The organism is Larkinella harenae, from assembly GCF_054780515.1.
Genome location: NZ_BAAGWE010000014.1, coordinates 1 through 57,671, shown reverse-complemented (window position 1 = coordinate 57,671; position 57,671 = coordinate 1). Strand labels below are relative to the sequence as shown.

The window sequence follows — 57,671 nt, the reverse complement described above, 5'->3', positions numbered from 1 at the left end:
AGAGATGTTTGCTGCTTGGTCGCTATTCTTTTCTGTTGCTTAGAATGTCTGCCGATTTGGGCTAGTATATCTTGAGCGGCTTTTTTGTCGTCGTGCTTACCTGTTGCCAGTAGCCTGCGCATTTCGCGTTCGAGTGCTTTCAAGTTCATGCCGCTTGCATTTGGAGGGTTTCTAACATGGTTGTAGTTGATAGTGGTTGATCGTCTACATATCCCAAATGCTTACGTGCAGAGTCTAAATAGATGGAAAGCACATCAACAGCGTTTTCGCAGTATTGGTAGTGGTCTCTGAATAGTTTGGGGTAATTCTTTCCATAGAGGGCTTGGGCCTTAAGCAATTCAGCCCGAAACATTTGTTTTTCGTAGGGTTTTGCAGAATCGTAAATACGACCGATTAAACCTTTGGCTTTGGAATTTTTCTTACACATAATAAAAAATAGGACAGTTAATTATGATTTAACTTGTTTTATGCCGTCACAACGGTATAAATTGCCGCTGTAGCGGCAGCAACGTTACTAAGGCTTGTGGGTAAAATCAAATGTAAAATCATATTTATTTTCAAGATGGAACATCATGGTAAAAGGCTACGTCAGATGGCTAAAGAGCAAGGTTATGATATTCAGAGGCTTGCTGAAAGATTAGAGGTAAATCGTATAACTGTAGAGAGCGACTTTAAAGCAGAGCAATTAACCAGAAGAATCTTAAAAAAGTACGTACCTGTCTTAGGATTTGACGTAGACAAGTTCTACAAAGGAGATGTTGAGATAGCAACTACACCAGATTCAAGCAAGATTGAAAAGTTACAGGCTGAGATTATCTATTGGCAGCGTAAGTACATTGACTTACAGGAACGTTTTTTTCCGAACGCAGCGCAACTGGTAATAAAGAATAACATCTAATTCAGTTAACAATTTAAACACGAGCAAGAAAGCAGTGTTTGGGCTTGTTTTGGCCGTTTAAGGCCAGTGCTGCATGTATAGCAAGGTGTCCGGTAGAATCTCCGACTATCTCCACTTAGTTTCTTACGAAAAGCTCCGCATTCTTTGCGGAGCTTTTTTTATGCCTATCGGACCATTCGTTCGTTTTTTTCAATTCATGCAACGGTTATGTCGGGTTTTAGGTCTATATGATTATACGTCCACATAACCTTTCTTTTCCATGAACAAAGAGTACTTTCTTCCTTACCGGCCTGGCTAGGTAAAAAGTTGCCTGGGTTGGCAGCTAATCTTCATTAACCACTACGGTTATTATGGCCAGATTAATCGCGGGCAGCATCAAGCCAAGATTCCTTTTGAAAATCACCTGAAATGTTAAGCAAGCAGAACCGTAATCGGATTACGTCCGTATGCGGTTATAATTGAAAAAATGAACATTTAATTATGTTTAACTGCTTTTTGGCGTTAACTTCGTTTTCCATGGTGACAAAAAGAACGATCAATACCGATTATCTAGGCTTATTACCATCTGTTGGGCGGGTGTTCAGAATTTTATTCTGCACTGCTTTCTTGCTGGTTTGTATGAGTTTGGTAGGTATATATGTCCGGTTCACAATCAGTGATTTACATCCCTATGTCTATAGCTTGATGGACCGGGTTAGTGTGGATGGTGAGCTCAACGTGGCGGCTTTTTTCAGTACATTTCTATTATTGGTTTCGAGTGCATTATTGTGGCTCGAACGAAGTATTGAAAAAGGCGATATCCGGCAGCGACAGCGGTGGTTTGGGTTGGCATTGATCTTTTTGGTCCTGGCCCTAGACGAAGCCATCAGCCTGCACGAATTGCTGAATTTGTTCAAAATGCAATCCTTCTTACCCAGCAGTAAGTTTCTGCACTGGACCTGGGTCGTTCCGGGTATGGTGTTTGTAACGCTGGTTTTTATTTTCTACGTACCTTTTTTGCAGCGATTGCCTCGGCGTACAGCCGGTTTCATGGTACTGGCGGGGGGATTATATGTTGGCGGGGCCATTGGTGTGGAAATGGTGGGTGCCTCTTTTGCCGCTGAGGAAGGGGTTTTCAGCCTGACTTACAACCTAATTGCGCACCTGGAAGAGCTTTTGGAAATGTGCGGTCTGATTACCTTCATCTATGCCCTTCTAAATCACCTTAGCAGCCGGATCGATCAAATCATTTTGGTCTTTAAACCCAGTGCCTAAAAAAATATTTCGTACCCTTGGGTGATAGTTGTCCGTTATTCCGATAAACCGGTAAAAAACGTATGAATGTAACCCCACTTCGGGCAATGGATGAGGACCTGATAGCAGATCGGGAACAGGCATTGGAACGAATTTACGTCAGAACGTATCCGATGGTACGGCATTATGTCAGGGAGAATGGCGGGTCGGAAGAGGATGCGAAGGATACTTTCCATGAGGCCCTGATGCGCTATTACGAGAAAACTGTTCATGACCAGCTTGTCTTAACCTCGTCGGTCAGTACGTACCTGATGGGCATTTGCAAGAACCTATGGCGCCAACAACTCAACAAGCGAGCCGGGAAGATCGAACTGACGGATGCGCAAATAGAAACTTACTGGGAGGAGCCGGAAACTGGCGACCAGCAGGCTTCGCTAAAGCTCATAGCGTTTGTGGAACAACTGGGTGAAACCTGTAAATCCATCCTAGTCAGCTTTTATTACTTTGGCCATCGGCTGGAACAGATTGCCGCGCAACACGGATACCAGAACATTCGGACGGCTACTGTGCAAAAGTACAAATGCCTGGAGCGGCTGCGGAAAGCGGTTAGTCATCTTTCCATTGAAAATTTTAAATCCTGATCGGTATGCGTCCGGAGCTGGAAGAAGTTCAATTGCTGGAAGCTTACCTGCAGGGGAGCTTGCCTGAAGACCAACGGATCGATGTGTCCGTTCGACTCCTGTGGAATCGGGATTGGCAGCAGAACGTAGCAGCCCAGAAACTGGCGTATCAGGCCCTGCGGCTGGCCGGTCGACAGCAGCTTCGGCAGGAACTAGACGCTATCTATATACGGCACTTCGGGTAAACCGAAATTCCTTACCATCGTCGGATCATTCTAATGGCTTTTTGGAGCCAGTGGCTTGGTCGTGCCTTCGCAAAAACAATTTTCTTAAAAATCCTTATTTGGTATGTATTATCCAGAACTTAGCCAGCGTGAGTTCCGCAAATTCGCTGTGCACGGACAAAATCTGAACGGACTTACGGTAGACCGTTATTTGCGCCAGGTTGAAAACATGACGCGGGCGGTTATCGAGGAGCGCCCCATGAATTTCCGGGAAGTGGACGTATTTTCCCGGCTGATGGCCGACCGCATCGTATTTCTGGGAACGGCCGTTGACGATAGCATCGCCAATATCATTATTGCGCAGTTGTTGTTTTTGGAATCGGCGGATGCAAAAAAAGACATTCTGCTGTATATCAACAGCCCCGGCGGTTCGGTGTATGCGGGGCTCGGTATTTATGATACCATGCAATACGTACGGCCGGACGTGGCAACCATTTGTACCAGTGTGGCGTTGTCATTCGGGGCGGTTTTGCTGTGCGCCGGTGCAGCGGGCAAACGTTCGGCGTTACCACATGCCCGCGTCATGATTCACCAGCCGCACGGCGGAGCCCAGGGGCAATCCGTTGACATTGAGATTACGGCCCGGCAAATCGTCATTCTGCGGCAGGAATTGTATGAGATTATGGCGCGCCATACCGGTCGGTCAGTAGAGGAGCTAGAGCGCAATGCCGACCGTGATTACTGGATGAAAGCCGAAGAGGCACAGGCCTACGGTTTTATCGACGAAGTGCTGCAACGGCATTAAAGAGCGCACTTTTTGGAAGGATGGTGGGCACTTCTGCCTAAAAACGATCATCTTTGCATTACTGCGTAGAGAACTGATAAAGAACCCAACAGCCGCAGCAGTGCGGCTTTTTTTATGGATTTGCTCGAAATTTTTGATGCCGACAACCAGCCGTTAGGCTTTACAAAACCTAAAGTACAGGCTCATCGCGACGGCGACTGGCACCGTACGTCCGAAATCGTAGTTATCAATGATCAACAGGAGGTGTTATTAAGTCTGCGTCATCCGGATAAGGTGGTGTTGCCCAACTTTTGGGATGTATGTGTGGGCGGACACGTTGACCCGGGGGAAACCTACGAGCAATGCGCCATGCGGGAAGTAGAGGAAGAAATTGGGGTGCGGCCCCGGCCCAGCCAACTGCATTACCTGGGCATTGTGGATGTGGTTGCCATTGACGAATCAATCGCACTGTTTGACCGTGAACACGCGGCTGTTTATCTTTTTCTGACGGATCGTACACGGGATCAGTTTGTGATGCAGGCCGACGAAGTAGCCGACCTGCGATTTGTACCCCTCGCTACCCTGCTGGAAGAATACCGGACGGGCAACAATTCGATTCCGTACACGCCACCGCAGTATTCGTACCTGAAGACGCTTGAAATGGCCGCTGCATTTCTGAATAGTCGGGCTTAAAACGGTCGGACGGCTTTTACAAATCGGCCTTTGAAGTAGTTTGAAAACAGGTTGTCTTCCCGAACCCCGCGCGATGATGATGCGTGAATGAAACGAATATCGCTTGGGCTGTGGACTTCCGTCACGATACCTGTGTGGGAAACATACCCGGATTTCCCGTCGTCGGGTACAAAAAACAATAAATCACCCGCCTGAATTTGAGGTACTTCAACTTCATAGCCTACCTCGGATTGTTGCCAGGAAACGCGGGGCATTTGCAGGCCAACGGAGCTGAATGAAGCAAAGATCAGACCGGAGCAATCGATGCCATCCGAGGTATTACCACCCAGACGGTAGGGCGTGCCGGTGTACGTGCGGGCAATCTTAACCACTTCCGGGACGTAGCCTTTCTGATAGGTTCGCGTGTCAACGGTTTTTAGGGGCTTGGTGACGGGTGCTTTCCGGTTGGCAACCGGCGTACGGGTGGCGGTGCGTTGAGCGGGCGGGACGTAATGGGATGTTTTTAAAAAAGAGCAGGAAGACAACGTCAAAATTAGAAAGGCAGTTGGCCACAGAGGGCGGAATAAAGTCCTTGTCATGTTGTATTGTCGTTAAACGGTAGGGGTTGATGAGTTAACAACGCAGTAAACCGAAATTTTCTGCTGTGATAGACGGCTATGATGAGCGATTTCGCTAGGGAAACTATCAAATTTTCATGGTTAAGGCAATACGTTTCCGTTGCAAATCCACTTCCAATACCTTAACCCGCACTTTCTGGTGTACACTGACCACCTGACGCGGATCGGAGACGAACTGATTGGATAATTGCGAAATATGCACCAGACCGTCTTGTTTGACACCAATATCGACAAAGGCCCCAAAAGCCGTCACATTGGTCACCACGCCGGGCAATAGCATGCCTTCGTACAGGTCTTCGGGTTTGCGTACTCGCTCATCGTATTCAAAAACGGCCAGAGTTTCGCGCGGATCGCGGCCCGGTTTTTCGAGTTCGGCCAGAATATCGCGCAGCGTCGGCAACCCTACTGTTTCGGTAACGTACAATTCGGGCTTAATCTGTTTCCGAAGCTCTGTTTTTTTGATCAGATCGCTAACCGTACAGTTCAGATCCCGCGCCATTCGTTCGACAACAGCGTAACTTTCGGGGTGAACCGCACTGTTATCGAGCGGGTTTTTTGCCTGGTCGATGCGTAAAAAACCGGCGCACTGCTCATACGCTTTGGCACCCAGCCGGGCTACTTTTTTCAGCTGATCCCGGGATTGAAAGGGGCCGTTCTGCGTACGGTATTCAACAATATTCTGGGCCAGTTGCGGGCCCAGTCCGGAAATGTACCGCAGCAGGTGACTACTGGCGGTGTTCAGCGAAACCCCGACCTGATTCACGCAGCTTTCGACTACGCGGTCCAGGCTGTTTTTCAGTTCCGTCTGATCCACATCGTGCTGATATTGACCCACGCCAATGGATTTGGGGTCAATCTTGACCAATTCAGCCAGCGGGTCCATCAGGCGCCGACCGATCGAAACTGCCCCGCGCACAGTAACATCCTGATCCGGAAACTCCTGACGCGCTACTTCCGAGGCCGAATAAATCGAAGCGCCCTGTTCGCTCACCATAAATACCGGTACGGTTTTCCCAAAATTCAGCCCTTTGACAAAATCCTCGGTTTCCCGTCCGGCGGTTCCGTTGCCAATCGTGATGGCTTCAATCTGATACTGCGTCACTAGCTTCAGCAAGGTCTGCTGCGCCTGTTCCCGCCGGTTGTCAGGATAAATAACATCGTTCTTCAACAGGTTGCCCTGCGCATCCAGGCAAACCACCTTGCAGCCCGTTCGAAAACCGGGGTCAATGGCCAGCACCCGTTTCTGCCCCAACGGAGGGGCCAGCAGCAACTGGCGCAGGTTATCGGCAAAAATCTTGATGGCTTCCTGGTCGGCTTTCTCTTTGGAAGCATTATCAAACTCGGTTTCAATCGACGGTTTGATCAGACGTTTGTAACTATCTTTGATTGCAATGGCGACTTGGTCGATGCTCTCCGACGAACCATAGCGCAGAAACTGCCGGTCCAGCCGATCAAGAGCGGCTTCTTCGTCCGGTGAAATACTGACGGCCAGAATACCTTCGGCTTCTCCGCGCCGGATGGCCAGCAAACGGTGGGAGGGGATTCGCCGGAGCGGTTCGGCAAAACTGAAATAATCTTTGTATTTGACGCCTTCGGTATCTTTTCCCTTCTTGACGGTCGATTTGAGGATGGCCTCCCGTTCAAACAGATTCCGGATACGCTGGCGGGCATCGACGTTCTCGCTGATCCACTCGGCCATAATATCGCGGGCACCTTGCAGGGCCTCTTCGACGGTTGCCACCTGGTCGTTGAGGTACGCACTGGCTTTCCGCTCAATGGTATTTTCCCGCTGGCCGAAAATCAGCTTAGCCAACGGTTCGAGCCCTTTCTCAATCGCCAGCGTAGCGCGGGTTTTTCGTTTGGGTTTGTAAGGCAAATACAAGTCCTCCAGATCGGTCAGCGAGTCGGATGCTTCAATTTTCTGGCGGAGCTCGGCGGTCAGTTTGCCCTGATCACCGATGGATTTCAGGATGACGTCCCGCCGTTTATCGAGTTCCTGTAACTTTTGATACGTATCTTTTATGGCACCAATCTGAACTTCGTCCAGTTGGCCGGTAGCTTCTTTTCGGTAACGGGCAATGAAAGGAACCGTTGCGCCCTCGTCGAGTAGCTGAACGGTGTTGGTTACCTGACGCAGGGGCAGGTTGAGTAAACGGGCAATGCGGGATACAACAGTAACGGATTCAAGCGATGTGCTCATGTATTCGGTTGACGGAATGAAGCCGCAAAAAACACATGAATGGCGGGTTTGTCAATAAAAAGTAGGATGAATTGACCATTCTTCGAGGTAACGGATTTGTAGTCAACGAACAAAAAAACAGGCCAAAGCCTGTTTTACGTATACGATCCAGCGGTATGGATGGATGAGTGGCTTCAAATCCGACAATCCAGACAGCTTTCGTAGTCCTCGTGCCCCGGCGCATAGACCCCGTTCACATTGACTAGCCGCTTCAACGGAATGGATTCGCCCGAAGCCAGTGTAATCGAATCCCCTTCGGGACCCGTGGTAACAGCTGTAATAATAGCTGTTACTGATAACAGCTCATTCAGATCAGTTGTGTAAAAGACCTTGACATACTTGCGCAACGCAGCTAGCGATCGAAGCATGTCGGTGTAGGTTTCGGTGAGCGCAGTCATAACAATGCAGATTGTTTACACTGAGATAACACTATTCTCACCAGAATCGGCTTCTTTTTTGATTAAAATCTTTCCGTTTGGACTTTGTGAAGATTGAAAAGATGATAATTATTTGTGTTTTTAATGCCTATTTAATCCCAATTTATCATTTGACCTGTTTTTTAAGCCCGCTTTAATTCGGATTACACGCAATTTTAATGAGTTGTCGCCTATTTTGTTTTACAAATTATCCTATCCTCATGCGATACGACTCATTCTTTTACCTGTCCTGCATTCTTGGTGATGAATTGTATAAATTGAACTACGCCAAGAGCAAGCAAACCGAATATAAAACGCTTACCGAGCGTTTCAACCAAGTCTGGGACCAGCCCATCGACGATTTCTACTTGAGTGGTTTACCCGCGGTGATTCGACGAAATGCCCGGCGCGAACTTTTTTATTGATGCCCGATTCCGTTTTCCCCGTACACTTGTAGAACGTGCTCCAGCCTCCGTGAGTTAGGGAGAGAGGTTGGGAGGTTGGAGCCAAATTTAAATTTTATGCTGCCGCTATGGTTGATTTGATCAACCTGTTAAAACGGTTCGGGAAGAGAGTAAGTGACGCTTTCTTTGGTTGCTGTAATGATTCTGTTTCCGACAGAACTAGGCCGCCTGACACTGCTGGATATACAGATATTGCAAGAGCATAATCGTCTTTCCGTCAGCAATTTCTCCTTGGCGTATCATTTGCATTGCCTGCGCTAGCGGTAACTCCAACACATCAATTTCTTCTTCCTCAATACCGCCACCGCTGCGCTTTTCGGTGGTGTCGGAATATTCTGCCATGAAGAAATAAAGCTTTTCGGTGACCGAACCGGGGCTCATGTACGCTTCAAACACTTTCCGGACGTTGGTTACTACAAAACCAGTTTCCTCTTCCGTTTCGCGCCGGATCGCATCTTCAGGATTGTCGTTGTCGAGCAAACCGGCACAGGTTTCGATCAACATGCCACTGGTATTTCCATTCACATACGTTGGCATGCGAAACTGGCGGGTAAGGATAACCGTATTCTTCTCCGGATTGTGCAGTAAAATGGTTGCTCCGTTACCGCGGTCGTAAGCTTCTCGCGACTGTGTTTCCCAACTACCGTTTTTTCGTAGATAGTTGAACGTTACCTTGCGCAGAATGTACCAATTATCCGATAAAACTTCCTCTTTGACCAGTTGAATGCGTGAATTGTCCATTAATATTTGATTGTTTTTGATTGAAATTGATTATTTTTGAGCAAATAAACGCGGTAGCTATGAATTATCAAAATCGGAAGCGACTAATCTTGCAAATGGTCGAAGAACGCGGCTCTGTGGAGGTGAAAGAATTGGCCGAACGGGTTCAGACGTCGGAGATTACCATTCGCCGGGACTTGGCTCTGCTGGCGGCCGATGGACTGATCTATCGCACTCACGGGGGCGCAATGACCGTGGCGCTTGCGACCAATCCGGTAACGTTTGCGAATAAAACGGCGGCCAATTCGGAGCACAAAGATTACATCTGTCGACTGGCGGCCGCTGAAATTCAAGAAGGTGACGTTATTTTTATGGATTGTGGCAGTACGGTTTTTCGCCTGTGTCAGTTTATTCGCAACAAACGCATTCAGGTCATAACCAATTCGTTGCCTGTGGTTCAGGAATTGCTGTCGTCGGCGGTTACGATTAATCTGATTGGGGGAGAAGTGGATTCAAAACGGCAGGCGGTGCATGGGTTCATGGCGCACGAGCATGTAGCGCGTTACCGGGCCCGGCGGGCCTTCCTGGGCGTCGACGGTATCTCGGCCCGGCACGGTTTATCAGCACACAGCGAAACCGAAGCGGGAATGACACTGGCGATGGCCGCTCAGACCGAAACCGTGTACCTGTTGTGTGATTCGTCGAAACTGGAAAAAGACAAATATGTGCAGTTCGCTCCGCTGAGTTTGGTTCAGGTGCTGATTACGGATGAGAAAGCTGGTTCGGAGGTCTTGGCGTTATACCGCGAACGGGGCGTCCGGGTACTGCATTAGTTGATGGGCGAATTACCGCTGGATTGTTTTCGATCGGACAGGTCTTCGTAGTTTCCGAGGATGATGGCGGCCTGGTGCAACAGTTCAACGGCCTGAATTTCGTCGTATAAAATTTCGAGTTTTCGCTCAATGCGTCCAATTTCTGCAATGGCGTTCTGGTAAGCGAAAAAATCTTCATCCGGGCCCCGATTCTGCATGGATTCGGTCAGAAGGTATTTGCCAGCCTGGAGCACCCCCCACGATGCCCGCAATTCGTGCAAAATGGGGCTGTATTTGGTTACTTTTAGAACTCGCATTCTCGACGGCGGTTTTCGGGCGTAAAGATAAGCAAATTTGTAACCGAGAACTAAAATAGTTGATTTGTTTGCGGTTTTCCGCCGGTGTTTGCCCGGCAACCTTCGCTATTTCACCAGGATCATAAGCTAACAATCTGGGGGTATTCCGGTTACAAAAGAAAACAAAACCAAACGAGGGGTATGGAAAGTCAGACAAGTGTTAACCCGGAAACGGGCCTGGAGTTGGGGCCGTACGACGTTGCGGAAGATGTCCGGGGTATAAAGAATGTTTTTGTCAATGTGTTTTTTATCGGGGAGGCCCAACCCGGTTGTAAATGGGTGCTGGTGGATGCGGGCACGTCGAGTGGAGCCGAGCCGATCCGTAAAAAAGCCGCTGAGTGGTTTGGCGAGAACAACCCTCCCCAGGCCATTTTGCTGACACACGGCCATTTTGATCACGTGGGATCGCTGGAAACGCTGTTGAAAGAATGGACGGAAGTACCCGTGTATGCGCATCCACTGGAACTGCCGTTTTTGCAGGGCAAGGCCAATTATCCACCACCCGACCCGGCGGTGGGCGGTGGGGCCATGGCGTATCTGTCGTGGATGTTCCCGGCCAGTGGCATCGATCTGGGGGATCGGGTTAAACCGTTGCCGGAAGATGGGTCGATAACGGAACTACCCGAGTGGCGCTGGATTCATACGCCCGGCCATGCGCCCGGCCACGTATCCTTTTTCCGGGAATCGGATCGGACTTTGATTGCGGGCGATGCTTTTACCAACACCAATCAAAATTCGGCCATTTCGGTCATGACTCAAAAAGAAGAGCTGCATGGCCCTCCGGCTTATTTCACGATTGATTGGGAAGCCTCCAAGCGCTCCATTCAAACGCTGGCAGGGCTAAACCCAACGGCTGCCGGGACGGGGCACGGAAAGGCAATTCTGGGTATTCAATTGCCCCAACTGCTGGAAGACCTGATCCATCATTTCGAAAAGCGCGAGGTTCCCAAGGATGGGCGGTACGTCAAACAGCCGGCCCACACGGATGAGCAGGGAGTGGTCGATATGCCCCCACCGGTTTCGTACCACGTGGCCCGCATCATTGGTATCGGGCTGATTGTCGGGACGGTTATGGCGCTGGTCGGCAGCCGGCGCAAATAAGCGGTTTGGTTCGCTGATAATCATGTGCAAAACCCCGAAGGTAAAATCTTCGGGGTTTTTGATTGAACGAAATTGATAACCAAAAACCGGATTTTGCAAACACCGCCCCATGAATCGGAGTTTTATAGGTGAATACAATCTAGTATACTATTGTAAGCCTAGCTATGGAACGTCGTAATTTAATTATAGTCATTGCAAGTGCGGTGGTTGTGCTGGTGGTTGGCTGGTTTGCCCTGAAACATTTTGGGGTGCTGGACAAGAATGATGTGCCAGCCGAGGGCTGGAACCGCGACCAGGCCGAGCTCGTGATGCGGCAGTTGTGCCGGGCCGCCGACTCGGTTGGTATTGACACGGCCCGCTATTCGTTTGTGGAGACAGATACCAAAAAAGAATTTGGGGAGAAGTTCACGGGGTTGTTGCTGGAACTGCGGTTTGGTCTAAAACCGTCGCGGATTACCTACACCAAGCTGCCGGAAAAAGTAGATACCGTCTGGGCCATCGGAATGCTGAAAAAAGACGAGGGGCGGTCGGCGCTGGATTCGCTGAAGAAAACGCCGGTTTTCGGGCATTATACGGCTTTGGTGAATCATTATACCCGGTTACGCAAGGCGGCAGCGTATGATTCGGCCAAATACATTCGGCAAACCCTGAATTTTTATCGCTACCTGAATCGATTTGAATTTGATCGGTTTCTGGTTGTAAACGTTCCTGCAGCGCAGTTGAATATCTACGACCGCAGCGGAAAATGCCTGTTGCCGATGGACGTTATTGCTGGTAAAAAAGATGCCAAGACGCCATTTTTTACTACTTACCTTACGGATATTATAACGTATCCGTACTGGAATGTCCCGCGCGGGATTGGAATCAAAGAGATTTTGCCAAAGGTGCAGGCGAATGAGCAGTACCTGGAAAACCAGAACATGGAAGTGTTGAACGAAAAAGAGCAAATCGTTGATCCTTCCGAGATCGAATGGGCCGATCTATCGGCGGAAAACTTTCCGTATCGGTTTCGTCAGGCTTCCGGATGCAGCAATTCGCTGGGGTTGATCAAATTCAACCTGACCGGCCCCGGAGCCATCTATTTGCACGATACCAATGCCCGGGATCTGTTCAACCAGACCTCTGATCGCTGGCGGAGCCACGGGTGTATGCGGGTGCAAAAGCCGGTCGAACTGGCCAATTACCTGATGGGAACGCAGGTGCTGGATGAAGGATTCATGAACCGCTGCATGGTTGATCAGAAACCGCAAACCCTGAAACTGCCCAAACCGTTCCCGGTTTTTGTGGTCTACAACCGAGCAGATGTTGACGAAAAAGGGCAGCTTCGCTTTTACAGAGACGTTTACGGGCTAGACGGTAACCCGATTTGATGACAGAACCCCATTTGCCTAAGAATGATCTTGATGATTTTTTAGGCAAATGGGGTTGACTGGTTACAGCAAAAAGGTTGATTTGGTCAGATAGTTGTTATTGGGCGAATACACGAATAGACAGGAACCACCCTTAATCGCCTGAATAATGTCTTTGCTGACGGCATTATCGACAGCGGGGCAACCCTGACTGCGCCCTAATCGACCCGTTCGCCGGATAAAATCTTCACAGACGTAATCCGCACCGTGCATAACAATGGCGCGGCTGAAGGCATTATCGTTAAAACCCTGCTCCAACCCTTTCAATTGCAGGGACAAACCGTGCTTTCCCTGGTAAGTACCGAGCGTCTGGTAAAAACCCAGGCTGGATTGGTAGGAGGAAGACGTGTTGGAAAACGTAGCAGCCATCAGTTCTCCGGAATTTCGGCCGTGGGCCACATACGTCTGAAATAGCAGCTTATGGGTATTTAAATCAATAACGTATAGCCTTTTCTTGCTGGAGGGCTGGCTTAAGTCAACAATGCTAAGGACAGATTTAGGAAAATTCGTTTTTTGTAGCCCACGCAGGGCATAGTCAAAAACTTCACGGCTAAGACCGCTGTTGGCGAGGTTTAGTTCGTCAAAAATGCCAGCCCAGTGACTGGAGCGATCAAGGATCGAATGACGGGTGTGTTTTACCGTTGTACCGATACTAGCCAGACTGAGGGGCAAGATAACAAGAAGTAGCAGCAGCGCTTTTTTCATAAAACGTTGATTAAGGGGTTGTATGTAAAAAAGTGGTGTAAATAAATAACGGTAGTAAGGCGAAAATAATTCGGTTCACTCGATATTTGTAATATGAACATACTAGGTATAGTTCAATTATAGAGTGAGAACTGAATGATTTTGCGTCAAAACTAGTACCGTTGTGAATAAAAAAGAGATTATTAAAGAAATACAGCAGGAGTATTCAAATCATGGGTATACGTTGTACCACGCTCATCGTTACGCGACGTTAATTGAGCTAATAGGGCGGTTTTCGAAGGATGATTCTAAAATTCTGGATATTGGCCGATCTCAGTTTACGACTATTCTTCAAAAACGGTTGGGTAAGTTTATTGACACACTTGGTTTTGATGCGGAAGGAGAGTACTCGACAGGGTTTCATTACTTTTTCAATTTGAACGATTGCCAGTTTTCCGAAAAATGCCGAACTGACCTGCCAAAATACGATATTATTATAATGGCCGAAGTGATTGAGCATTTATATGTTTCGCCATTACTGGTTTTAAATTTTCTGAAATCAATTCTGACGAAAGACGGAATTTTAATTGTTCAAACACCTAATGCGGTGGCAATTCACAAACGTATTAAAATGATGTTTGGCAGAAATCCGTTCGAACAAATTCGGAAGGAATACACCAACCCTGGACACTTTAGAGAATACACTGTAGCAGAGTTAAGAGAAATTGGGAACGCTTTAGGATTGTCGACCAAAATGCTGACTACCGGTAATTATTTTGATTATCAGTATCGTCCGGTGCATGGCGAACATCCGGTTAAACCGCAACCAAAGTTAGGTTACCTTAATACTTTTTTTAATTTGCTTCCTAGCAGTTTAAAGCCAGGTATCACAATAGTGTTTCAAAATCAGTGATGTATTGATCCGCAAATTGAAAAGTGATGAAAAGGACGGTAGGATTTTGGGTGATTAGTTGTTTCATAATGCACTCGCTGTGTGCAGCGTTGCCTGTAGTGTCTATTCAGACGTATAAAAAAGCCGGTGATCCTGATTTTACGCAAGCCGCCGTTCGCGCCTTTGTTTACCTGAAAAGCAAAGGTGGAGGAACACTGACTTATCCGGCGGGGAAATTTGTGCAGGGACCCGTTGAAATTCCGGGGTCAACTATCACGGTTCAGGGCGCTGGAATGAATAAAACACTCATTGTTAGAACGGAAGAGCGAGGATTTGCTTTTTACGCAAACAGCAAAAAAAATGTAGTAATTAAGAATTTAACAATCGACTGTGACAAAAGTCTGATTCAGGGCGGTATCTACTTTGGCGGAGGTACCAATTGTTGGGCAGATCGGGTATCGATTAAAAATGCGGATGCGGCTTCGTTTGTTGTCGAAACCTTGTTATATAACGGGGGAGGGGCTTCGGCACCTGCGGACCGCAACGGTTTTCGGTATTGTCAGGTTAGTGGGCAAAAACGATACCATGATGTGGGTGGAAAGTCACCGTTCATTGCGGGAGGGTATGCCAAGAACACGCGTTTCGAGTACTGCACGGCTACGGACTGCATCGGCGATTATTTTGACAGCGACAATGCCCCCGGAAGTGTGTTTTTGCACTGTACGGCGCGTAGTACAAAAGGAATCAGTCCATACGCAGGGTTCTGGTCCGAAGGGGAGCAAACCGACTCCGACCATCGCGTTACCTGGATAAACTGTAAGGCAACCGGATTTCGGGTTGGGTTTGGTATTTCGGAACGGGCCAAAGGAACTATTCGAAACAGTGAGGCCGAAAATTGTGTCAACGCGATTAAAGGACTGCATCATAATTTTCGGATAACCGTCGATAACTTTGTAAGCCGAAACTGTGGGAAAGGGCTGGAAGCCATTGACACCGATGGCGCACTGACGTTCAGCGGGCCGGTCACCCTGACCAACGTACGAACCGTCAACACCGTTGCTCGCAATTCCTTTTCCAATTACGGCGGAGGCAGTTCAACCGAAGAAGAAACCGTTATTGGGCCCGGTTGTGTGTTTGACAGAGATGCCCACATTAGCTATGAAAATTCGGGCTCGCGCCGGATTACGGTCAATGGAGCTACATTTCGGGGCGGTAATATCAGGTATTACAACGGCCAGCTGACGGAACTGCTGGTCAAAAACAGCCAGTTTATCAACAGCGGTATTGTGGGAGCGCGCATCAAACAAAGCCGGGTTACGGCCGGAAGCCGGTTTGTTACAACAGACAGCACCCGAACGGCCATTCAACTGAGTCTAGGGGCCTATAATACTACCGTCGACAATTCGACGTTTGAAGGCTATAAACGCGTATCCGACAATGCCAAGCTCGGTACGGGCGTTCGACAAAACTACCGACGGCAACCCCGCTGATCTGAACCTGTTAACCGACATGTCACCTTACGAAGACGCCGTTGTGCGCGAATTGACTACCTGGCGTCTGAAGATGATGCGCAAACCGTCAGTGGTCAATCGGCTTTCGAGAAATCTGCAAACCCGCCTGAACCGGATTATTCCGGAAAAAGTGCACCAGGTCATTACGGCCACCATTAAACAAATGACGCGAGCGGTGTTGTTCGGAGCCGAATTCCTGACACGGCAACCGGTTTTGCATCATTTATCCTTGGAAGAACGCGAGCAGAAGGTGCGGGAACGAATTGCGTTTTATAAAACCGCGGGAGCCGCTGAAGGGGGCGTAACGGGGGCCGGGGGTATTTTGCTGGCGTTGGCGGATTTTCCGGTTCTTCTGGCGTTGAAAATGAAGCTCTTGTTTGAGATTGCCGCTATTTATGGCTACCCGATTAAAGAGTATAAGGAGCGGTTGTACATTATGCACATCTTTCAGCTGGCCTTTTCGAGCCAGGAACGTCGGCAGGCGGTTTACCTGCAGATGACCAATTGGCGGGAAAAGAGTCAGCAGTTTCCCGATGATATTCATCAGTTCGACTGGCGGACCTTTCAGCAGGAATACCGGGATTATATTGATCTGGCTAAAATGGCTCAGCTCGTACCGGGGATCGGCGCTGCAGTTGGGCTAGTGGTCAACTACCGATTGATCGACGCGCTCGGAAAAATCGCCATGAATTCCTACCGGATGCGCTGGGCGGAAGAGCGAAGAATGGAAAGTGGGCCAAGGACCGAGGGTAACTTACCTGCAACGCGTCAGTCGCCCTCGTCCCTTCCCCCGTTGCCCGGCGCTATTTTGCCGCCGGAGGGTTGATCATGATGTGGGCGCGGTGTGTGCCAGGATCCATGATCCAGGGCATTCCAGGTGCTTCAGGTTTGAGGGGAAGCCCCGTGCTTTCGGCCGTTGCGTACGGAATGTAAACGACATACCGCAGATACCCCTTCTTAACGTCGCCGGTTGTAGCGTTGTAACTGGAGTCGGGAGCCGAATAGACAAACAGGGAAGAGGGCTGCTTTGGCATTTTCCATTTACCGGCTTTTTCTTCTTCTTCCCGGATTTTCATGATCTCGGGAGCACTCTTGCCCGCTTTTTTTAGTTCTCGTCCGCGCGCCATGAACGGTTCCAGATCTTTATGATAACAGGAAACGTTGAGTCCTTTCTGCGAGGGATCGTCGGCCAGGCAAACGTATTCATTGGTTCCCTTGCGCAGCAGGATGAATTCATTTTTGCCCGAATAACCGTAAACCGTAGCCCCATCGCGTTTATCGGCCGGAGCGGCCAGAACGGCGGTTTTAACCTGAATTTCGGGGCTAGGTGCGGTGGTTTGTGCGGCTAATGAGGAAGCCCAACAACCGGCCAGTAAGAGGAGGATAGCGTTTTTCATTGTCAAGGGGTTATAAAAAAGTAGCCTGTCGATTGCCAATTTACCCATAATGGGAAAATAACGGCAGTCGACAGGCTATTTATTTGTGAATGGCTTAGTGGTGATGGCCACCGGGACCGTGCACGTGTTTGTGCACAACCTCTTCGCTGGTCGCATCCCGCACATCAACCACTTCAACATCGAAGTTCAACTCCTGGCCCGCCAGGGGGTGGTTGGCATCAATCGTTACCTGATCATCACCAACTTCGGTAACGGTAACTACTTGCCCTTGATTGGTTTGGAACTGCATTCCAACCTGCACCGGCTGACCACCGAAAGCGCTCTTGGGAACCGCCTGAATCATCTGCGGATCGCGGAGACCGTAGCCTTCTTCGGCCGAAACCTTGATCTGAAATTTTTCGCCGGGGGATTTTCCCACCAGACCGTTCTCCATACCCGGAATCAGGTTGCCTTCACCGTGCAGGTAATAAAGCGGATCCCGACCTTCACTGGAATCGAGAATATTGCCGTCGTTGTCGCGCAGTGTATAGTGAATGCCGGCAACTTTGTGTTTGGAAATTTGCATGTGAATCGAATTGAATAAAAAACAAAGGTTATACTTTTTTTGACAAACGAAGCAATCATTTGCTTTTCTACGCTAAGATTACCGGTTTCCGAAGGCTCCCAATGAAATATTCACGGAGCCCGGCCCGTTAGTCCCTCTACAACATAACTAACAATTCACAGAAGGAATGGTTAAAAGATGTTAGTTTCTCAACGTATTGTTTCACAAATCCGTTTTATCATGCAAAAAAAAGCAATTTTCGCCGTCGCTCTGTCAATGGGCCTAATGCTGGGCGCTACCAAAGCCGTTGTTGCTCAGACGACTCAGGATTCGACCTCGCGGAGCAGTACGGCCCCGCAAACGGACGTTGTAGGCAGTAGCACGTCGGTTTCAACCCAGAGCAGTGCCAATGCATACGGCCCAATGGGAGCAGGGCGTGAATCGCGGAATGCGATGAAACCCGGTGGTGCAACAAACCGGGATTTAGCGATCAGTGCGGCCAAATCCGCCGACCATACGGTTCTTTTCCGGGCCTTGCGGGTATCGGGCTTATCGGAGCAGGCTGGCGGAAAAGGCCCCTACACGGTTTTTGCACCTACCAACGAGGCTTTTGACAAACTGCCCGACGGTACCCTCAACGGTTTACTGGAACCGGCAGCCAAGAAAAAGCTGGTGAAATTGCTGTCGTATCACGTAGTGAAAGGCAATTACTCATCCGATCAGTTGCAGGATGGGCAGAAGTTAAAAACCGTAACGGGCGGTACACTCACCGTCGGCAAACAGGGCGAAACCATTACGATTACCGATGAGCAGGGCAATGCCGCTACGGTAAATCGGGCGGACTTGGAAGCGACCAACGGCACCATTCACTCCATCGATACGGTGTTAATGCCGAAAACAAAGTGATGTAAATGGAATGAAAATGAGGAGCGATAAATGATGGACTAAAACCGCCCGCATTCATCGCTCCTCATTTTTTATTCTTCAGGTTTATCCCTTCCGGTTGGCCCGGCCCCGTTCGGGGTATTTTTCCAGGATTCGGTCAATATCTTTGGGTAACTGGCTGGCAATTCGGGTGGGTTCGTTGATGGCATTTTCGACAGCGCCCCGCCAGACTAGTTTGCGGGTTTTGGCATCGACCATGTCCACCACAACGGTTCCTTCATTGTACTGTTCCTGGCGAGTTGAGTTTCCGCCCCAGCCCCACCAGGCCGGTCCCCAGCCGCGCCAGCCCCAGCGCCCCCAGCCGTAAAAGGGGCCGTACAATGGGTTAGGATCGTTAACGGTCCGGGTTTTCTTCTCCACAAAGAAATGGTAGCCAATGAGCAAATCCGGCTTGGATTCATTCCGGGTCAGGCCTTTTTCCGTTAATTTATCGTCTACGGTATTTTCAACATTCTGGGTGGCGAGGTCATTGTAGTAAGCCGGGTTTTTACCGGCCTGTACGTCGGAATCCATCCAGGCGTAGGTTTTGTATTTGTTAAAATTAACTTTTGAATTATAGTCTACCGTAACCGGCGAACAACTCCAGATGATCAGCACCAATCCAGACAGCAACATTATCTTTTTCATAACAGGGAGCTTGTTGATTACTTATTTATCAACTGTCTGTACAAGCTATTGTTTCTGGAAAACAGGAGGGTTGAACGGCAACGAGCTTTCGGTCCGTGGGAATCGCGCTTCTTTCCTGATTCTAAAAATCGTTTTAGTGGCTCTTTGGTAATTGCGCAAAAAGAAGGAGAATCTGCCGCACCGGCGTTCCATGTAACCGCCCAGACTGCTACCTTTGGCCTGAACTTATTCCTACTGCCTCTACCATGCTGTTTTTGTGCCTGAGCATCGTGCTTTCGGTTGTGTTGCTGCTCAACTTTCGTATCTTTCCGCGTTATCAGGTCAATACGTTCCAGGCTATTGTTTTCAACTATCCGGTATGCTTTCTGACCGGTTTTTTGCTGCTTCCACGTAATCAGCCGTTTTCCATCGATTTGGCCCAAACCTGGACCTGGCTGGCCCTGGGGCTGGGTGTCGGGTTTATCATAACATTTATTCTGTCCGGCATTTCAACGCAGCGCATGGGTATCACAACAACATCGCTGGCCAATAACATGTCGCTGGTGGTGCCGGTTTGTTTTAGCCTGTTTGTGTTTCAATCCGGTGGTAAAACCTTTGATGCCTTCAATTACATAGGGCTGGTGCTGGCGGTAGTGGCCGTTGGGCTGAGTACATTTAAAAAAGAAGAAGGACAAACCGTCAAAACGTTCGGTTGGGCTACCTTGCTGCCGGTTGCGGTTTTTCTGTTGTACGGAACCACCAACACCATGATCAATTACATGAATATCCGGTACATTTCGTCAGCCGACAACACCTTACAGGTCACGTTGACGATGGTGCTGGGGGCGGTGCTGGCCGGGTTGGTCATGCTGACTTTTCGGGCTGTTCAGGGAAAAGAGAAATTCGAGTTTCGAAATGTGTTGGGAGCGGTTACGCTAGGAGTCCCCAACTTCTTGAGTTTTTACACGCTGCTTCTGGCGCTATCCCAATTTGGCGGCAATGGGGCCTTTGTATACCCGCTTTACAACATTGGTGTTATTCTGGTGGCGGCTGTTACAGCTGCGCTTTTTTTTAACGAAAAATTGCTCGTTGTCAACCAGATCGGACTGGCGCTGGCTATACTGGCCATCGGCCTGATATCATGGCAAGAACTGGCGCAAGCGGTGTATCAGTAGCCAAAAGACGGGAGATAAAAGGCCACAGCGCAAGACCATTTTAGCGCATTACTCTGGTCGTAGATTGCATTTCCTTTGTCGGATTTTCAGATAATTCTGTATTTTTCGCTCTCAAACGTCTATTCTAACATCCTTTCATGAACCGTCGTCAGACTCTTGCTGCCTTAGCCGCCACGACTGGTGGAGCCGTTCTGGCACCAACTACTATGTCCGCTAATCCTGCCCCTCAAGTTGTTAAAGATCCTCCGCCGTTTGCGTATGCATTGAACGTAAGTACCATTCGCGGCCAGAATCTCGGTTTTGTAAAGGAACTCGAAGTGGCTTCCAAAGCCGGGTTTCGGCACGTCGAAATCTGGATGAATTCCTTTCAGGATTACCTGAAATCGCATACTACCGCCGATGTTCGCAAGTTGCTGGGCGACCTGGGGCTGAAGGTGGAAAACGCCATCGGTTTTGCCCAATGGATTGTTGATGACGATGCAACCCGGACCAAAGGTGTGGATCAGCTCAAAAAAGAAATGGAGTTATTGGCCGAAATTGGTTGTAAACGCACAGCAGCTCCGCCGATGGGCGCCACGCAACAGCCCGGGCTGGATCTCCGAAAAGCCGCCGAACGCTACCGGACCATCCTGGAAATGGGTGACAAAATTGGGGTAGTTCCCCAACTCGAACTCTGGGGGGGATCAAAGAACCTGAATAAACTGAGTGAGGTAATGTTTGTTGCCATTGAAAGCGGACATCCGTCGGCGCGGGTTCTGCTGGATATCTACCACCTTTACAAAGGCGGTTCCAGTCCGGCGAGTTTACCGCTGGTTGGCAAACCCGGGATTGAAATTTTCCACCTGAATGACTACCCGACTAACCCGCCCCGCGAAACGATTGGCGATGCCGACCGCGTGTATCCCGGCGATGGGGTGGGGCCGGTTCGTGAGACGCTCAAGCAGATCAAAACCCCCGGCAAAACCATTGTGCTGTCGCTGGAGCTCTTCAACAAAAGTTACTACGCGCAGGATGCACTGGCCGTAACCAAAACAGGGTTGGAGAAAATGAAGAAAGTAGCCGAAGGAGTGTAAATGTACCCGCGGACTTTAGTCCATGAGATGCTGAATCATCCAGGTATCCAGATCTATCACAGACTAAAGTCCGCGGGTACGTTTAATGCGAATCCCGCTTCACCACCGGCCCTGAGCAGCCTTGCAGAAAATCAAAATCGGCTCCTTCGTGGGCTTGTAGGACGTGACGAATGTACATTCGCGTATACCCACGGTCGTACCCCAGATCAATCGGTTTGAAGTGCGCCAGTCGGCGAGCCAGTTCTTCCTCGTCGACGTGCAGGTGCAAAAGCCGTTTGTCAACATCCAATGTAATCATATCGCCATCCTGCACCAGCGCCAGGTTGCCGCCAACGGCGGCTTCCGGCGAAACGTGGAGCACCACTGTGCCGAACCCCGTGCCACTCATGCGGCCGTCCGAAATCCGGACCATGTCATGAACGCCCTGCGCCAGCACTTTGGCCGGGAGCTGCATATTGCCTACTTCCGGCATCCCCGGATAGCCTTTGGGCCCCACGTTCTTCAGTACCAGCACGCAGGAGGGGTCTACATCCAGATCCGGATCATCGACGCGCTTTTTGTAATCGTCGATGTTCTCAAAAACCACCGCGCGACCCGTATGCTGCATGAGTTCCGGGCTGGCCGCCGACGGTTTTAACACGGCCCCGTTCGGGCAGAGGTTTCCGCGTAAAACCGCTACGCCCGATTCGGGCTTGAACGGTTCGGCCACCGACGCAATAACATCGCGGTTGTAGCATTCGGCGTTGGCGCAATTTTCGCCCAGCGTCCGGCCGTTGATGGTCATGGCATCGTTGTGCAAAAACGATTGCAGCTCTCTGATGATGGCGGGCAGGCCACCGGCGTAGAACAAATCTTCCACAAAATGTTCGCCCGACGGCTGTAAGTTGGCCAGCAACGGTATTTGAGCTGACAACTGATCGAAATCATCGATTGACAATTCTACGCCCATACGGCCTGCGATGGCGGTGAGGTGAAGAATGAAGTTGGTAGAACCGCCCAAAGCGGCATTGACCATAATCGCATTTTCAAATGCCTGGCGGGTTAGAATCTGGGATGGGCGGATATCTTGCCGGGCCAGCTCAACCGCCCGCATTCCGGCCAGGTGGGCCAGCACTTTTCGGCGCGAATCAGCCGCCGGAATGGTTGCGTTATCGGGCAACGCCAGACCTAGAGACTCCACCATTGCGGCCATGGTGGAAGCCGTACCCATGACGGCGCAGTGGCCCTGGCTGCGGGCCATGCAAGCTTCGGCGGCTACAAATTCTTCCTGCGACATTTCGCCTTTTTTGTTTGCTTCGGCAAAACGCCAAAGGTCGGAGGTGCCGATGTTTCGGCCTTTGTATTTGCCCGCGAGCATTGGTCCACCCGATACCACCAGCGTCGGCAGATCAACACTGCAAGCGCCCATCACCAGCGACGGGGTGGTTTTATCGCAACCGCACAGCAACACGACCGCATCCATCGAATTGCCCCGAATTGATTCTTCCACATCCATGCTGGCCAGGTTTCGAAACAGCATGGTGGTCGGTTTCATTTGGCACTCGCCCAGTGACATTACCGGAAATTCCAGCGGAAAACCGCCCGCTTCCCAAACACCCCGTTTGACGGCTTCGGCCAGATCACGGAAATGAGCATTGCAGGGAGTAAGTTCCGAAAATGTATTGCAAATGCCGATAACCGGCTTACTTTCAAATAGATGGTGTGGGAATCCCTGGTTTTTCATCCAGGCCCGATAAATAAAACCGTCTTTGCCGGTGCGGCCAAACCATTCTTGTGATCGAAGGTGCATTTGTAAAAAATAAAGTTAGTGAGTAAAGGAACTAGTGGTTACCTAACGAAAAAATCCCCGCATCGACGCGTTGGGTCGGTAAGTTAGAAAGTTTTCGGTAAATGAGTGATGCCGCGCATTTCATCAATACTATTTAATACCTTCGTAAGCATTACCCTATCCCATCTTACCATCTACTTGCATGAACGCATCGGTGACTTGTTTTTTGATTGACGACGATGAAGACGATCAGGAACTGTTTACCCTGGCTTTAAAAAAAGTGGACCCGACGCTGACCTGTGTCGTGGCCGATGATTGCCGGGAAGCGCTACAAAAACTGAAACAGGATGACAATTTTTGGCCGCAATACATTTTTCTGGACCTGAACATGCCCCGGATGCATGGGAAGCAGTGTTTGGTCGAGCTGAAGAAGATTGCCCGGATTGAACACATTCCGATTATTATTTATTCGACTTCTTCGGAGCTAAAAGATATTGTAGAAACCAGAGAGCTGGGCGCTACGGACTTTTTGACCAAACCTCCGCTGCTTTCGACCCTGACAGCTCATTTGTCGAAGTTGCTGCTGGATCGGCCGATGGCTTGAGTTTGCATTTCATGAAAACGAATTCCCTGCAATCTACCTACCGATTCCTGGCCGACGGGGGCGAAATGGGGCAGTTGATCCGCACCACTGACTGGTCCGAAAGTCCGTTGGGCACCATTGAAAACTGGCCCCAGAGCCTGCGCACTACGCTCAGTATTGTGCTGCATTCAAGATTTCCCATGTTTTTGTTCTGGGGACCGGATCTGCTCTGTTTTTACAACGACGCCTACCGGCCAAGTCTGGGCGTCAGTGGCAAACACCCGATGGCGCTGGGGCAACGAGGTGATTTGATCTGGCCCGAAATCTGGGCGGATATAAAACCGTTGATTGACCAGGTCATGGCGGGCGGTGAAGCCAGTTGGAGCGAAGACCAGTTATTGCCGATTTACCGCAATGGCCAGGTCGAAGATGTTTACTGGACGTTCAGCTACAGCCCGGTACACGACGAGTCAGGAGAAGTTGGTGGGGTGTTCGTTACCTGTACGGAAACCACCGAAAAGGTAATCAACTTGAAGAGCCTGGAAGAAAGCAAGGATCAGTTGATGTTTGCCATCGAAGCGGCTGAGCTCGGCACCTGGGACCTTGATCCGGCAACGAATCGCTTTACGGGCAACAACCGGCTCAAGTCGTGGTTTGGACTCGGCCCCGAACAGGAAATTTACCTGCCCCTGGCGCTGGCTTCCATTGCCGAAAAAGACCGGCAACGGGTGACGGAGGCCATTCAAACCGCTCTGCAGCCTTCTTCCGGTGGTTACTATGATATAGAATACACCATTATTAATCCGGTGGACCAGCGAGCGCGACCGGTTCGGGCGAAAGGGCGCGCCTTTTTTGACGAGTCGGGGGTTGCCTATCGGTTTAATGGTACTTTGCAGGATTGCACGGAGGAGATTCACGCCCGCGAAGAGCAACAAAAACTGATGACCCTGGTGGAGAACAGCGTTGATCTGATGTCGGTGCTGGGGCTGGACGGAAAAAATACGTATATCAACAAAGCCGGAAAACGGTTGCTGGGCGTTGATGATGACCAGGACGTGTCGCTGATTCCCATAACGGATTTACACACACCCGAGCAGTTTGATTTTGTCAGCTCGGAAATCATTCCCTCGGTGATGGAAACCGGTCGTTGGTCCGGGCAGTTTGCGGCCCGTAATAGGAACACCGGCGAAACCATTCCCCTCTACAACAATTGCTTACGGATTGACGACCGAACCACGGGCTTGCCGCTGGCAGTGGGTGCCGTCATGCGGGATTTGCGGCCTGAAATGGCCGCGCAGAAAGCGCTGGAAGAAAGCCGGGAGCAATTTCGGCTGCTGGCTGATTTTATGCCGCAATTTGTCTGGGCAGCCCAGCCATCGGGCGAGTTGACGTATTTCAACCAGTCGGTTTACAATTTTTCCGGTTTGTCTACGGAAGAAGTGCAGCAAAATGGCTGGCGCCGACTGGTGCACCCCGACGAACGGCAGACCACCGCCGAGGCCTGGATGAACAGCATAAAAAAGGGCGAACGGTTTGTGTTTCAGCACCGTTTTCGGCGTCATGATGGAGAATACCGCTGGCAGCTGAGTCGGGCTGTACCAATGAAGAATAACAACGATGCGATTCAATGGTGGATTGGCACGAGCACTGATATCGACGACCAGAAGAAGATGGCGGACGAGCTGGAGCAGATGGTTCAGCTGCGTACGCACGAATTACACAACAGCAATCAGGAGCTGATTAAGACCAACCGTGAACTGGAGCAGTTTGCTTACATTGCCAGCCACGATTTGCAGGAGCCGTTGCGCAAAATTCAGTCGTTTTCCGAACTACTTTCTTTGAACTTGACGGATCGGCAGCTGTCGGAGCAGTACCTGGCCAAAATCAGCACTTCTGCCCAGCGCATGGGTGACCTGATCAAATCGGTGCTTAATTATTCCCGCTTATCCCAAACGGCTGATCGCTTTATCGCAACGGATCTGAACCAGATTCTGACGGGCGTTGAGTCGGATTATGAACTGCTGATTGAGCAAAAACGGGCAATCATTCGTCGCCCGGAGTTGCCGGTCATTGAAGGCATTCCGATGCACCTGAACCAGCTTTTTTCCAACCTGGTCGGGAATTCCCTGAAGTTTTCCAGTCAGGAACCCGTGATCGAAATCACGGCTCAAACCGTGCGGCCTGATGACCTGACGCAGCTACCGGGATTGAAGCCGGAACTGCCGTACGTTCATATTCAGGTGAAAGATAATGGGATCGGTTTTGAACAGGAATATGCCGAGCGGGTTTTTACCATTTTTCAGCGCCTGAATCACGCCCGATCCTACAGCGGAACCGGCATTGGGCTGGCGCTCTGCCGAAAGATTGTGGAAAACCATTCGGGCAAAATCACCGCCGAAAGTGAATTAAACAAAGGCGCCACGTTTCATATTTACCTGCCGGTAAAGCGGTAAAAGGGAGCTGGCGTGGGTGGTCATTTACGGAATCAGCTCTCTGATGGTCTTGCTTAGATCGTCACCCCGCAGGTTTCGGGCGATGATTTTGCCGGTTGGGTCAATCAGTAAATTTGCCGGAACACTGTTGATGCCGTATTGCTGGGCCACTTCATTTTTCCAGCCTTTCAGATCACTCACATGCGACCAGTCTAATTTGTCTTTCTGAATGGCATTCAGCCAGTTCTGCCGGCTGTTATCGAGTGAGACCGAGAAAATGGTGAAGTTTTTGTTCTTAAACGTATGGAAGGTTTTAACCAGATTCGGGTTTTCCTCACGGCAGGGGCCACACCAGCTTGCCCAGAAGTCAATCAGAACGTATTTGCCTTTGAACGACGACAGTTTTATAATGTTGCCCACGGTGTCGGCCTGGGCAAATTCGGGTGCCATCTTACCGATGTTCAACCGACTCATCATGTCGATCTGCTGACGGAAGTATTTGGCTTGCAATGATTTGCCGATTTGTGCCGTTTCCAGCTTGGTCAGCATACTGTCGGCTCCCGCCAGGTCGTTCAGGCTCAGCAAAACCCCCAGGACATTGACGCTGGCGGCCTGATTGGGATGGGCGGAAATAAAATTTTTGAAGCGAACCAGGTCTTGTTTGACGGCTTCTTCCCGGTCTTTAGTTGCCGATTGCATGGCATTGACATCGTTAGCGGCTTTGGCGCTTCCATAGCGGGCTTCGGCGCGTTTGTACCGATTCACAACAGCCGTATCCATCATCATTTTTTCCAGCTGTTTCCGCAGGTTTTCCTCCTTTGATCCGGTCACGGTAACGGCGAAAAGCGAATCCGCGTTGCCCCGAATGGTAATGGGCGAATTTTCGAGGTAGAAAAACTGCTTGCCCGGCTTTCCATCGACGCTAATACCAAAAAAGGCAACTTCGTCTAACTTGCCTTTGAACGTAAATTGACCTTTGGCATTGGCAACAGTGGTATCCGATTGCTGCCTGCTTTTGTAGAACGAGTTTTCCGTTAAAATGATCTTGCGATTGGCCGCGTTTTTCAGTGAGCCCGTAATCGTATAACCGCCCGCAGCGGGTTGAGCAGCGGTTTTCTTTACGGTTTTTGACTGTGAATAGACTTCAACGGACAGAAACAGAGAAAGGGTGTACAGGAAAATGAATTTCATGACTCAGGTGTTAATAGCAATTGTGTACTAAACGAAACGGGCAGGTACTGTTTAAATCTTAGCAAATTTATTGCCTAATTTGCTTTCTCCCGGTCATATGAGAAAATGACCGTACTTATAATCCCCAAACAAAAGGGGGGATGTTGTTAGTTCATACGAAAAAACGTATACCATCTCACACTATGTGTACCAATTCTGCCTTGTTTCGTACGTTTGTTTTGGCTACCCTTTTCGGGCTGTCGGCTTGTTCCCGTAATCCAGTAACGGGAAAGCGCGAACTATCGCTGATGTCAACCGAACAGGAAATTGCCTTGGGCAAAGAATCCCATCCGTCGGTAGTAGCCACGATGGGGCTGTATGAAGACAAAAAACTGAATGATTTTATCAACGAAAAAGGCAAGGCGATGGCCCGAATATCGCACCGCCCGGATCTGCCTTACCAGTTCTATATTGTTGACTCGCCAGTCGTAAACGCGTTTGCGGTGCCGGGTGGGTACGTGTACTTCACGCGCGGAATCATGGCTCACTTCAACAACGAAGCGGAGTTTGCCGGGGTGCTTGGGCACGAAATTGGACACATTACAGCCCGGCACTCGGCCCGCCAGCAAACCAGCCAGTTGCTGGGCACGATCGGCGTCATCGGTGGCGCTATTCTGGTGCCACAACTCGGGCAAAGCATCGAAGCACTGCAACAGGGATTAGGGCTTTTTTTGCTAAAATACAGCCGGGATCACGAGTCTGAATCGGACAAAATTGGGGTGGAATATTCGAGTAAAATCGGGTATGATGCTCGTCAGATGGCTAATTTTTTCTCGACTATCAAACGCATTTCGGATAATGCCGGCCAGCAGGTACCCGACTTCCTTTCTACGCACCCGGATCCGGCCAATCGGAATGCAAAGGTCAAGGAAATGGCAACGGCCTACCAACAGCAGAACAAAGGCACTTATCAGATCGAGCGGGATCGGTACCTGCGCATGATCGACGGTATTTTGTACGGCGACGATCCCCGGCAGGGATTTGTCGAAAATGATATGTTTTATCACCCGGAGCTGCGGTTTCAGTTTCCGGTTCCGAAAGGCTGGCAGCATCAGAACTCTCCCTCGCAATTTCAGATGGCGGCCAAGGATGGCAAGTCGGCCATGATTCTGATGCTGGCCAAAGGGAACACCCTCGAAGAGGCTTCGCAAACGCTGGTGCAGCAACTGGGGCTGAAAGTACTCGAAAGTGGTCGCACCACGATCAATGGCAATCCGGCGCTGGTTATGATTTCACAGCAGCAGCCGCAACAACAACAGGAGCAAACGCAGCAGCAGGATCCCAAGTCCGTACTTCAGCTGGGAACCTGGCTGATTCAGTACAACAAGGCCATTTACGCCCTGCACGGATTGTCAGCCGCTGGTGATTTTCAGGGAGCCTACCGCACGTTCGAGCCCGTAGCCAACAATTTTCGGGCACTGACGGATCAGGAAAAAATTAACCGCAAACCAGAACGGGTTCAGGTTCGGACGGTTTCGCGCGACGGCTCATTTAAAGAAGTAATGCAAAGCCTGGGAATGCCATCCAATCGGATCGAAGAACTGGGCGTACTGAATAGCATGAAAACCGACGATAAAGTTACACGTGGGTCGTTGATCAAGATTATCGGTCGGTAGTGAAGGTTTGGGGAGTGGGCAAATGACTAAAAAAAGGTAATTTGCCCACTCCCCAAACCCTCATTCCCATGACTTTCCGAGTCTGCCTGCTGTTTTGCTTGCTGACCACTTCTGGTCGCGCCCAATTGTCTTCCCTGCCGGTTTATCGTCCTGCCGTTTTCTCGGGCGACTGGCTCGTAACGCCGGTTGCACAGAAAGCGGGTGTTTATCGCACCAATCAGGACAAAGAGTTAGTCTTGTCGAATGGCTTGCTGCTCCGACGGTTTCGAATTTCTCCCAATCTGGCAACGATTGATTACCGGAATCTGACTACCAACGAACAATTTATCCGGTCGGTCAAGCCGGAAGCGGTGGTTGTTCTGAACGGAAAACGGTATCGGGTGGGGGGGCTGGATGGGCAGAAAGAACACGCCTATCTGAAGGAAGAATGGATCGACGGTTTTACTACAAACGCTTCCGATTTTCGGTACCAACGCTTTCATCTTTCGTCCCTCAATCCGATTCTCAACTGGCAAGCTCGCAACTGGGCAATGAATCAGAACCAGCCGACGGGGCAGGAGTTGAGACTGGTTTTTTCCTCCCCATTACCCGAGCTGAAAGGGGTTGAGGTGGTGGTGCACTACGCGCTTTACGACCGCATCCCGACCTTGTCTAAATGGATAACAATCGACAATAAAAGCGGGAAGCCCTTGCACATCGATCAGGTTATCAACGAAATTCTGGCAACCCCTGAGGAAGAATCGGCGGTGGTCGGTAAGCCCGACCAGATGAAAAAACCGCAGCGGATTTACATCGAAAACAACTTCGCCTTCAATAACGCCATGCGGTATGAGCTGTCCGATCAGGCATCGCACTGGAAAACCGATTCCCTATATACCTCACAGGTAAATTACGATTTTCAAACCCCCTGTCTGCTGGAAGTATATCCAACCCTGGGCGTGGGTATTGAGCTGGAACCGAACCAATCGTTCACCTCGATTCGAACGTATGAACTGTTGCTGGATTCGTACGACCGCGAGCGGAATGGGCTGGCCCGGCGCCAATTTTACCGAACCGTGGCACCCTGGACCACGCAGAACCCGATCTTCATGCACCTCGTCAGTACCGATCCGGCGGTGGTTCGAAACGTTATCGATCAATGTGCCGAAACGGGTTACGAAATGGTGATTCTGAGTTTTGGCAGTGGCCTGAATATGGAGGACGACAGCCCGGACAATATCCGGAAGTTCAAAGAACTGGCCGATTATGCCCACAGCAAAAAAATAAAACTGGGCGGCTATTCGCTGTTCAGTAGCCGCCGAATCGACGACGAAACCGATGTGATCGATCCTAAAACCGGATTGCCAAATAAAGGCGCTTTTTTCGGTCACGCCCCCTGTCTGGCCAGTGCCTGGGGCATTGCGTACGTGAATAAACTCCGGAAATTCATGACCGAAACGGGTTTTGACCTGCTCGAACACGATGGGCCGTATCCGGGCGATGTTTGCGCTTCGGTAAAACACCCCGGCCACAAAGGACTGAATGATTCGCAGTGGGTCCAGATGGAAATGCAAAAAGGATTGTATCGGTTTTTGAGTGAAAAAGGGGTTTATATCAACGCGCCGGACTGGTATTTTATGGATGGTACACATAAAATTGGCCTGGGCTACCGCGAAGTAAACTTTTCGCTGTCGCGGGAGCAGCAGAAAATTCTGAACCGGCAGAATATTTACGATGGAACCTGGGAAAAAACGCCGTCGATGGGCTGGGGTTTTGTGCCGCTGACGAAGTACCAGGGTGGAGGGCCCGAAGCGGTGCTCGAGCCACTCAGCGAACACCGGAATGACTATGAGCAGCTGATGATGCAATACTACGGCGCGGGCATTCAGGCGTGTTACCGGGGGCCGCGGTTGTACGATACGGAAGAAACGAAGCAAACCGTTAAGCAGGTTGTTGGCTGGTACAAAAAATACCGGTCGATTCTTAATTCCGACATCGTTCACCTCCGACGACCCGACGGGCGCGATTGGGACGGTATCATGCACGTGAATCCGTTGTTGCCCGAAAAAGCCCTGGTCATGCTGTACAATCCGTTAAAAACACCTGTTCGGCGAACCATCAAACTGCCGCTTTATTACACGGGTCTTCAAAAAACGGCTTCGATTCGCGTGGGGGAGGGCCAGTCGCAAGCCTATCCCATGAACCAGCAACAGGAGGTAACGCTAACCGTTGATTTGGAGCCCGACAGTTATCAATGGCTGGTTGTCGGAAGTAAGTAATTTGTACTTAATTAAACGGTTTGTATGACGAGAAATAGTTACATTTTTTCAATTTAAATATTGTAAGCGGTTTTTGTAAGTTTTCAATAATGTGCTGTTAGTCTGAACGTTGTTTTAATGTATTTGTTCTTTAAGCTACATGTAGAGGCAAGGTTGTCTTATTTTAATTCAAAAACACTTGTCTCTTTTAGCCTCCCGGGATAAACCGCGGCTGACATGATTCCGGAAAAACAGTGCGTCTCTTTTTGGCATTGATGAGTTGATTCTATATCAAGTCTGAAAGCTAATCCGGTGTCTGCACTCTATTTTTTCACGAAACTTCATCACGATGAGCCGATTTTCTGTGATTTATCAGTCTAAAAAACAGTATTACCATATTCTTTGTGATACTCATTCTCAGGCTACTCTTATTTTGCGGCAGTTATACAGTAAGAAAAAGAAAACACCCGTTGGGATTTACGACGCCAAAACCGAGCTGTTTTATTGGGATGCAACCCGTCAGCAGCAATTTGACCAGCTATCGCTTCAAGAACAGGGCAAATATGGCAATGAGATGATTGCAACCGCCCAGCGCTTACGAACCCACACCGAGCATGACTTGCTGGCGGATGATCACATCCAATCCGATGTTTTACAGCGCCCTCTTTCTCTGTTGTAATTTCTATGATTTAAATCGGGCGGCTTTCAACCGGGTTATAGCCTTCCGAAAAGTCGCCGATTTTTCGAACTCCTTTGGATGACTGGTGGTTACCAAAGCACATCCCTTTTGCAATTATATGCCTGACTTATTCAGTCCACTGACCATACGAAGTGTCCGTTTCAAGAACCGAATCGCCGTTTCGCCCATGTGCCAATATTCTAGTGAAGACGGTTTTGCCAATGATTGGCACCTGGTTCATCTGGGAAGCCGGGCCGTTGGCGGGGCGGGTTTAGTGATTACCGAGGCCACGGCGGTTTCGCCGGAAGGACGTATTTCGCCCCACGATCTGGGTATCTGGAAGGACGAACACCTGCCGTTTCTGAAACGCATTACGGCTTTTCTGGAAGCCCACGGAACGGTTCCCGGCATTCAGCTGGCCCACGCAGGCCGGAAAGCGAGCCATCAGCGGCCCTGGGACGGCGGAAAATTTATTGCGTCTGACACCGACCGGGGCTGGCAGACCGTTGCGCCTAGTTCTATTCCATTTACACCGTCGGAACCGGAGCCGGAAGAATTGACGCTCGATGGCATCGAAAAGGTACTGGTGGATTTTGTCGCTGCCACCCGGCGGGCGCTGGAGGCCGGTTTTAAAGTTCTGGAATTGCATGCCGCCCATGGCTATTTGATCCACGAATTTCTGTCGCCCCTGAGCAATCAGCGGACGGATCAGTACGGCGGGTCATTTGAAAACCGCATTCGAATTTTACTCGAGCTGATTGAACGGGTTCAAGCCGTCTGGCCACCGGAGAATCCGCTGTTTGTTCGCATCTCGGCAACCGACTGGACAGAAGGCGGCTGGACCGAGGAGGATTCTGTAGCGCTGTCAACCATCTTAAAAGACAAAGGCGTGGATTTGATCGACTGTTCGACGGGTGGCAATGTGGCAGGGGCCAAAATTCCGCTCGGACCGGGCTATCAGGTGCAGTTTGCCGAAAAAGTAAAAAAAGAAAGTGGCATTATGACCGGCGCGGTTGGCCTGATCACCACGGCTGAACACGCCAACGAAATCATAACCAGCGGGCAGGCTGACCTGGTGTTGATGGCCCGCGAACTCCTGCGCGATCCCTACTTTCCGTTGCATGCCGCTAAGCAGTTGGGCGCCGAGACCGACTGGCCGGCGCAGTATGTGCGGGCGAAATAAACACATAGGCAGAATCCCTATCTTGAACCCCTGCCAGGTCTAACATAGCCTTGACAGATGGAAAAACCGGAATGAGAATCAGTCCAGAACGTCATAGTTCTGGACTTTTTTTGATTCCCAGCCGGTTAAAAAACCGTTGAGGACATTATGTTCATAAAATTAGGAACGAGAAGTAGCCCGATCCGCCCCCTAATACCGTACTATAGCTGTCTAGTTTAGCTAACCCAAATCCACGTTGACCGGGAAGTTGAGGGTGATGAGCCGTTTGACTTCCCGGATTCAGCGAGCTTCTTAACGCATTTATTCGATGGTTTTGAGTCGTTTACAAGTTCTGTTTTTGTCTGTTTTGGGCAAAGAAGCCCTGCTTACGGTTTTGATATTGGCCCGTATCGTTTCGGTGGCGCAGACGCCCGATAATCCGTACTTGCCGTCATCGATGCCAGACCGGATTATTCTCAACGTAACGGTTGATCCCGCTACGTCGGTGGCGGCCAACTGGCGAACGGCCGAAACCGTCACGGAAAGCTACGCCGAAATTGCCGTGGCCGAGGCCGATCCGCGGTTTGTGGCCAAAGCCAAACGGCTGACCGCCCGGACCGAACGATTAGCCTGGGAAGGTACGCCAACGGCCAATTACCACTCCGTGATTTTTGAAAACCTGCAACCGGCCACCAAATACGCCTACCGCGTCGGGCAGGGAACGCAGTGGAGCGAATGGTTTCACTTCACGACGGCCGGAAAACCGGGCGAAAAAATGTCATTCATTTATTTCGGTGACGTGCAGGTCAACATCCGCTCCATGTGGTCGCGGGTGATTCGGGAAGCGTTTGCCAAAGCGCCGGATGCGCGGCTCATGATGTATGCAGGTGATTTGATCAACAAAGCCAACCGGGATGTGGAGTGGGGCGACTGGTTTGCCGCCGGATCGTTTATGCACAGCATGATTCCGGCTTTCCCGACGCCCGGTAACCACGATCATTTCGATGGCCCCGATGGAAAAAATACCACGTCTGTTTTCTGGCGTCCGCAGTTTACGTTGCCCGAAAACGGTCCGGCGGGTTTGGAAGAAACCTGCTACTACACCGACATTCAGGGCGTGCGGTTTATTTCGCTCAATTCCGACCAGATCGAAGAGTCGGACGAATACCTGACGAAACAAACGGTCTGGCTGGAAAAAGTCTTGCAAAACAACCCATCGCGCTGGACCTGTATCACGTTCCACCACCCGGTGTATTCCCCCAAAAGCACGCGCGACAACAAGCGCTTGCGGGAAGCGTTCAAGCCTCTTTTTGATAAATACAAAGTGGACCTGGTTTTGCAGGGGCATGACCACACCTATGCCCGCGGAATGGCTAAAATTCCGATGCAGCAGGCCGGAGCCGTTTCAGGGACGATGTACGTCGTCTCGGTAAGTGGCCCTAAAATGACGGATTCTAATGTGGCCAAGTTGCCCTGGATGGATCGGTCGGCCATTTATACGCAATTGTACCACGTGGTGACCATTGAGGGGGATAAACTGAATTTTGAATCGTACACGGCCACTGGTGAGTTGTACGATTCCTTCGACCTGATTAAACAAAAAGGCAAAATCAATAAACTGGTAAACAAAATACCGCAGGAGGTAGCTGAACGAAACTAAGTGGCCTACCAGTTTGCGCAAAAACCGTCTCTCTAAAAATGGGTACGTTTGACCGTTCATCAAACCGTTCAAAAAAACGAATCTGGCTGGGTTCGTTTTTTTTGTGTAGAATTGGGTATAGAAACCTTTAAAATCCTGCAAAACGTACCGTCTACGGGCGGGCGAAAACAAGAACATGGGACTTTTTGATTTCATCCGGAATGAGTTTATTGAAGTTATCGACTGGGTCGATACCTCGAATGATACCGTTATCTGGAAATTTCCGGACAATGGCAACAACATCAAATACGGAGCGCAACTGACGGTGCGTGAATCGCAGGTGGCGGTTTTTATGAACGAAGGGCGGATTGCGGATGTCTACCAACCGGGCCGTTACGAACTGACCACGCAGAACATGCCGATCATGACCACCCTGCGTTCCTGGAAAATGGGGTTTGAGTCGCCGTTCAAAGTCGATATTTATTTTGTTTCGACCAAGCAGTTTACCAACCTGAAATGGGGGACCCCAAACCCGTTCATCGTCCGCGATCCGGAACTGAAGCAGGTGCGTGTCCGGGCATTTGGGGTGTTTGCACTCCGGGTAACAGACGGCGGCAAATTCATCAAAGAGTTTGCGGGAACTACGCCCATTGTCCGCATCAGCGATGTGGAAGATCAACTCCGGTCGGCCATTGTGACCAACTTCACGGATACGATTGGCGAAGCTGGAATTTCGGTGTACGACCTGTCGCGTAATTACAAAGAGATTGGCGACAAACTGTTGCCTTTGCTCCAGAATGATTTCACAGGTTATGGATTGGAACTGACGAAGTTTTACGTCGAAAACACCAGCCTGCCGCCCGAAGTGGAAGCCTTCCTGGACAAAACGACTCAGATGAATATGGTAGGCGACATGGCCCGTTTTCAGCAGTTTCAGGCGGGGATAGCGCTCGAAGATGCCGCCCAAAGTGGGGGCGCCGGTGGGGCTGCCGTATTGCTGGGTGGATTGGGTAATTTCATGCAGAACACCAATGCCGCCAACGCTCCTCAGCAAGCACCAAAAGAAGACAAAGCGGAAGTGATGAATCTGCTTAAGCAACTCGGTGAATTAAAAGCCGCCGGAATTCTGACCGACGAAGAGTTTAATGCCAAAAAAGCCGAATTGTTAGCCAGATTATAAAAGTGGGGAAAAAGAAGGAAGGGAACTAAGAAGGACATTTCTGCCCATCCGTTTGCCGCTTCTTCCTTTTTCCCCTCCTCCTTTTTCCTGCTCAATGCAATCCCCATCAGAACTTTCAGACCTGGTACGGGCTCCGTGCAAAACCTGCGGAGCGCAGTTGAAGTTTTCGGCCGAGAAACAGAAACTGAGTTGTGACTATTGTGGTAATACCGAAGACATTACGTTTACGAAAAATAATCTGCACGAGAGTCCGCTCGCTTTTCGGGTGGAAGACCGTCAGCTACTAAATGCGCCAACGGAAGAAAAACGCCTGTTTACCTGCCAGAGCTGCGGAGCCAAGACCACCGTCAATTTCGATACTCCGACCATTACCTGTGCCTTCTGCGGTTCCAAAAACGTTAACCCCGATGCCCAGAAAACCCGTCTGATCGAACCGGCGGGCGTGCTGCCGTTCCGGATTGCGAAGGAGCAGGCGTTGCAACGGTTCAAGCATTGGGTGGGCGACAGCTGGCTGGCACCCTCGGATCTGGCTGCTGGAGCGAGGCTCGACAACCTGCACGGTATTTACATTCCGTTCTGGACATTTGATGCGCAGGCCTATTCGACCTACTCGGGCGAAGCCGGTTTCTACTACTACGTGCCGGTGCAGGTGCGCGATGCCAACGGAAAACTGGTAACGCAGCAACAACAACGGGTTCGGTGGGAATACCGCAGTGGCTCCCACGAAGCGTTTTATGACGATCTGCTCGAAATGGCGTCCCGAAAGTTGTCGGCGCAGGAAAGCCAGGTGCAGGAAGCCAGCCGGTTTAATTTGCAGGAAGTGGTCGATTATGATCCTCGCATCATGCTGGGCTGGGAGGCTGAAGTGTACAGCATCGATTTGCAGGAAAGTGCGCGTAAGGCCGAAGAGCAAATTCGAAATCGGGAAGAAAATGCCTGCGCATCGAAGATGGGGGGCGATACGCAACGAAACCTAAATGTCGATACCAGGCTGACAAACCAGACATTCAAGCATATCTTGCTGCCGCTCTGGATTTGTATGTACGTTTACAACGGCAAACAATTCCGTTTTCTGGTCAATGGGCAAACCGGTCAGATTGCGGGCCAACGGCCCGCGTCAGCCTGGAAAGTGGCGCTGCTGGTGTTTGGTTTCCTCCTGCTTGTCCTGTTCTTCTACTGGTTGGGGAAACGCTGAAACCCTTCGACCAGTTACGCATGAACGGACGAAAATGGGGACGTTAATATTGAAATAGGATAAAAATTTCATCTGAACAATTTCGCTCCTACTCTGAAATTATTTTTAATAAAAGTGGAAATTTCATCAGCGGGATCTTCCGGTAAATAACTAATTTTACACCTTGTAAAAGGAGAGTTTAGGTTATAATGTTGTGTAATCTATTGCTTTTCAGTAGGTTGTATCTATAGAAAAAGCTCGTTGTCAATTGCTTGAGTCAATCCATCTTGTAAAATCATTTGGGGATGTAACGGCTGTCCAGGACGTTTCATTGGTCGTAAAACCGGGTGAGGTAGTGGGATTGATTGGCGCCAGTGGTTCGGGGAAAAGCACCCTGTTAAATTTGTTGGCCGGTTTGACTGATGCCACCGACGGGGTGGTGAAACTCAAAAACGAACGGGTAAAGGGCCCGGCGGAGCAGCTGGTTCCGGGGCATCCACACATCAAGCTGGTTCATCAGGAGTACCAGTTGATGCCTAATGTGTCGATTCGCGAAAATATTTCGTACGCGTTACGGTTTTACGAAAAACGGTATCAGGAATACCGCGTCGAACAGTTACTGCGTCTGTGCCGGCTCGAATCGGCGCAGCACCGGCTTCCGCGCCAGGCTTCCGGGGGCGAAAAGCAGCGAACGGCCATCGCCCGGGCCATTGCTGAAAAACCGGTTGCATTGCTGCTGGACGAACCGTTCAGTCACCTTGATTTACCCAATCGGGAATTGATTCGTGGCCTGTTGCTGGATCTGGTACGGAACGAAAAAATTGCCTGTCTGTTTGTTACCCATGATGCGACGGATGCCCTGTCCATTTCCAATCGCGTTGGAATTTTACAGGATGGGCAGTTGGTGCAGATGGGAACACCCATGGAGGTATACCGCCGTCCTTACAACGCTTACGTTGCTCAAATGACCGGACCTGCCAACCTGATCCGGGCCAAGCACCTGCCCTTGATGGGCATTATCCACGCTTACCAACCGAACGCACTGGCTTGTATCCGGCCGGAAAATATTCGACTGAGTGACCGTGGCCGGTTTGGCGGAACCGTTCGGAATGTATTCTTCAAAGGTGCTTTTATTGAAGTGGAAGTTGAAATGAACCGGTTTGTGAACCTGACGTTTCTGGCCCCCTCCAATGAAAAAGTTAAAGTGGGGCAATTGATTGGCCTGGAAATGCCGAACGAAGCCGTCCACTGGATGCGCGGATCGGCTTAATCATCTGATTTTTTCTTGTTGGAAATAACGGTTTGCGGGTTGCCCCGGTGTGAAACGTCAGCTCCTCCGCGGGTGGTTTTCTCCAGTCGCCGGGTTACGGTTACAGAAGCATCGCTGGCTCCGGATGCCAAAATCGTGGCCTCTTCCGCCGTCAAATCATAGGCCGATAGGTCTGACGCGCCCGAAATATCCACATCCAGGACCCGGACCCTGCCGCGTAGTTTGGTGTCCGAGGCTCCCGAAGCCTTCAGCCGGATGCGGTTGGCCGAAATGTCCTTCACGGTTAAATCAGCGGCTCCCGATAACGTAATATCCAGTTCGTCACTGTCAAATGCATCATTGACATCACCGTCCGATGCGCCGGAGAGCGTGATGCCGCGCAGTTTGGGCAGGGTGATCATCAGCCGGGGAGAGCGACGGTTTTTGCCCGGAATCCAGTGACCGGCGGGACGATTGAAGCGCACGACTAAAACGCCATTTTCGCTTTTAATGGATAAATAGTCGGTTTCGCCCGGAGACAGGTCGGCCACAATATCAAACGCGCCTTTGTGCACGTCCACATCAATCGCATTAGAGACATCGATCCGGTCGAATGATTTGATATTGAATTGCTTCGTAACCGATTGAGCTTCCGTTTTTCCGAAAATAGCCCCCAAAACGATTAGCAGTAAGGACAGCTGGAAATTTTTAGTCAGCATGGTTGATGGTTAGTAAGTGGAATGAATCTGATACCAAGATGCGGGAAGTTGCCAGGAAGTTGCACCCATGGCTATTTTCTTTTCTGCCACGGAACCGCTCCGCCCTGCTGGATGTGGTTCATCAATAAACGAGTCAATTCCGTCGTTTTGGCTTTTTCCTGCCCCGTCAGATTCGTGGTTTCTTTTGGATCATGGGCCAGGTTGTACAACTCGAAAGGCGAGAATGGGGTGGGTTGTAACAATTTCCAGTCGCCCAGCCGTACGGCTTGGATGGTCAGTCCTTTGAATGCATCGTTGCCTTCGCGCCGAATGAAGAACAGCGGTCGCTGGCGAACACGTTCCAGAACCGTTTTTTTGGGTGGGTCGTTGGTCAACAGCCCCAGGAACGACAGACCATCAACGGGCGCGGTTGGTGGCTGGCCGGTTAACTCCAGAAAGGTTGGCAGCCAGTCGATCAGTTGAAATCGTTCGGCGGACACTTGGCCCGGCTGAATTTTGCCGGGCCAGGCAATGCCCGCCGGAATGCGAATGCCGCCTTCGTACAACGTGCCCTTAAAAGCCCGAACCGGGCCGTTATTGGCTTTGGCTGGTCCCCAGCCGCCGTTGTCGCTTGTGAAAACGATCAGTGTATTGTCGAGTTGGCCGTTGGCTTTCAGCGTCGCCAGCAGTCGCCCGATGTTGGCATCCATGTGCTCGATCAGCGCCACCAGCTTGGCCCGGGTGGAGTCGATGTTCGGTTCGCGTTTGCGAACGCGCTCAAGCCATTCGGAAGGTGGTTGCAACGGATTGTGGGGGGCGTTGTAGGGTAGATACAGGAAGAACGGTTTTGAGCGTCCCTTCCGGGTGTTGACGTACTGAATAGCGCCGTCGGTGAAAACGTCCGTTGCATGACCCGGCGGATCAATCGTCTGTCGGTTGTGGCGCATGAAATTGTGGTTGTTCCGGCGTTTGGTGTAATAATCGTCCATCATGTCGCCCAGAAAACCGTTGAATTCTAGAAAACCGTGCTCATTGGGTGTATTGGGCGATTCCAGCCCCAAATGCCATTTTCCAATCAGCGCGGTATGATACCCCGCCTTTTGCAGATAATCGGGCAGTAGCGGACCCGGTGCTAGATAGCCCCAGCTATCGGTTGTGTCGTCGCGGATGACACCCGGAACCCCCATTTGTTCGGGCCAACGCCCCGATAAAAGGGAAGCCCGGCTGGGTGAGCAGACGGGGCTGCTGGCGTAGAAACTGGTAAACCGGATACCGGCCCGCATCAGGCTGTCGATGTGGGGCGTTTTCAGGTCAGAAGCACCGTAGCAGGAGAGGTCTCCCCAGCCGAGGTCGTCGGCCAGAATGAAAACAATGTTGGGTTTGGAGCGTGGTCCCGGGAGCGTTGGACGGACAAAGGAAACGCTGGTTCCGGCCATCAGCAGCGGGATCAGGACGGCAAGCAGGGAACGGTATTTCAGCATGGCTACGGAAAGCCGTGGGTTCTGTGTAGGCATCGCCCGCAAATTCCGTAACTTTATGGCATGAATCAAGTGCTGGATCAACAAACTGAAACGATCAAACGGCTGCCGGTCATGGAGTCGTTTTATACGCTGCAGGGCGAAGGGGCGCATACGGGCAAAGCTGCTTACTTCATCCGCCTGGGTGGGTGTGACGTGGGCTGCCACTGGTGCGATGTAAAAGAATCCTGGGATGTGGCAGCTCATCCCACTTATCACGTTCCTGAAATTGTGGAACAAGCTTTGCTCTATCCTGGCCGAATGGCGGTCATTACGGGCGGAGAACCGCTCATGCACGATCTGACAGACCTGACGCGGGCGTTGAAAAATGCCGGTTTTCAGACGAACATCGAAACGTCCGGCGTTTATCCGGTGAGTGGCGTTTGGGACTGGATTTGTTTTTCGCCCAAGAAATTCAAAGAGCCACATCCGGGAATCTATGGGCTGGCCAACGAATTGAAGGTGATCGTGTATAACAAAAGCGATTTTGCGTTCGCGGAATCCTTTGTCGAGTTGCTGCAACCACATTGCAAAATGTTTTTACAACCGGAGTGGAGTCGTTCAAATGAAATGCTACCTCTTATCGTTGAGTATGTAAAACAGCATCCGCAATGGCAGGTTTCGTTGCAAACACACAAGTATATGGACATCCCATAGGGAAGAAGGAGGGAAAAAAAGTGCGATTGGTCGGCAGCCGTTTCCTGGTGATTGGCTGGCTCCTTTTTTTCTTTCCTCCCTTTTTTCTTTCTTCCTTCTCCCAGAGCAAAAAAGCCGCTGATCTGTACAAAAAGGGCAATGAAGCTCTGATGCAACGGCAGATGCCGCAGGCACTGGAGTTTTTTCATCAGGTGGTGGAGCGCGATACGGGTTTTACCGAAGCGTATCTGAAAATCGGTCAGGTTTACGAATTCATGCGCCAGCCCGAGCAGGCGTTTCAGGTGTATCAACGCGTCATCCACCAGCAACCTGATAAACCGGTAGCGGGGTTGGCCTATCACTTTGTCAACAGCTACCTGCTCAAGAAAGGCAATTACCAGTCGGCCATTCCGTATATCGAGCGGTATCAGAAGCTATTTCCGCCCAATTCCCTGCAATGGAAGAAGGTAGACCGATTGCTACAAACCGCGCGTTTTGGTGCCCAGGCTATTCAAAATCCGCTAGCGGTTAAACCTCAGCCGCTTTCGGCTACGGTCCAGGCGTTTCCTTCCCAGTATTTTCCGGTGCTGACCGCCGACGAGCAGACGCTGGTTTATACGGTTTTGAAGCCCGAAGGTGATGAAGATCTGATGGTTTCGACCCACAAAGGTGAGACCTGGAGCCCGCCCGAATCCATTTCTTCCCGCATCAATACGATGAACAATGAAGGCACGCCCTCGCTGTCGGCCGACGGACGGACGCTGGTTTTTACCGCCTGCCAGGGCCGGACGGGATACGGAAGCTGCGATTTGTACATTAGTCACAAAACCGGCCATACCTGGTCCGAACCACAGAATATTGGTCCCACGATCAATACCCAGTCCTGGGAGTCTCAACCGGCTCTGTCGGCTGATGGACGGCGGCTCTATTTTGTTTCGGACCGCAAAGGGGGCGTTGGCCGACGCGACATCTGGTGCAGCGAGCTGGGTGATGATGGCGAATGGAAGACGCCTTATAACCTGAAAAACATCAATACTCCGTTCGACGAAGCTTCTCCGTTTATTCACGCCAACGGACTGAGTTTGTTTTTTGCGTCGGAGGGGCATATGGGCATGGGCGGTTACGATCTGTTTGTGGCAGACAGCACGGCTTCGGGTTGGTCGAACCCGCAAAACCTGGGCTATCCCATCAATACCTCGGATGATCAGGCGGCTTTGTTTGTTTCGGCCAACGGTGCGCGGGCCTATTATTCGCAGGAACAATCCGCCAGTGACGGAAAGCAGCGGTCGAAACTATACGTGTTCGATTTGCCGGAACCGTTGCGCCAGAAAGTTCGCCCGGTGAGCTACTTAAAAGGAATGGTATCCGATGCCCGCACGAAAAAGCCGCTCAAGGCCACCATCGAATTGATTGATCTGGCCACCAGTCAACTGGTGACACGGGTGCAGTCCGATTCGCAGACGGGGCAATATACGGCCATTCTGCCAACGGGGGGTGAATACGCCTTGTACGTTGTCGGACCTGGTTATTTGTTTAAAAGCCTGTCGTTCGATTTTACGCAAAAGCACGAAGGCGAGGGACTGGCCCTGAGTGTTCCGCTGGAACCGATCAAACCGTCGGATGGTGGCACCGCTTCCAAGGAAACGCTAAACAACATTTTTTTTGAAACGGGGCGCTACGATCTGGCAGAAAAGTCGCGGACGGAGCTGGATCGGCTGGTGAAGTTTCTGGAAGTCAATGAGTCGGTAAAGATTGAGGTTTCTGGCCATACCGACAACCAAGGTGGAACAGCCAACAACCTTGAATTGTCTAAAAAACGAGCGCAGTCGGTGGTGGAGTATCTCACCAAAGCCGGGATCAACACAAACCGGATCAAATCGGCGGGATACGGCGAAAGCCGTCCCGTGGCATCTAATACGACGGAGGAAAACCGGAAGCAGAACCGGCGGATTGAGTGGCGAATTCTTTAAAAAGAGATAAATCGATGGTGCGAAATACCCGGCAGGCAAGCGTTACACAGGCAATCTTTTAAGGGGTTGTTAAATGGATTTATGTTCATTATTCATTGTTGAGTATGCATTAACGGTGAACTTGGTTTCGCCGGGAATTTTTTGCACCTTTGCGCTTGTTTTTTCCGTGTCTGGCTTATCTTTTGAATAGAGGTCAACCGGTTTAAACACTCAATTCTTTGTCATCCAATGACCACCGAACACGTCAATTGCCTTATTATTGGTTCCGGCCCGGCCGGATATACTGCCGCCATTTATGCTTCCCGTGCGGGCATGAAACCCGTTTTATACCAGGGAATGCAGCCGGGCGGTCAATTGACCATTACGAACGAAGTCGATAATTTTCCGGGTTATCCCGAAGGCGTGAATGGCCCCCAACTGATGATGGACCTCGAACAGCAGGCTCGCCGGTTTGGTACGGACATTCGTTACGGAATGGTGACAGCCGTGGACTTTACCGGTCCGATCCACAAAGCCATCGTTGATGACCAGCTGGAAGTTAGCGCCAACGTTGTTATTATTTCGACCGGAGCGTCGGCCAAATGGCTGGGTCTGCCGTCGGAAATGCGTTTGAACGGGCTGGGCGTTTCGGCCTGTGCGGTTTGTGACGGTTTCTTCTTCCGGGGTAAAGATGTGGTTATTGTGGGAGCCGGCGATACAGCCGCCGAAGAAGCCAGCTATCTGGCTAATTTGTGCCGGAAAGTATACATGATTGTGCGCCGGGATGAAATGCGGGCGTCGAAATTCATGCAGAATCGCGTAAAGTCGTTGCCGAATATTGAAATTTTGTGGAATACTGAAACACAGGAGGTGCTGGGTGAGGAAGGTGTGACGGGTGCACTGGTTAAAAATATAGTGACGGGCGAAGAGCGGGTTCTGGATATCTCGGGATTTTTTGTCGCGATCGGCCACAAACCGAATACCGATATTTTCAAGAACTACATCGAGCTTGACGAAACGGGGTATATCATTACGGAAAAAGGCAGTACCCGCACCAGCGTGCCGGGCGTATTTGCCTGCGGTGATGCCCAGGACAATGTATACCGCCAGGCTATAACGGCCGCCGGTACGGGTTGTATGGCCGCTCTGGATGCCGAGCGGTACTTAGCCATGAAAGAAGTTGAAATGCACGCTGAAGTGTAATCGAAATTAGTAACCACCACAAATAGAATGATGAATTATAAATGATGTACGATGAATGGGTTTGACCAGTAATCCATCGCTCATCATTTATAATTCATCATTCTATTTGTCAAAAGTTATCCCCAAGGATGAGAAAACTGGCAGTCTGGTGGCTGTTGGCCAGCGTTTGCTGTTTGGTAAGCGTAACGACCGTGGAGGCTCAGGAGCGAGGAAAATTTAAAAAGAACCTGAGTATCAAGCCAAAGAGATCAGAGAACGAAACCCCCAATTATCCAACTCAACAATCGGCCCAACCACCGGAAGAGGAGTTTGAACAGGAGCCTTCCAATCTGCGATTCAATAATCAGTTTGAGCCTAAAAAAGAATTCAATCCCGTTGTGGCCGAAGATACCTCAACGATAGACGAAGGAGAACCGGCTGTGGTGGAATACATTGATTCCGTGCAAGTGGGGGATGACTGGGTGAAGATTGCTGATTATTATGCTATTTGGGACCCCCATAATATTGATCCCTACGGTATTGACCCGCTTCAGTTTAATGAAGTCATCGATCTGAAATTATACGACCCGACACTGAACCGGTTTTGGTCGGCCCCGACGGTCGACGGAAAAGTAACCTCCATGTTTGGCCCACGCTGGGGGCGGTGGCACAAGGGAATGGACCTCGATCTGGAAACCGGTGATCCGGTTTACGCGGCTTTCGACGGGCTGGTGCGGGTTGTCGGCTGGGATGGTGGCGGTTTTGGCCGTTATCTGCTGGTGCGGCATTACAACGGGCTGGAAACCATTTATGGCCACTTATCAAAAACGCTGGTGGAATCGGGGCAACTGGTGAAAGCCGGTGATCAGATCGGACTGGGAGGAAGCACGGGGCGTAGCTCAGGCTCTCACCTTCATTTCGAAACCCGCTACGAGGGAAACCCATTCAGTCCTACTTTCCTGTACGATTTTCCGACCAACTCGCTTCTGTCCGACCATTTTATTCTGACGGCTTCTGTGTGGGATTACCTGCGTGGAAAGAACGTCAACACCGCCGGATTCAAGCCCCGGTATAAACGCACGGTTCTGCACCGGGTTCGTTCCGGCGAAACGTTGACCAGCATCGCCCGGCGGTACGGTCTGTCGGCATCGACTTTAGCGAAGAAAAACCATATGTCGACCCGGTCGCGCATTCGCCCGGGGCAGAAATTGAGAGTTCATTGATTCGGGTCTGAATCGGTTCGCTGTAGCAACGATTACGAAGGTCAGGAACTCGCTAAACGCACTTACTATTGCATGAAACTGGATTTGCTTGTCATCGCTGTCCACCCCGATGATGCCGAACTGGGCTGTGCCGGAACGATTCTGTCACTGGTGGCTCAAGGAAAGAAGGTTGGGATTGTAGATCTCACACGGGGGGAGCTGGGCACGCGCGGAACTCCCGAATTGCGGTTACAGGAAGCCGCTGCGGCCGCCCGGATTCTGGGGTTGTCGGCGCGGGAGAATATGAATTTTCGCGACGGTTTTTTTCGAAACGATGAAGAACATCAACTAGCGCTGATTGCCGCTATTCGTAAATACCAGCCGGAGATTGTCATCGCCAACGCCATCACTGACCGCCATCCCGATCACGGCCGGGCGTCGAATCTGATCGTTGATGCCTGCTTTTATTCCGGATTGCGGCAAATTAAAACCGTTGATAATCTGGGCACCGATGCCACTGGCGAAGACCAGGAAGCGTGGCGCCCAAAGGTGGTTTACCACCTGATTCAGGACCGTTACATCAAGCCGGATTTTATCGTTGACATCACCGACTTTTACGAGAAAAAGCAGGAATCACTGCTGGCCTACAAGAGTCAGTTCTACGATCCTACCAGCAACGAACCCATGAGCTACATTGCCAGCAAAGAATTCATGGAATTTCTCCGGGCCCGGGCTGAAGAGTTTGGCCACGTCATTGGCGTCAAGTACGGAGAAGGTTTCACGGTGGACCGGACGATGGGCGTGAAAAATATCTTCGATCTGATTTAAAATCGGCTCATCTCGTTTTGATCAAACCAGCTTAGGCTGGTTTTTTGTTTTAGAAGCCCCTGGTAAGCCAGGGGCTTTTTTAGCTTATTTCGTTTATTGCCAGCCGCCCCCCAGTGCCCGGTACACATTGACCACCGCACTCAGGCGTTGTTGCCGAACCTCGGCCAGGGTGAGTTCGGCCTGCAGTACGTTGCTTTGGGCGGTGATTACTTCCAGGTAATTGGCCAGACCGCTCGCAAAAAGTAAGCGGGCGTTGGCAATGGCCTTCTGCAAAGTCGCCACCCGTGCGGCCGCCACCTGCTCCTGTTCTTTCAGCTTCTCAACCTGCACCAGCCCATCGGCCACCTCGCGGACCCCATTGGTGACGGCCTGCCGAAATTGAATGACAGCCTGATCATGCTGAATCCGGGCTACTTCGACCTGGGTTTTGAGCTGGCGACGCTGAAAAACCGGCTGGGTTAATCCCCCTGCCACACTATAGAACAGGGATGCCGGAAACATAAACCAGTTGCTGGCCTGATAAGCGTTAAAACCGCCAGTTGCCGAGATTACCAGTGCCGGATATAGACTCGCATCAGCTACCCCGACGCGCGCGTTGGCGGCCACCAGATTCAGTTCGCTGGCACGAACATCCGGCCGGTTTGCCAGCAGTTGAGCCGGAACGCCAACCTGAAGTGTATCCGCCACGGGAATCGTTTCCAGCCGATTGGAGCGGGTAATGGGACCCGGCATCTCGCCCAGCAACTGCCGCAAACCGTTTTCTTCAATGACGATGGCCTGTTCCAGCCGGGAGCGGAGCAGGGCCGCCGTCTGTTGTTGTCCGCGAGCCTGATCGACGGCCAGTTCGGTAACATCACCACTTTGTTTTTGCAGGCTGATCATGCGCACGATGGAATCACTGAGGGCAAGGTTGCGCCGGGCAATGTTGAGCTGGGCATCCAGAAACAGCAGGTTGAAATATCCGTTGGCAACATTGGATACCAGCGCGGTTCGCACGGCTTTGGCGGCTTCGAAGGATTGCAGGTAATTGGCCTGCGTTACTTCATTTTGCCGACGGATTTTCCCCCAGATGTCCAGTTCCCAGGAAAGCCCGAGGTTGGCGGAGTAATCTTCCAGGTGCCTGCTGCCGATAAAATTTTCCAGGCTCAACCCGTTCAGGCTGTTCTTGGATGGCGTAATTGTTGAAGCCGCAACCTGCGCACTCACCGCAGGAAGCAGGGCATAACGGGTTTGCCGAAAATAGGCGCTGTTTTCTTCAATTCGTTTGACGGCGATCTGCAAATCAAAGTTGTTGGTTAACGCCGTGCTGATGAGTTCCTGCAGCTCCTTAGTCTGGAAAAACGTGCGCCAGGGCAACCGGGCAACAGAATTGGTGTCGGTGGTGGGGGCAGAGCGAAACTGCTCCGGTACCGCAAGGGTCGGCCGCTGGTAGTTGCGGCCAACTTTGCAGGCAGCCAAACTCAGGACGAGGAAGACAAAACTCAACACGGTTTGTCCGCCTGAAAAACGTATGGGATGCATGAACTTACTGATTCGATTAATGATTGGTATACAGTTCTTCGCTGGCCACTTCTGCTGGCGCAGGTTGCTTGCGCCCGCTGATTTTTTCATGTAACTTCTGGAAGATGACGTACAGCACCGGAACAATAAAAATGCCCAGCACAACGCCCGTCAGCATACCGCCAGCGGTACCGATGCTGATGGAATGATTGCCTTTTGCCGACGAACCAGTCGCTCTCATGAGCGGAATTAAGCCCACGATGAAGGCAAAAGAGGTCATCAGGATCGGGCGTAAGCGCAGTTGGGCTGCTTCCAGGGCTGATGCCACCAGCGACATGCCCGTTCGGCGTCGTTGCACGGCATACTCAACAATCAAAATCGCGTTTTTGGCTAGCAAGCCAATCAGCATGATCAAACCGACCTGCACGTAAATGTTGTTGTCGATGTCTACCAGGTTGATGGCCCAGAATACGCCCAGCACACCCGTTGGAACGGAGAGGATGACGGCCAGCGGCAGCAGGTAACTTTCGTATTGGGCCGCCAGCAGGAAGTAGATGAACACCAGACTGAGCAAAAAGATCAGACCCGATTGGTTGCCAGCCGCTATTTCCTCCCGAGTCATGCCCGTCCATTCGTACGTATAGCCGGTTGGAAGGTGCTTCTGCGCCACTTCTTCCACGGCTTTGATGGCATCACCGGAGCTGTACCCCCGTCCGGCCTGACCGTTGATGATCACGGCATTGAACAGGTTGTTTCGGGTGACAGCTTCGGGGCCGTACACCCGCTTGAGCGAAGCCACGGTTGTGATGGGTACCATCTGGCCCGTCGTGTTTTTGACGTAAATACCGTTAAGCGACGCCGGATCAGCCCGGTACGGACTGTCGGCCTGCGCAATGACGCGGTAGAATTTGCCAAACCGGTTGAAGTCCGACGCAAACGTACTGCCATAATACACCTGCATGGTTTGCAAAATATCGCTGGTCGATAAGCCGAGCTGCTTGGCTTTTTTGGTGTCCAGTTCGAGTGAAAACTGCGGTGTTTCCGTGTCGAAGGTGGTGAAAGCGGCTCCGATTTCGGGGCGCTTGCCCAGTTCCTCGACAAACTTGGTGGCCGTTGCACTGAGCTTATTGAGCGGGCCACCCGTTCGATCCTGCAAAACCATCTCAAAACCGTCGACGTTTCCAAAACCGGGCACCGTAGGCAGCGTAAAAACGTCGATCCGCCCTTCGTTAAACCGGCCCAGTTCGTGATTAACGGAGTCGACAATCTGCGTCAGGTCCTGAATGGCGCCCCGTTCGGCGTACGGTTTCATGTTGATGAAACCGGCTGCATAGGAGGGGCTGGCCGAGTTGGAAATGATGTTGAAACCATTGATGGCAAAATGACTCTTGATCGCTGGAATCTGGTGGAGGGCCGCGTCTACTTTAGCCGTCACTTTCTGCGTACGCTGCAACGAAGCCCCCGACGGTAATTTCAGGGAATAAGCAATAAAGCCCTGATCTTCAGATGGAATAAAGCCGGTCGGCGTGGTGCGAATGAGCCATACGGTGATGGCAACAACCAGCGCCAAGCCGCTTAAACCAACCCATTTATGCCGAATCAGCATCTGAATCACACCCACATAGCGCTGTGTCACGGCGTTGAAACCCGCGTTGAAAGCCGCGAAAAAGCGGGCTACAAATCCTTTTTTGCCGGATTTTTCTTCATCGTTAGCGTGGGGGTTGGTCAGCAGTAAGGCGCACAGGGCTGGGCTGAGCGTCAGGGCGTTGACCGCCGAAATCAGGATGGCAATGGCCATCGTAAACGCAAATTGCTGGTAGAACACCCCCGCCGGTCCATCCATGAAACCGACCGGAACAAACACGGCGGCCATGATGAGCGTAATCGATACGATGGCTCCCGAGATTTCCTGCATCGATCGGAGCGTAGCTGCCCGGGCCGAAAGCCGTCCGCCGTGTTCCATCCGGGTGTGCACGGCTTCGACCACCAGAATGGCGTCATCGACCACAATACCAATAGCCAGCACCAGGGCAAACAGCGTGAGCAGGTTGATGGTGAAGCCAAATAACTGCATAAAGAAGAATGTGCCAACAATGGCAACCGGCACGGCAATGGCCGGAATCAGCGTCGAACGGAAATCCTGCAAAAAAAGGTACACCACAATGAATACCAGAATAAAGGCTTCGATGAGCGTGTGGGTTACCTGGTCGATGGACTCGTCGAGGTAAGTTTTCGTGCTGTACTCGATGGAGTAATGAACACCCTTGGGAAACGCTTTGACTGCTTTATCCATGATGCTCAGCATGGCAATCTGAATGTCGTTGGCGTTGGAGCCCGCAGCCTGGTAAATGGCGATGCCAATCCCCGGTTTTCCGTTGATTTTGGTGTCTCCGCTGTACGTAAACGAGCCAAATTCCAGCCGGGCAACGTCTTTCAGCAGAATAGTAGAACCGTCGGTATTGGCTTTTAAGACAATCTCGTCAAACTCTTCGGGTTTTGAAAACTTGCCCTTGTATTTGATCACGTATTCGAAGGCTTCGCGGCTGCTTTCGCCGATCCGGCCGGGGGCGGCTTCCAGGTTTTGCTCCCGGATGGCAGTCAATACTTCCTGCGCCGACAAACCGTAAGCCACCAGCCGGTCCGGTTTTAGCCAGACGCGCATGGCATAATCCTTCACTCCAAACACCATCACCTGACCCACGCCGTTGACCCGTTGTAGTTCCGGAATGATGTTGATTTTGGCGTAATTCTGCAAAAACGTTTCGTCATAAACCGCCACATCACTGGTCAGATCAAAAATCATGATCATGCTGTTCTGCTGCTTCTGGGTCGCAATACCGGCCTGCACCACTTCGGTAGGTAATAAGCTGGTGGCCTTGGCAACCCGGTTCTGGACGTTTACAGCCGCCAGATCGGGATTGGTGCCTAGCTTAAAGAAAACGTTGATTGCAACGGAGCCGTCGTTGCCGGCCGACGAGGTCATGTACGTCATGTTTTCTACCCCATTGATGGATTCTTCCAGGGGCGTTGCCACCGAGCGGGCCACCACTTCGGCACTCGCACCGGGGTAGGAGGCTGTGACCTGCACACTTGGCGGGGCAATGTCGGGAAACTGCGTCACGGGCATGGTCAGCAGGGAGATCACGCCCAGAATGACCAACAGGATCGAAATGACCGTTGCCAGCACCGGTCGTTCAATAAATATCTTAAGCATGGTGAAAATAGATCAATAACGGAGCTGATGCGCTTGAAACTTCGGGATGGAAGTTGGTCACATCGCCTTCGTCAGTTCATTTGTTGTTTCTTGTTTCGGAACAATGGAGTCACCGTCCTGAAGCCGGTCCAGACCATCGCGCACGATGCGCTCACCGGGCCGGACGCCTTCACGGATCAGGTAAAAATTGCCGCTTTTGCCGAGCAACTGGATCGGGCGGCTTTGCACTTTGTTGCTATCGGCCAGGGCAAACACAAAAACTTTATCCTGCCGTTCGAAAGTGGCTTCCTGCGGAATGGCCACCGCCGATTCATGTACCTGCGGAATCCGGATGCGCCCCGTAATGCCCGACCGCAGTAGACCGAGTTCGTTCGGAAAAACCGCCCGGAAACTAATCGCGCCCATGGCTTTGTCGAACTGACCGGATACCAGTTCGATCCGCCCTTTCTGGCTGTACGGCTGGTTATCGGCCAGCAATAGGTCCACCGGCGGAAGCTGGCGGATTTTGTCGTTCAGGCTGCGCCCCGCCGACTGCTGGGTGAATTGCAGGAAATCCACTTCACTCATCGAGAAGTACGCAAATACTTGCCGAACGTCCGACAGCGTGGTCAACGGTTGGGGTTCGGCCCGGCCCACCAGGCTCCCTGGTTTGTAGGGCAGTCGGCCAATGTAGCCGTTGACAGGTGCTTTAATAACCGTACGACTTAGGTTGGTTTTGGCTGTGCTCACCATCGCCCGCGCCTGGCCCACGGCGGCTTTGGCGGCTTCAAAAGCAGACTGGGCGGTTTTAAGCTGAACCTCCGAGATGACTTTATTCTCGACCAGTGGGGCCAGCCGGGCCACCTCCAGGGCGGCTTTATCCTGATTAGCAATGGCCATCAACACATTCGCTTCGGCGTTGCTGAGTTGTTCGCGGTAGCTGCGTTCGTCGATGCGAAACAGCGGCTGCCCCTGCCGAACGGCGGCCCCTTCGTCCACGTAAATCTGCTCCAGGTAGCCTTCCACCTGCGGCCGGATTTCAACATTGACTTTTCCTTCCAGGGTAGCCGGAAACTCCTGATAGGTGGTCAGGGTGGCGGTTTTTACCTCAATAACGGGTAAGGTCGGAACGGTGGTCGTTGTAGCCGTTTGGTCCGTAGACGAACCGCAGCTCGCCAGCCCGATAAGCGTTAAAAAATAAAATAAGGTGCGGCTCACGGTATGGCGGCTTGGTGAATAAAAAGGGACGTGGTGGGACAAATACGCGAAAGTAAACGTTTTCATGGCGTTGCCAGAGAGGATTGGTTTTTCTCAGCGACGCAAAAGAGCCAAGAATGGTTCGGAGCGTAGAGGGATAGATGACGTAAACGATCAGAAGCAGGACGAATGCAATTGGTCATTTAATCTTGTCAATCCCAGCGGGGCACGCTTAATTTTGTTCATCGATCGGTTACTACTAGTTTATCATGCTACAGAAGCTCCAGACTTATGCTCGTCAACGATGGCTGCGGGAGGTGTTGTTGTTTTTTGGGTTCTTTACCCTTAATTCGCTGACCTCTTGGGAGTTGATCAACGCTCGTGCCTTATTGGTCTGGGAGCTTTTATACTTCTGTCTGTTGTACGGGCACGCCCAGTTCCAGCGGTTTTTTCTGCTCCCCAAAGTGCTGGACGGTCAGCAAACCCGTCGGTACGGTTTTTATTCGGTGACAACCCTGCTGCTGTTTTCAGTCCTGTTGATGTTTTTCAATGACTGGATGTGCGCCGAACAGTTAAAACCGACTTCCATTCCCGGATTGATTTATCTGTACACGGTAGCCTGTGCAACGGTAAGTCTGTTGTTGTTCAATGTACCGCTGCTGGTCCATCGGTTTTACCAGCAGCGTCGGCAGCAGGAAGAATTCAAAATGTGTATGCAGGAAATGGAACTGAGTGTGTTGCGCTCCCAGTTGAATCCGCATTTTCTGTTCAACACGCTTAACAATCTTTACGGGATAAGCCTGCACGAGCCCGCGCGTACGCCCGATATGATCATGCAATTGTCGCAACTGCTGCGGTACCAACTCAACAGTACCCGCCGGGCCTGGGTGCCGCTAACCGATGAACTGGAGTTTCTGGGAAGCTATATTGCTTTGGAAACCGAGCGGGTGGGAAGCCGCTGCCGGGTGCATTTCAGTGGGTTGAACGACCAGGAAACGACGGGCTATACGGTGGCACCCATGGTGTTGATGCCCTTTGTCGAAAATGCATTTAAGCACGGTACGGCGGGCATACGGGCCTGTGAGGTGAGGGTCGATGTTAAAATCGAAAACGCCCGGCTGCACCTGCACGTCGAAAATACCGTGCCAGCCCGTGCTAAAGCCTCGGTCTCGACGGGGGTGGGGTTGGAAAATACACGCCAGCGGCTCGATATGCTGTATCCGGGGACGCACCAGTTAGCCATCGAGGCCAACACTCAACAGTTTGTTGTTGATTTGACAATTCCGCTGCAACCGTATTTGGTCAGTTACCCGCAGCATCCGGAAATGGCCGTGGCTTAATGACGAGACTCCTATGCTTGAACCCACTCGCTGCCTGATTGTGGACGATGAAATAGCCGCCCACTACGTACTGGAAAATTACATCGGGCGTGTTGAACGGCTGGTGCTGGTTGGGCAGTGCTACAATGCGCTGGATGCCCTCAATTTCCTGCACCGTGAACCCGTTGACCTGCTGTTTCTGGACATCAACATGCCCGAGTTGAGCGGGCTGGAATTGTTGGATGCGCTGAGTTATACCCCCAAAACCATCCTGACAACGGCTTACACCGAGTTTGCACTCCAAAGTTATGAGTACGGGGTGACGGATTATCTGGTCAAACCGATCCCGTTTCCCCGGTTTCTGAAAGCCGTTGATAAAGTATTGACATTGTCTACCCCGTCCGTTGGCTCACTTCATTCCGGTGTAGCCGAAGGAAAAAATACCACGGACTCCATCGTGATCAAGGTGGATGCCGACTGGGTACGGGTTCGGTTTGATGAATTGTTGTATGCCCAGAGCTGGGGAAATTACGTCAAACTCTTTCTGCCGGGCCGGATGCTGTTAACGCCATTGACAACGTCCGAACTAGAAAGCCGGCTTCCCGCCGACCAGTTTGTCCGGACGCATAAATCCTATATTGTAGCGCTCCATAAAATTGAACGGCTGAGTGGCAACACCCTGCACATTGGCGAAACCGAATTGCCGGTCGGAATTACGTTCCGGCGCGAACTGGCCGATCGGTTGCACAATCGATAAGGCTTATTCCTTACGGTGAAAGCCGTTCAATTACCCAGGCTTCGTTTTCTTTTCGGTACAAAATGCGGTCGTGCAAACGGCTGGGGCGTCCCTGCCAGAATTCGATGCGGTCGGGAATAAGCCGGTAACCTCCCCAGTGTGGGGGTCGTGGAACCAGCTGATTTTCAAACCGCTGTTCGAGCTCTTTCTGCCGTTGTTCCAACACCGACCGGCTTTCGACAACTTCGCTTTGGTGTGAAACCCAGGCACCGATCTGACTCCCCCGCGGGCGACTTTGAAAATAAGCGTCGGATTCGTCAGCAGCTACTTTTTCAATCGTTCCTTCAATGCGAATCTGCCGTTCCAGCTCCGGATAAAAAAAGGTGAGTGACGCAACCGGGTGAGCCGCTAGTGCGGTTCCTTTCCGGCTCTGGTAGTTGGTAAAAAACGTAAAACCGTTTTCGTCGGCCCCTTTTACCAAAACAATTCGTCCGGAAGGGCGGCCATCGGTTCCGACCGTGGTCAGGTGCATGGCGTTGGGTTCCGGGACGCCCGCCATGAGCGCTTCGTTGAACCAGCGTTGAAATTGCGCGAACGGGTCTATCGAAACATCCGACGGGTCTAGACCGTTTAAGGTATACTCTTTTCGTAGTTCAGCCAGTGTTGGTAGCATAAGTAAATGGGTTGGAAGCGATGGGTAGTTGCAAAGAAATAAATTTCGTACTTTTGCAAAAGTAACGATTCCCAAAAATCGTATGGCGAGCGAAGAGCAAGAATTAACTGAACGCAAGGACCAGAATCCGAATCCGTCTCAAGATGTGAAACCGGATACTGAGCCGACTGATGCGGTACCATCCACGGAGGAACCGACAAGCCAGGCTGAAGGAGTCTCTACAGACCAATCGGCAGAAACCACTGAACCCGCTGCGGAAACCCGCCAGCCGGACGAACCTGTGCCCTCCACCGAAGCCGAAAGCGAACCGGTTGCTGCAGTGGAGACGGCAGAGCCCGCCAGGATTGGTGATGCCGAATCGCCTGCGGAGGTGGAATCAGCGGCTGTTGAAACCCCGGTAACGGAACCAGCAGCAGCCACTTCTCAGGAACCGGCCGAACCGTCGGTGGCACTGGAAATGCATGACGAATCTGCAGATGAAACGGATTCCGACCTGGATGAAAACGCGGCTGCGGTAGATTACAGCCAACTTTCCAGAGCAGAGCTGGTGGGCGTGCTGGAAAAGCAACTGAACTCGCTCAAAAATGCGACGGTTTCGGCCTCGGATTACCGGCGGGCTGATGAGGTTCTGAAAGAAGTTCGTCCGCTGTTCGATCAGTCGAAAACCGCCGAACGGGCTGAGGCTCTGCAACGCTACGTTCAGGAAACGGGCTCGGAAGAAGGGTTCGAATACCGTCAGGATGAAGTGGTTGGTCGCTTTGAAAGCCTGTATAAACAGATCAAAGACCAGAAAAACCAGTATTTCCAGCAGCTGGAAAAGGCGAAAGACAATAACTTCAACGTCAAAACGGAGTTGTTGCGCCGGTTGCGGGAGCTGGTGGAAGCTGATGAAAACAATGCCGGAGATCCCAAAACCAGCTGGAACGGTTTTAAGCAGATTCAGGAGGAATGGAAGGCTGCCGGTAATGTCTCATCACCCCATAATGCAACCCTCTGGGCAACGTACCATGCCCTGGTAGACCGGTACTACAGCAACCGGAACATTTATTTTGAATTAAAAGAACTCGATCGGAAAAAGAACCAGACACTGAAAACGGAGCTTTGCGAAAAAGTAGAAGCTCTGGTGCAGGCGAATGAAGGCAATCCGGTAACCAAAGCCGTTATCGATGAAGCCAATGCTCTTTTCGAAGAATATAAACACATTGGCCCCGCGCCCAAAGCGGAGCAGGAAGTGTTGTGGCAGCGGTTTAAAAAATCGCTTGATACCTTATACGACCGTCGCCGGGGACAGAACGAGGAAATTCGGAAAGAAGGAGCTCAGTTGTACGAAGAAAAGTCAAAGCTCTACGAAGAACTGGTGCCCTTTACTTCGTTTACGTCGAACAGCATCAACGACTGGAACGAAAAGACCCGGGAGGTCATGACGATTCAGGATCGCTGGAACGGTATTCGTGGTCCTATGCCCCGGGAAGAAGGCAAAGAGTTGAGTAAAAAGTTTTGGGCGGCTCTGAAGCAGTTTTTTCACCACAAAGGCGAATTTTTCAAGCAGCTGGAAAGCAAACGGGAGCAGAATCTCAAGGCTAAAACTCAATTGTGTGAAGCCGTTGAAGCGATTCTGGAATCCGGTGAAGAGTCAGCCGAAACGACGCAGCGTGTGATAGAACTGCAACGGCAGTGGAAAACCATTGGTCAGGTTCCCGAGAAATTTAAGGATTCGCTTTTTGAGCGCTTCAAAGCCGCCTGCGATGCCTTTTTCAACAAAAAGCGGTCGCGGAATCAGGAAGTCGAACGGGAGTTTGAAGAGAACCTGGCGAAGAAAACCCAGCTCTGCGAGCGTATTGAAGCCGCTGCTGCCAGCGAAAACGCGGATTTGTCGCAACTGAATGCGTTCAAAAAAGAATGGGCGCAAATCGGTTACGTACCGAAAAAAGACATGCAATCGATTCAGAAACGCTATATCAACGCCGTCAATACCTTTGTGGGTGCCAATGGCAAAATCTCGTCGAAGGAAAAAGAGCGCCTGACGCTGGAAAACGAAGCCGAGATGATTCGTGAAAGCGGTTCGTCGCGGGATTTGTACAAGAAAGAGGGCGATATTCGCCGTAAGATGACCACCCTGGAGAACGATATTGCGGTCTATAACAATAACATTGAGTTCTTTGGTCGTTCGAAAGGGGCTGAAAAACTGCGGGCTGACATCGATAAGAAAATACAGGTGGCCCAGAAACAATTGGAGGATCTTAAGCACCAACTAAAGGTCATCCGGGAAGCGCAATAACTGAATAAATGGGCTTTTTTATGAAATAAAAGCTCATTTATTTGACCGAGAAACTAAAATTACTATCTTTGCACCAGATTTAGAAAATACTAAATCGATTGCCTCCATAGCTCAGCTGGTAGAGCAACTGACTTGTAATCAGTAGGTCGTTGGTTCGATCCCGACTGGGGGCTCTCAAAAACGCTTCATAGCGATAACGTATCAAGCACCTATCTGTCAGAGATAGGTGCTTTTTGTTTTATTCGTTTGACTGGGCGAGTTCGGAAGTTTTTGGGGATCAGTCGGGGAATTTGGGGGGCGTGGAAAAAAGTAGTTTTTTTGCGCAGAATCAATTTTGAGTTCCTTGCAAGAGTCTTATCAAGCCTTAGTCCGTTTTCTGTTACCCGAGGGGATCTTAGATT

Annotated in this window: 52 protein-coding genes and 1 tRNA gene; 35 read left to right on the top strand and 18 right to left on the bottom strand. The window is 51.0% G+C overall.

Translation table 11 applies throughout. The annotated features are described in order from the left end of the window. Window positions 1-145 precede the first annotated feature (145 nt). Window positions 146-427, bottom strand: a complete 282-nt coding sequence (locus ACYVH9_RS29585) for a hypothetical protein (RefSeq protein ID WP_460640063.1) — start codon at window positions 425-427, stop codon at window positions 146-148. A gap of 135 nt (window positions 428-562) precedes the next feature. On the opposite strand from ACYVH9_RS29585, the gene ACYVH9_RS29580 reads away from it, so the two are divergent. The 6 genes from ACYVH9_RS29580 to ACYVH9_RS29555 all read left to right on the top strand — a co-directional run bounded on the left by ACYVH9_RS29580 (window position 563) and on the right by ACYVH9_RS29555 (window position 4,452). After that, the gene (locus ACYVH9_RS29580; protein ID WP_460640062.1) at window positions 563-898 is read left to right on the top strand and encodes a hypothetical protein; all 336 of its coding nucleotides are present in this window, start codon (window positions 563-565) and stop codon (window positions 896-898) included. Between the two features lie 684 nt (window positions 899-1,582). After that, window positions 1,583-2,152, top strand: coding sequence for a hypothetical protein (locus tag ACYVH9_RS29575; RefSeq protein ID WP_460640061.1), 570 nt, complete (start codon window positions 1,583-1,585; stop codon window positions 2,150-2,152). Between the two features lie 62 nt (window positions 2,153-2,214). After that, a complete protein-coding gene (locus tag ACYVH9_RS29570; protein ID WP_460640060.1) occupies window positions 2,215-2,772 on the top strand; it encodes an RNA polymerase sigma factor in 558 nt (185 codons plus the stop codon). A gap of 5 nt (window positions 2,773-2,777) precedes the next feature. Further along, the gene (locus tag ACYVH9_RS29565; RefSeq protein WP_460640059.1) at window positions 2,778-2,996 is read left to right on the top strand and encodes a hypothetical protein; all 219 of its coding nucleotides are present in this window, start codon (window positions 2,778-2,780) and stop codon (window positions 2,994-2,996) included. 103 nt (window positions 2,997-3,099) lie between these two features. Next, a complete protein-coding gene (locus tag ACYVH9_RS29560) occupies window positions 3,100-3,780 on the top strand; it encodes a ClpP family protease (protein ID WP_460640058.1) in 681 nt (226 codons plus the stop codon). A gap of 114 nt (window positions 3,781-3,894) precedes the next feature. Then, window positions 3,895-4,452, top strand: coding sequence for an NUDIX hydrolase (locus ACYVH9_RS29555; RefSeq protein WP_460640057.1), 558 nt, complete (start codon window positions 3,895-3,897; stop codon window positions 4,450-4,452). Here the strand turns inward: ACYVH9_RS29555 and ACYVH9_RS29550 are convergent. The 3 genes from ACYVH9_RS29550 to ACYVH9_RS29540 form a co-directional block, all read right to left on the bottom strand. Beyond that, complete coding sequence (locus ACYVH9_RS29550; protein WP_460640056.1) at window positions 4,449-4,976, bottom strand: C40 family peptidase; 528 nt, start codon at window positions 4,974-4,976, stop codon at window positions 4,449-4,451. The two genes, ACYVH9_RS29555 and ACYVH9_RS29550, sit on opposite strands and share 4 nt — an antisense overlap. A 160-nt stretch (window positions 4,977-5,136) precedes the next feature. Continuing rightward, the gene (locus ACYVH9_RS29545) at window positions 5,137-7,269 is read right to left on the bottom strand and encodes a Tex family protein (protein ID WP_460640055.1); all 2,133 of its coding nucleotides are present in this window, start codon (window positions 7,267-7,269) and stop codon (window positions 5,137-5,139) included. 173 nt (window positions 7,270-7,442) lie between these two features. Beyond that, a complete protein-coding gene (locus ACYVH9_RS29540) occupies window positions 7,443-7,706 on the bottom strand; it encodes a hypothetical protein (RefSeq protein ID WP_460640054.1) in 264 nt (87 codons plus the stop codon). 239 nt (window positions 7,707-7,945) lie between these two features. On the opposite strand from ACYVH9_RS29540, the gene ACYVH9_RS29535 reads away from it, so the two are divergent. Continuing rightward, entirely contained in the window at window positions 7,946-8,149 is a 204-nt protein-coding gene (locus ACYVH9_RS29535; protein WP_460640053.1) for a hypothetical protein, read from the top strand. Between the two features lie 198 nt (window positions 8,150-8,347). Here ACYVH9_RS29535 and nudK read toward each other — a convergent pair whose 3' ends face one another. Then, complete coding sequence (nudK, locus tag ACYVH9_RS29530; protein WP_460640052.1) at window positions 8,348-8,929, bottom strand: GDP-mannose pyrophosphatase NudK; 582 nt, start codon at window positions 8,927-8,929, stop codon at window positions 8,348-8,350. Window positions 8,930-8,988: 59 nt separating this feature from the next. On the opposite strand from nudK, the gene ACYVH9_RS29525 reads away from it, so the two are divergent. Continuing rightward, the gene (locus ACYVH9_RS29525) at window positions 8,989-9,741 is read left to right on the top strand and encodes a DeoR/GlpR family DNA-binding transcription regulator (RefSeq protein WP_460640051.1); all 753 of its coding nucleotides are present in this window, start codon (window positions 8,989-8,991) and stop codon (window positions 9,739-9,741) included. Here ACYVH9_RS29525 and ACYVH9_RS29520 read toward each other — a convergent pair. Further along, window positions 9,738-10,037, bottom strand: a complete 300-nt coding sequence (locus ACYVH9_RS29520; protein ID WP_460640050.1) for a hypothetical protein — start codon at window positions 10,035-10,037, stop codon at window positions 9,738-9,740. The two genes, ACYVH9_RS29525 and ACYVH9_RS29520, sit on opposite strands and share 4 nt — an antisense overlap. Before the next feature lie 180 nt (window positions 10,038-10,217). On the opposite strand from ACYVH9_RS29520, the gene ACYVH9_RS29515 reads away from it, so the two are divergent. After that, window positions 10,218-11,177 carry an MBL fold metallo-hydrolase gene (locus ACYVH9_RS29515; RefSeq protein WP_460640049.1) on the top strand — a complete coding sequence of 320 codons (960 nt, stop codon included), beginning with the start codon at window positions 10,218-10,220 and terminating at the stop codon, window positions 11,175-11,177. A 164-nt stretch (window positions 11,178-11,341) separates the two neighbouring features. Then, window positions 11,342-12,547 carry a L,D-transpeptidase family protein gene (locus ACYVH9_RS29510; protein ID WP_460640048.1) on the top strand — a complete coding sequence of 402 codons (1,206 nt, stop codon included), beginning with the start codon at window positions 11,342-11,344 and terminating at the stop codon, window positions 12,545-12,547. A gap of 63 nt (window positions 12,548-12,610) precedes the next feature. Here the strand turns inward: ACYVH9_RS29510 and ACYVH9_RS29505 are convergent, their stop codons facing one another. Next, window positions 12,611-13,291 (bottom strand): murein L,D-transpeptidase catalytic domain family protein, encoded by a 681-nt coding sequence (locus ACYVH9_RS29505; protein ID WP_460640047.1) that lies wholly within the window; start codon window positions 13,289-13,291, stop codon window positions 12,611-12,613. A 163-nt stretch (window positions 13,292-13,454) separates the two neighbouring features. Here ACYVH9_RS29505 and ACYVH9_RS29500 point away from each other — a divergent pair, with 163 nt between their 5' ends. From ACYVH9_RS29500 to ACYVH9_RS29490, 3 genes are all read left to right on the top strand, one after another. Then, complete coding sequence (locus ACYVH9_RS29500; RefSeq protein ID WP_460640046.1) at window positions 13,455-14,183, top strand: methyltransferase domain-containing protein; 729 nt, start codon at window positions 13,455-13,457, stop codon at window positions 14,181-14,183. A 68-nt stretch (window positions 14,184-14,251) separates the two neighbouring features. Further along, entirely contained in the window at window positions 14,252-15,652 is a 1,401-nt protein-coding gene (locus ACYVH9_RS29495; RefSeq protein ID WP_460640045.1) for a hypothetical protein, read from the top strand. Window positions 15,653-15,671: 19 nt separating this feature from the next. Then, the gene (locus tag ACYVH9_RS29490) at window positions 15,672-16,499 is read left to right on the top strand and encodes an EcsC family protein (protein ID WP_460640089.1); all 828 of its coding nucleotides are present in this window, start codon (window positions 15,672-15,674) and stop codon (window positions 16,497-16,499) included. Here the strand turns inward: ACYVH9_RS29490 and ACYVH9_RS29485 are convergent. Together ACYVH9_RS29485 and ACYVH9_RS29480 are read right to left on the bottom strand one after the other, a co-directional pair. Next, the gene (locus tag ACYVH9_RS29485; RefSeq protein WP_460640044.1) at window positions 16,477-17,070 is read right to left on the bottom strand and encodes a hypothetical protein; all 594 of its coding nucleotides are present in this window, start codon (window positions 17,068-17,070) and stop codon (window positions 16,477-16,479) included. The genes ACYVH9_RS29490 and ACYVH9_RS29485 overlap by 23 nt on opposite strands. 94 nt (window positions 17,071-17,164) lie before the next feature. Further along, window positions 17,165-17,635, bottom strand: coding sequence for an FKBP-type peptidyl-prolyl cis-trans isomerase (locus tag ACYVH9_RS29480; protein WP_460640043.1), 471 nt, complete (start codon window positions 17,633-17,635; stop codon window positions 17,165-17,167). A gap of 219 nt (window positions 17,636-17,854) precedes the next feature. Here ACYVH9_RS29480 and ACYVH9_RS29475 point away from each other — a divergent pair, with 219 nt between their 5' ends. Next, window positions 17,855-18,520: a fasciclin domain-containing protein gene (locus tag ACYVH9_RS29475; protein WP_460640042.1), complete on the top strand. Its 666-nt coding sequence runs from the start codon at window positions 17,855-17,857 to the stop codon at window positions 18,518-18,520. Window positions 18,521-18,604: 84 nt separating this feature from the next. On the opposite strand, the gene ACYVH9_RS29470 is transcribed toward ACYVH9_RS29475, so the two are convergent. After that, a complete protein-coding gene (locus ACYVH9_RS29470; RefSeq protein ID WP_460640041.1) occupies window positions 18,605-19,186 on the bottom strand; it encodes a DUF4136 domain-containing protein in 582 nt (193 codons plus the stop codon). Between the two features lie 245 nt (window positions 19,187-19,431). Between ACYVH9_RS29470 and ACYVH9_RS29465 the strand changes: the two genes are divergently transcribed. Continuing rightward, complete coding sequence (locus tag ACYVH9_RS29465) at window positions 19,432-20,340, top strand: EamA/RhaT family transporter (protein WP_460640040.1); 909 nt, start codon at window positions 19,432-19,434, stop codon at window positions 20,338-20,340. 137 nt (window positions 20,341-20,477) lie between these two features. After that, complete coding sequence (locus ACYVH9_RS29460) at window positions 20,478-21,413, top strand: sugar phosphate isomerase/epimerase family protein (RefSeq protein ID WP_460640039.1); 936 nt, start codon at window positions 20,478-20,480, stop codon at window positions 21,411-21,413. Window positions 21,414-21,495: 82 nt separating this feature from the next. Here ACYVH9_RS29460 and ACYVH9_RS29455 read toward each other — a convergent pair whose 3' ends face one another. Beyond that, on the bottom strand, window positions 21,496-23,202 hold the full coding sequence (locus ACYVH9_RS29455; RefSeq protein ID WP_460640038.1) for an IlvD/Edd family dehydratase: 1,707 nt from the start codon (window positions 23,200-23,202) through the stop codon (window positions 21,496-21,498). A 181-nt stretch (window positions 23,203-23,383) separates the two neighbouring features. On the opposite strand from ACYVH9_RS29455, the gene ACYVH9_RS29450 reads away from it, so the two are divergent. Together ACYVH9_RS29450 and ACYVH9_RS29445 are read left to right on the top strand one after the other, a co-directional pair. Then, complete coding sequence (locus ACYVH9_RS29450) at window positions 23,384-23,785, top strand: response regulator (RefSeq protein ID WP_460640037.1); 402 nt, start codon at window positions 23,384-23,386, stop codon at window positions 23,783-23,785. Between the two features lie 11 nt (window positions 23,786-23,796). Beyond that, window positions 23,797-26,217, top strand: a complete 2,421-nt coding sequence (locus ACYVH9_RS29445; RefSeq protein WP_460640036.1) for a PAS domain-containing protein — start codon at window positions 23,797-23,799, stop codon at window positions 26,215-26,217. Between the two features lie 24 nt (window positions 26,218-26,241). On the opposite strand, the gene ACYVH9_RS29440 is transcribed toward ACYVH9_RS29445, so the two are convergent. Next, window positions 26,242-27,387: a redoxin domain-containing protein gene (locus ACYVH9_RS29440; RefSeq protein ID WP_460640035.1), complete on the bottom strand. Its 1,146-nt coding sequence runs from the start codon at window positions 27,385-27,387 to the stop codon at window positions 26,242-26,244. A gap of 182 nt (window positions 27,388-27,569) precedes the next feature. On the opposite strand from ACYVH9_RS29440, the gene ACYVH9_RS29435 reads away from it, so the two are divergent. The 8 genes from ACYVH9_RS29435 to ACYVH9_RS29400 all read left to right on the top strand — a co-directional run bounded on the left by ACYVH9_RS29435 (window position 27,570) and on the right by ACYVH9_RS29400 (window position 38,383). Continuing rightward, window positions 27,570-29,042 (top strand): M48 family metalloprotease, encoded by a 1,473-nt coding sequence (locus ACYVH9_RS29435; protein WP_460640034.1) that lies wholly within the window; start codon window positions 27,570-27,572, stop codon window positions 29,040-29,042. A gap of 68 nt (window positions 29,043-29,110) precedes the next feature. Continuing rightward, window positions 29,111-31,300: an alpha-galactosidase gene (locus tag ACYVH9_RS29430; protein WP_460640033.1), complete on the top strand. Its 2,190-nt coding sequence runs from the start codon at window positions 29,111-29,113 to the stop codon at window positions 31,298-31,300. A gap of 328 nt (window positions 31,301-31,628) precedes the next feature. Further along, entirely contained in the window at window positions 31,629-31,958 is a 330-nt protein-coding gene (locus ACYVH9_RS29425) for a hypothetical protein (protein ID WP_460640032.1), read from the top strand. A gap of 118 nt (window positions 31,959-32,076) precedes the next feature. After that, the gene (locus ACYVH9_RS29420; protein WP_460640031.1) at window positions 32,077-33,141 is read left to right on the top strand and encodes an NADH:flavin oxidoreductase/NADH oxidase; all 1,065 of its coding nucleotides are present in this window, start codon (window positions 32,077-32,079) and stop codon (window positions 33,139-33,141) included. A gap of 313 nt (window positions 33,142-33,454) precedes the next feature. Beyond that, the gene (locus ACYVH9_RS29415; RefSeq protein WP_460640030.1) at window positions 33,455-34,780 is read left to right on the top strand and encodes a purple acid phosphatase family protein; all 1,326 of its coding nucleotides are present in this window, start codon (window positions 33,455-33,457) and stop codon (window positions 34,778-34,780) included. A 175-nt stretch (window positions 34,781-34,955) separates the two neighbouring features. After that, the gene (locus ACYVH9_RS29410; protein WP_460640029.1) at window positions 34,956-35,939 is read left to right on the top strand and encodes an SPFH domain-containing protein; all 984 of its coding nucleotides are present in this window, start codon (window positions 34,956-34,958) and stop codon (window positions 35,937-35,939) included. A gap of 94 nt (window positions 35,940-36,033) precedes the next feature. Then, a complete protein-coding gene (locus ACYVH9_RS29405) occupies window positions 36,034-37,134 on the top strand; it encodes a TFIIB-type zinc ribbon-containing protein (RefSeq protein WP_460640028.1) in 1,101 nt (366 codons plus the stop codon). A 247-nt stretch (window positions 37,135-37,381) separates the two neighbouring features. Continuing rightward, a complete protein-coding gene (locus ACYVH9_RS29400) occupies window positions 37,382-38,383 on the top strand; it encodes an ABC transporter ATP-binding protein (RefSeq protein WP_460640027.1) in 1,002 nt (333 codons plus the stop codon). Here the strand turns inward: ACYVH9_RS29400 and ACYVH9_RS29395 are convergent. After that, window positions 38,380-39,081: a head GIN domain-containing protein gene (locus ACYVH9_RS29395; protein WP_460640026.1), complete on the bottom strand. Its 702-nt coding sequence runs from the start codon at window positions 39,079-39,081 to the stop codon at window positions 38,380-38,382. The genes ACYVH9_RS29400 and ACYVH9_RS29395 overlap by 4 nt on opposite strands. A gap of 71 nt (window positions 39,082-39,152) precedes the next feature. Next, window positions 39,153-40,541 (bottom strand): sulfatase-like hydrolase/transferase, encoded by a 1,389-nt coding sequence (locus ACYVH9_RS29390; protein WP_460640025.1) that lies wholly within the window; start codon window positions 40,539-40,541, stop codon window positions 39,153-39,155. A 60-nt stretch (window positions 40,542-40,601) separates the two neighbouring features. Here ACYVH9_RS29390 and ACYVH9_RS29385 point away from each other — a divergent pair, with 60 nt between their 5' ends. The 5 genes from ACYVH9_RS29385 (at window position 40,602) to bshB1 (ending at window position 46,374) form a co-directional block, all read left to right on the top strand. Beyond that, window positions 40,602-41,234, top strand: coding sequence for a 7-carboxy-7-deazaguanine synthase QueE (locus tag ACYVH9_RS29385; RefSeq protein ID WP_460640024.1), 633 nt, complete (start codon window positions 40,602-40,604; stop codon window positions 41,232-41,234). Beyond that, complete coding sequence (locus tag ACYVH9_RS29380) at window positions 41,189-43,183, top strand: OmpA family protein (protein WP_460640023.1); 1,995 nt, start codon at window positions 41,189-41,191, stop codon at window positions 43,181-43,183. The genes ACYVH9_RS29385 and ACYVH9_RS29380 overlap by 46 nt, the downstream gene beginning before the upstream one ends. Before the next feature lie 228 nt (window positions 43,184-43,411). Next, window positions 43,412-44,365, top strand: a complete 954-nt coding sequence (gene trxB, locus ACYVH9_RS29375) for a thioredoxin-disulfide reductase (protein WP_460640022.1) — start codon at window positions 43,412-43,414, stop codon at window positions 44,363-44,365. Window positions 44,366-44,493: 128 nt separating this feature from the next. Further along, window positions 44,494-45,567, top strand: a complete 1,074-nt coding sequence (locus ACYVH9_RS29370; RefSeq protein WP_460640021.1) for a peptidoglycan DD-metalloendopeptidase family protein — start codon at window positions 44,494-44,496, stop codon at window positions 45,565-45,567. A gap of 72 nt (window positions 45,568-45,639) precedes the next feature. Continuing rightward, window positions 45,640-46,374: a bacillithiol biosynthesis deacetylase BshB1 gene (gene bshB1 / locus ACYVH9_RS29365; RefSeq protein ID WP_460640020.1), complete on the top strand. Its 735-nt coding sequence runs from the start codon at window positions 45,640-45,642 to the stop codon at window positions 46,372-46,374. Between the two features lie 93 nt (window positions 46,375-46,467). Here bshB1 and ACYVH9_RS29360 read toward each other — a convergent pair whose 3' ends face one another. The 3 genes from ACYVH9_RS29360 to ACYVH9_RS29350 are packed head-to-tail and all read right to left on the bottom strand — an operon-like array spanning window position 46,468 to window position 52,351. Next, the gene (locus tag ACYVH9_RS29360) at window positions 46,468-47,895 is read right to left on the bottom strand and encodes an efflux transporter outer membrane subunit (RefSeq protein ID WP_460640019.1); all 1,428 of its coding nucleotides are present in this window, start codon (window positions 47,893-47,895) and stop codon (window positions 46,468-46,470) included. Between the two features lie 16 nt (window positions 47,896-47,911). Next, window positions 47,912-51,088 (bottom strand): efflux RND transporter permease subunit, encoded by a 3,177-nt coding sequence (locus ACYVH9_RS29355; RefSeq protein ID WP_460640018.1) that lies wholly within the window; start codon window positions 51,086-51,088, stop codon window positions 47,912-47,914. Window positions 51,089-51,145: 57 nt separating this feature from the next. Further along, the gene (locus ACYVH9_RS29350; protein ID WP_460640017.1) at window positions 51,146-52,351 is read right to left on the bottom strand and encodes an efflux RND transporter periplasmic adaptor subunit; all 1,206 of its coding nucleotides are present in this window, start codon (window positions 52,349-52,351) and stop codon (window positions 51,146-51,148) included. Window positions 52,352-52,533: 182 nt separating this feature from the next. Between ACYVH9_RS29350 and ACYVH9_RS29345 the strand changes: the two genes are divergently transcribed. After that, complete coding sequence (locus tag ACYVH9_RS29345; protein ID WP_460640016.1) at window positions 52,534-53,604, top strand: sensor histidine kinase; 1,071 nt, start codon at window positions 52,534-52,536, stop codon at window positions 53,602-53,604. 13 nt (window positions 53,605-53,617) lie between these two features. After that, window positions 53,618-54,340, top strand: coding sequence for a LytR/AlgR family response regulator transcription factor (locus ACYVH9_RS29340; RefSeq protein WP_460640015.1), 723 nt, complete (start codon window positions 53,618-53,620; stop codon window positions 54,338-54,340). Window positions 54,341-54,350: 10 nt separating this feature from the next. Here ACYVH9_RS29340 and pdxH read toward each other — a convergent pair whose 3' ends face one another. Beyond that, window positions 54,351-54,992, bottom strand: a complete 642-nt coding sequence (gene pdxH, locus ACYVH9_RS29335; protein WP_460640014.1) for a pyridoxamine 5'-phosphate oxidase — start codon at window positions 54,990-54,992, stop codon at window positions 54,351-54,353. 82 nt (window positions 54,993-55,074) lie between these two features. Here pdxH and ACYVH9_RS29330 point away from each other — a divergent pair, with 82 nt between their 5' ends. Beyond that, window positions 55,075-57,270: a DUF349 domain-containing protein gene (locus ACYVH9_RS29330; protein WP_460640013.1), complete on the top strand. Its 2,196-nt coding sequence runs from the start codon at window positions 55,075-55,077 to the stop codon at window positions 57,268-57,270. Between the two features lie 100 nt (window positions 57,271-57,370). Next, window positions 57,371-57,443 (top strand) — tRNA-Thr (locus tag ACYVH9_RS29325). Window positions 57,444-57,671 lie beyond the last annotated feature (228 nt).

Coding starts and splice junctions, on each gene's coding strand:
- ACYVH9_RS29570 (WP_460640060.1), top strand. CDS start 2,215: ATGAATGTAACCCCACTTCGGGCAATGGATGAGGACCTGATAGCAGAT.
- ACYVH9_RS29340 (WP_460640015.1), top strand. CDS start 53,618: ATGCTTGAACCCACTCGCTGCCTGATTGTGGACGATGAAATAGCCGCC.
- ACYVH9_RS29515 (WP_460640049.1), top strand. CDS start 10,218: ATGGAAAGTCAGACAAGTGTTAACCCGGAAACGGGCCTGGAGTTGGGG.
- trxB (WP_460640022.1), top strand. CDS start 43,412: ATGACCACCGAACACGTCAATTGCCTTATTATTGGTTCCGGCCCGGCC.
- pdxH (WP_460640014.1), bottom strand. CDS start 54,992: ATGCTACCAACACTGGCTGAACTACGAAAAGAGTATACCTTAAACGGT.
- ACYVH9_RS29385 (WP_460640024.1), top strand. CDS start 40,602: ATGAATCAAGTGCTGGATCAACAAACTGAAACGATCAAACGGCTGCCG.
- ACYVH9_RS29440 (WP_460640035.1), bottom strand. CDS start 27,387: ATGAAATTCATTTTCCTGTACACCCTTTCTCTGTTTCTGTCCGTTGAA.
- ACYVH9_RS29435 (WP_460640034.1), top strand. CDS start 27,570: ATGTGTACCAATTCTGCCTTGTTTCGTACGTTTGTTTTGGCTACCCTT.
- ACYVH9_RS29545 (WP_460640055.1), bottom strand. CDS start 7,269: ATGAGCACATCGCTTGAATCCGTTACTGTTGTATCCCGCATTGCCCGT.
- ACYVH9_RS29495 (WP_460640045.1), top strand. CDS start 14,252: ATGCACTCGCTGTGTGCAGCGTTGCCTGTAGTGTCTATTCAGACGTAT.
- ACYVH9_RS29510 (WP_460640048.1), top strand. CDS start 11,342: ATGGAACGTCGTAATTTAATTATAGTCATTGCAAGTGCGGTGGTTGTG.
- ACYVH9_RS29425 (WP_460640032.1), top strand. CDS start 31,629: ATGAGCCGATTTTCTGTGATTTATCAGTCTAAAAAACAGTATTACCAT.
- ACYVH9_RS29345 (WP_460640016.1), top strand. CDS start 52,534: ATGCTACAGAAGCTCCAGACTTATGCTCGTCAACGATGGCTGCGGGAG.
- ACYVH9_RS29560 (WP_460640058.1), top strand. CDS start 3,100: ATGTATTATCCAGAACTTAGCCAGCGTGAGTTCCGCAAATTCGCTGTG.
- ACYVH9_RS29485 (WP_460640044.1), bottom strand. CDS start 17,070: ATGAAAAACGCTATCCTCCTCTTACTGGCCGGTTGTTGGGCTTCCTCA.
- ACYVH9_RS29395 (WP_460640026.1), bottom strand. CDS start 39,081: ATGCTGACTAAAAATTTCCAGCTGTCCTTACTGCTAATCGTTTTGGGG.
- ACYVH9_RS29540 (WP_460640054.1), bottom strand. CDS start 7,706: ATGACTGCGCTCACCGAAACCTACACCGACATGCTTCGATCGCTAGCT.
- ACYVH9_RS29505 (WP_460640047.1), bottom strand. CDS start 13,291: ATGAAAAAAGCGCTGCTGCTACTTCTTGTTATCTTGCCCCTCAGTCTG.
- nudK (WP_460640052.1), bottom strand. CDS start 8,929: ATGGACAATTCACGCATTCAACTGGTCAAAGAGGAAGTTTTATCGGAT.
- ACYVH9_RS29450 (WP_460640037.1), top strand. CDS start 23,384: ATGAACGCATCGGTGACTTGTTTTTTGATTGACGACGATGAAGACGAT.
- ACYVH9_RS29585 (WP_460640063.1), bottom strand. CDS start 427: ATGTGTAAGAAAAATTCCAAAGCCAAAGGTTTAATCGGTCGTATTTAC.
- ACYVH9_RS29430 (WP_460640033.1), top strand. CDS start 29,111: ATGACTTTCCGAGTCTGCCTGCTGTTTTGCTTGCTGACCACTTCTGGT.
- ACYVH9_RS29350 (WP_460640017.1), bottom strand. CDS start 52,351: ATGAAAACGTTTACTTTCGCGTATTTGTCCCACCACGTCCCTTTTTAT.
- ACYVH9_RS29370 (WP_460640021.1), top strand. CDS start 44,494: ATGAGAAAACTGGCAGTCTGGTGGCTGTTGGCCAGCGTTTGCTGTTTG.
- ACYVH9_RS29410 (WP_460640029.1), top strand. CDS start 34,956: ATGGGACTTTTTGATTTCATCCGGAATGAGTTTATTGAAGTTATCGAC.
- ACYVH9_RS29380 (WP_460640023.1), top strand. CDS start 41,189: ATGGCAGGTTTCGTTGCAAACACACAAGTATATGGACATCCCATAGGG.
- ACYVH9_RS29465 (WP_460640040.1), top strand. CDS start 19,432: ATGCTGTTTTTGTGCCTGAGCATCGTGCTTTCGGTTGTGTTGCTGCTC.
- ACYVH9_RS29575 (WP_460640061.1), top strand. CDS start 1,583: ATGGACCGGGTTAGTGTGGATGGTGAGCTCAACGTGGCGGCTTTTTTC.
- ACYVH9_RS29355 (WP_460640018.1), bottom strand. CDS start 51,088: ATGCTTAAGATATTTATTGAACGACCGGTGCTGGCAACGGTCATTTCG.
- bshB1 (WP_460640020.1), top strand. CDS start 45,640: ATGAAACTGGATTTGCTTGTCATCGCTGTCCACCCCGATGATGCCGAA.
- ACYVH9_RS29580 (WP_460640062.1), top strand. CDS start 563: ATGGAACATCATGGTAAAAGGCTACGTCAGATGGCTAAAGAGCAAGGT.
- ACYVH9_RS29390 (WP_460640025.1), bottom strand. CDS start 40,541: ATGCTGAAATACCGTTCCCTGCTTGCCGTCCTGATCCCGCTGCTGATG.
- ACYVH9_RS29525 (WP_460640051.1), top strand. CDS start 8,989: ATGAATTATCAAAATCGGAAGCGACTAATCTTGCAAATGGTCGAAGAA.
- ACYVH9_RS29555 (WP_460640057.1), top strand. CDS start 3,895: ATGGATTTGCTCGAAATTTTTGATGCCGACAACCAGCCGTTAGGCTTT.
- ACYVH9_RS29445 (WP_460640036.1), top strand. CDS start 23,797: ATGAAAACGAATTCCCTGCAATCTACCTACCGATTCCTGGCCGACGGG.
- ACYVH9_RS29470 (WP_460640041.1), bottom strand. CDS start 19,186: ATGAAAAAGATAATGTTGCTGTCTGGATTGGTGCTGATCATCTGGAGT.
- ACYVH9_RS29565 (WP_460640059.1), top strand. CDS start 2,778: ATGCGTCCGGAGCTGGAAGAAGTTCAATTGCTGGAAGCTTACCTGCAG.
- ACYVH9_RS29480 (WP_460640043.1), bottom strand. CDS start 17,635: ATGCAAATTTCCAAACACAAAGTTGCCGGCATTCACTATACACTGCGC.
- ACYVH9_RS29420 (WP_460640031.1), top strand. CDS start 32,077: ATGCCTGACTTATTCAGTCCACTGACCATACGAAGTGTCCGTTTCAAG.
- ACYVH9_RS29535 (WP_460640053.1), top strand. CDS start 7,946: ATGCGATACGACTCATTCTTTTACCTGTCCTGCATTCTTGGTGATGAA.
- ACYVH9_RS29490 (WP_460640089.1), top strand. CDS start 15,672: ATGTCACCTTACGAAGACGCCGTTGTGCGCGAATTGACTACCTGGCGT.
- ACYVH9_RS29460 (WP_460640039.1), top strand. CDS start 20,478: ATGAACCGTCGTCAGACTCTTGCTGCCTTAGCCGCCACGACTGGTGGA.
- ACYVH9_RS29405 (WP_460640028.1), top strand. CDS start 36,034: ATGCAATCCCCATCAGAACTTTCAGACCTGGTACGGGCTCCGTGCAAA.
- ACYVH9_RS29360 (WP_460640019.1), bottom strand. CDS start 47,895: ATGCATCCCATACGTTTTTCAGGCGGACAAACCGTGTTGAGTTTTGTC.
- ACYVH9_RS29330 (WP_460640013.1), top strand. CDS start 55,075: ATGGCGAGCGAAGAGCAAGAATTAACTGAACGCAAGGACCAGAATCCG.
- ACYVH9_RS29520 (WP_460640050.1), bottom strand. CDS start 10,037: ATGCGAGTTCTAAAAGTAACCAAATACAGCCCCATTTTGCACGAATTG.
- ACYVH9_RS29455 (WP_460640038.1), bottom strand. CDS start 23,202: ATGCACCTTCGATCACAAGAATGGTTTGGCCGCACCGGCAAAGACGGT.
- ACYVH9_RS29475 (WP_460640042.1), top strand. CDS start 17,855: ATGCAAAAAAAAGCAATTTTCGCCGTCGCTCTGTCAATGGGCCTAATG.